Annotated in this window: 46 protein-coding genes (2 of these 46 cut by a window edge); 29 read left to right on the plus strand and 17 right to left on the minus strand. The window is 71.2% G+C overall.

What is annotated here, in order from left to right; all coding sequences use genetic code 11:
* The 6 genes from ABZV77_RS17355 to gatB all read left to right on the plus strand — a co-directional run.
* Positions 1-1287, plus strand: partial view of a bifunctional diguanylate cyclase/phosphodiesterase gene (locus ABZV77_RS17355; RefSeq protein WP_356256939.1) — the 3' portion only. Its footprint begins 1071 nt before the window's first position; 1287 of the gene's 2358 nt are visible here — the last part of the coding sequence; its start codon lies beyond the left edge, outside the window; the stop codon is at positions 1285-1287.
* A 199-nt stretch (positions 1288-1486) separates the two neighbouring features.
* Positions 1487-6538: a DUF11 domain-containing protein gene (locus ABZV77_RS17360; RefSeq protein WP_356256942.1), complete on the plus strand. Its 5052-nt coding sequence runs from the start codon at positions 1487-1489 to the stop codon at positions 6536-6538.
* 124 nt (positions 6539-6662) lie between these two features.
* On the plus strand, positions 6663-6959 hold the full coding sequence (gatC, locus tag ABZV77_RS17365) for an Asp-tRNA(Asn)/Glu-tRNA(Gln) amidotransferase subunit GatC (protein ID WP_010984178.1): 297 nt from the start codon (positions 6663-6665) through the stop codon (positions 6957-6959).
* Between the two features lie 2 nt (positions 6960-6961).
* On the plus strand, positions 6962-8455 hold the full coding sequence (gene gatA, locus ABZV77_RS17370) for an Asp-tRNA(Asn)/Glu-tRNA(Gln) amidotransferase subunit GatA (RefSeq protein WP_356256945.1): 1494 nt from the start codon (positions 6962-6964) through the stop codon (positions 8453-8455).
* A complete protein-coding gene (locus ABZV77_RS17375; protein WP_356256948.1) occupies positions 8452-8691 on the plus strand; it encodes a hypothetical protein in 240 nt (79 codons plus the stop codon). Before gatA ends, ABZV77_RS17375 begins: the two co-directional genes overlap by 4 nt.
* Before the next feature lie 16 nt (positions 8692-8707).
* The gene (gatB, locus tag ABZV77_RS17380; RefSeq protein WP_356256951.1) at positions 8708-10222 is read left to right on the plus strand and encodes an Asp-tRNA(Asn)/Glu-tRNA(Gln) amidotransferase subunit GatB; all 1515 of its coding nucleotides are present in this window, start codon (positions 8708-8710) and stop codon (positions 10220-10222) included.
* A 95-nt stretch (positions 10223-10317) separates the two neighbouring features.
* On the opposite strand, the gene ABZV77_RS17385 is transcribed toward gatB, so the two are convergent.
* Complete coding sequence (locus ABZV77_RS17385) at positions 10318-11490, minus strand: SMI1/KNR4 family protein (RefSeq protein ID WP_356256953.1); 1173 nt, start codon at positions 11488-11490, stop codon at positions 10318-10320.
* 192 nt (positions 11491-11682) lie between these two features.
* Here ABZV77_RS17385 and ABZV77_RS17390 point away from each other — a divergent pair, with 192 nt between their 5' ends.
* From ABZV77_RS17390 to ABZV77_RS17420, 7 genes are all read left to right on the plus strand, one after another.
* A complete protein-coding gene (locus ABZV77_RS17390) occupies positions 11683-13803 on the plus strand; it encodes a phosphocholine-specific phospholipase C (protein ID WP_356256956.1) in 2121 nt (706 codons plus the stop codon).
* A 213-nt stretch (positions 13804-14016) separates the two neighbouring features.
* Positions 14017-16278, plus strand: a complete 2262-nt coding sequence (locus ABZV77_RS17395) for an MMPL family transporter (RefSeq protein ID WP_356256959.1) — start codon at positions 14017-14019, stop codon at positions 16276-16278.
* A complete protein-coding gene (locus tag ABZV77_RS17400; protein WP_356256961.1) occupies positions 16247-16804 on the plus strand; it encodes a GNAT family protein in 558 nt (185 codons plus the stop codon). Before ABZV77_RS17395 ends, ABZV77_RS17400 begins: the two co-directional genes overlap by 32 nt.
* 35 nt (positions 16805-16839) lie before the next feature.
* Positions 16840-17529, plus strand: a complete 690-nt coding sequence (locus ABZV77_RS17405) for a hypothetical protein (protein ID WP_356256963.1) — start codon at positions 16840-16842, stop codon at positions 17527-17529.
* 206 nt (positions 17530-17735) lie between these two features.
* On the plus strand, positions 17736-17915 hold the full coding sequence (locus ABZV77_RS17410; protein WP_356256966.1) for a hypothetical protein: 180 nt from the start codon (positions 17736-17738) through the stop codon (positions 17913-17915).
* Positions 17916-17982: 67 nt separating this feature from the next.
* Entirely contained in the window at positions 17983-21117 is a 3135-nt protein-coding gene (locus ABZV77_RS17415) for an AAA family ATPase (protein ID WP_356256968.1), read from the plus strand.
* Between the two features lie 81 nt (positions 21118-21198).
* A complete protein-coding gene (locus ABZV77_RS17420; RefSeq protein WP_356256971.1) occupies positions 21199-21432 on the plus strand; it encodes a DUF6191 domain-containing protein in 234 nt (77 codons plus the stop codon).
* 1 nt (position 21433) lies between these two features.
* On the opposite strand, the gene ABZV77_RS17425 is transcribed toward ABZV77_RS17420, so the two are convergent.
* Positions 21434-22567 (minus strand): PQQ-dependent sugar dehydrogenase, encoded by a 1134-nt coding sequence (locus tag ABZV77_RS17425; protein ID WP_356256974.1) that lies wholly within the window; start codon positions 22565-22567, stop codon positions 21434-21436.
* A gap of 98 nt (positions 22568-22665) precedes the next feature.
* Positions 22666-23691 carry an aldo/keto reductase gene (locus tag ABZV77_RS17430; protein WP_356257649.1) on the minus strand — a complete coding sequence of 342 codons (1026 nt, stop codon included), beginning with the start codon at positions 23689-23691 and terminating at the stop codon, positions 22666-22668.
* Between the two features lie 118 nt (positions 23692-23809).
* On the opposite strand from ABZV77_RS17430, the gene ABZV77_RS17435 reads away from it, so the two are divergent.
* The 6 genes from ABZV77_RS17435 (at position 23810) to serA (ending at position 33722) form a co-directional block, all read left to right on the plus strand.
* Positions 23810-24763: a 2-hydroxyacid dehydrogenase gene (locus tag ABZV77_RS17435; RefSeq protein WP_356256977.1), complete on the plus strand. Its 954-nt coding sequence runs from the start codon at positions 23810-23812 to the stop codon at positions 24761-24763.
* A gap of 205 nt (positions 24764-24968) precedes the next feature.
* Positions 24969-28160: an EAL domain-containing protein gene (locus ABZV77_RS17440; RefSeq protein ID WP_356256980.1), complete on the plus strand. Its 3192-nt coding sequence runs from the start codon at positions 24969-24971 to the stop codon at positions 28158-28160.
* Positions 28161-28393: 233 nt separating this feature from the next.
* Positions 28394-30241, plus strand: a complete 1848-nt coding sequence (locus ABZV77_RS17445; RefSeq protein ID WP_356256983.1) for an acetolactate synthase large subunit — start codon at positions 28394-28396, stop codon at positions 30239-30241.
* Positions 30242-30270: 29 nt separating this feature from the next.
* Positions 30271-30798, plus strand: coding sequence for an acetolactate synthase small subunit (ilvN, locus tag ABZV77_RS17450; protein ID WP_055700890.1), 528 nt, complete (start codon positions 30271-30273; stop codon positions 30796-30798).
* A 93-nt stretch (positions 30799-30891) separates the two neighbouring features.
* Complete coding sequence (ilvC, locus tag ABZV77_RS17455; RefSeq protein ID WP_356256987.1) at positions 30892-31893, plus strand: ketol-acid reductoisomerase; 1002 nt, start codon at positions 30892-30894, stop codon at positions 31891-31893.
* 224 nt (positions 31894-32117) lie between these two features.
* Complete coding sequence (gene serA, locus ABZV77_RS17460; RefSeq protein WP_356256990.1) at positions 32118-33722, plus strand: phosphoglycerate dehydrogenase; 1605 nt, start codon at positions 32118-32120, stop codon at positions 33720-33722.
* 132 nt (positions 33723-33854) lie between these two features.
* Here the strand turns inward: serA and ABZV77_RS17465 are convergent, their stop codons facing one another.
* The gene (locus ABZV77_RS17465) at positions 33855-35390 is read right to left on the minus strand and encodes an MFS transporter (RefSeq protein ID WP_356256993.1); all 1536 of its coding nucleotides are present in this window, start codon (positions 35388-35390) and stop codon (positions 33855-33857) included.
* 84 nt (positions 35391-35474) lie between these two features.
* Between ABZV77_RS17465 and ABZV77_RS17470 the strand changes: the two genes are divergently transcribed.
* Positions 35475-36059 carry a TetR/AcrR family transcriptional regulator gene (locus tag ABZV77_RS17470; protein WP_356256996.1) on the plus strand — a complete coding sequence of 195 codons (585 nt, stop codon included), beginning with the start codon at positions 35475-35477 and terminating at the stop codon, positions 36057-36059.
* 43 nt (positions 36060-36102) lie between these two features.
* Here the strand turns inward: ABZV77_RS17470 and ABZV77_RS17475 are convergent, their stop codons facing one another.
* On the minus strand, positions 36103-36453 hold the full coding sequence (locus tag ABZV77_RS17475) for a hypothetical protein (RefSeq protein ID WP_356256999.1): 351 nt from the start codon (positions 36451-36453) through the stop codon (positions 36103-36105).
* Positions 36454-36550: 97 nt separating this feature from the next.
* Complete coding sequence (locus ABZV77_RS17480) at positions 36551-37711, minus strand: helix-turn-helix domain-containing protein (protein WP_356257002.1); 1161 nt, start codon at positions 37709-37711, stop codon at positions 36551-36553.
* A 201-nt stretch (positions 37712-37912) separates the two neighbouring features.
* On the opposite strand from ABZV77_RS17480, the gene ABZV77_RS17485 reads away from it, so the two are divergent.
* Positions 37913-38839: a proline dehydrogenase family protein gene (locus ABZV77_RS17485; protein WP_356257005.1), complete on the plus strand. Its 927-nt coding sequence runs from the start codon at positions 37913-37915 to the stop codon at positions 38837-38839.
* Positions 38840-38879: 40 nt separating this feature from the next.
* Entirely contained in the window at positions 38880-40511 is a 1632-nt protein-coding gene (gene pruA, locus ABZV77_RS17490; RefSeq protein WP_356257008.1) for an L-glutamate gamma-semialdehyde dehydrogenase, read from the plus strand.
* Positions 40512-40594: 83 nt separating this feature from the next.
* On the opposite strand, the gene bla is transcribed toward pruA, so the two are convergent.
* Both bla and ABZV77_RS17500 read right to left on the minus strand, forming a co-directional pair.
* Positions 40595-41512: a class A beta-lactamase gene (gene bla / locus ABZV77_RS17495; protein ID WP_356257011.1), complete on the minus strand. Its 918-nt coding sequence runs from the start codon at positions 41510-41512 to the stop codon at positions 40595-40597.
* Complete coding sequence (locus tag ABZV77_RS17500) at positions 41509-41892, minus strand: MerR family transcriptional regulator (RefSeq protein ID WP_356257014.1); 384 nt, start codon at positions 41890-41892, stop codon at positions 41509-41511. Before ABZV77_RS17500 ends, bla begins: the two co-directional genes overlap by 4 nt.
* A 56-nt stretch (positions 41893-41948) precedes the next feature.
* Between ABZV77_RS17500 and ABZV77_RS17505 the strand changes: the two genes are divergently transcribed.
* Complete coding sequence (locus tag ABZV77_RS17505; RefSeq protein ID WP_356257017.1) at positions 41949-43067, plus strand: alkene reductase; 1119 nt, start codon at positions 41949-41951, stop codon at positions 43065-43067.
* Here ABZV77_RS17505 and ABZV77_RS17510 read toward each other — a convergent pair.
* The 4 genes from ABZV77_RS17510 to ABZV77_RS17525 all read right to left on the minus strand — a co-directional run bounded on the left by ABZV77_RS17510 (position 43046) and on the right by ABZV77_RS17525 (position 46512).
* Positions 43046-43756: a nitroreductase family protein gene (locus ABZV77_RS17510; protein ID WP_356257019.1), complete on the minus strand. Its 711-nt coding sequence runs from the start codon at positions 43754-43756 to the stop codon at positions 43046-43048. The two genes, ABZV77_RS17505 and ABZV77_RS17510, sit on opposite strands and share 22 nt — an antisense overlap.
* A gap of 55 nt (positions 43757-43811) precedes the next feature.
* Positions 43812-44963, minus strand: a complete 1152-nt coding sequence (locus tag ABZV77_RS17515; protein ID WP_356257022.1) for a lysophospholipid acyltransferase family protein — start codon at positions 44961-44963, stop codon at positions 43812-43814.
* Between the two features lie 71 nt (positions 44964-45034).
* Positions 45035-45907 carry a phosphatidate cytidylyltransferase gene (locus ABZV77_RS17520; RefSeq protein ID WP_356257025.1) on the minus strand — a complete coding sequence of 291 codons (873 nt, stop codon included), beginning with the start codon at positions 45905-45907 and terminating at the stop codon, positions 45035-45037.
* On the minus strand, positions 45904-46512 hold the full coding sequence (locus ABZV77_RS17525; RefSeq protein WP_356257028.1) for a CDP-alcohol phosphatidyltransferase family protein: 609 nt from the start codon (positions 46510-46512) through the stop codon (positions 45904-45906). The genes ABZV77_RS17520 and ABZV77_RS17525 overlap by 4 nt, the downstream gene beginning before the upstream one ends.
* A gap of 52 nt (positions 46513-46564) precedes the next feature.
* Between ABZV77_RS17525 and ABZV77_RS17530 the strand changes: the two genes are divergently transcribed.
* Positions 46565-47116: a GNAT family N-acetyltransferase gene (locus ABZV77_RS17530; protein WP_356257031.1), complete on the plus strand. Its 552-nt coding sequence runs from the start codon at positions 46565-46567 to the stop codon at positions 47114-47116.
* A gap of 6 nt (positions 47117-47122) precedes the next feature.
* Here ABZV77_RS17530 and ABZV77_RS17535 read toward each other — a convergent pair whose 3' ends face one another.
* Positions 47123-48142: an NADP-dependent oxidoreductase gene (locus ABZV77_RS17535; protein WP_356257034.1), complete on the minus strand. Its 1020-nt coding sequence runs from the start codon at positions 48140-48142 to the stop codon at positions 47123-47125.
* 98 nt (positions 48143-48240) lie between these two features.
* Here ABZV77_RS17535 and ABZV77_RS17540 point away from each other — a divergent pair, with 98 nt between their 5' ends.
* A complete protein-coding gene (locus tag ABZV77_RS17540; RefSeq protein WP_356257652.1) occupies positions 48241-49158 on the plus strand; it encodes a LysR family transcriptional regulator in 918 nt (305 codons plus the stop codon).
* Positions 49159-49364: 206 nt separating this feature from the next.
* Positions 49365-49493 carry a hypothetical protein gene (locus ABZV77_RS17545; RefSeq protein WP_263398816.1) on the plus strand — a complete coding sequence of 43 codons (129 nt, stop codon included), beginning with the start codon at positions 49365-49367 and terminating at the stop codon, positions 49491-49493.
* Here ABZV77_RS17545 and ABZV77_RS17550 read toward each other — a convergent pair.
* Positions 49487-51094, minus strand: coding sequence for a metallophosphoesterase family protein (locus ABZV77_RS17550; protein ID WP_356257038.1), 1608 nt, complete (start codon positions 51092-51094; stop codon positions 49487-49489). The two genes, ABZV77_RS17545 and ABZV77_RS17550, sit on opposite strands and share 7 nt — an antisense overlap.
* Before the next feature lie 158 nt (positions 51095-51252).
* Here ABZV77_RS17550 and ABZV77_RS17555 point away from each other — a divergent pair, with 158 nt between their 5' ends.
* Both ABZV77_RS17555 and ABZV77_RS17560 read left to right on the plus strand, forming a co-directional pair.
* A complete protein-coding gene (locus ABZV77_RS17555; RefSeq protein ID WP_356257040.1) occupies positions 51253-52302 on the plus strand; it encodes a 3-isopropylmalate dehydrogenase in 1050 nt (349 codons plus the stop codon).
* Between the two features lie 247 nt (positions 52303-52549).
* Positions 52550-53641: a branched-chain amino acid aminotransferase gene (locus ABZV77_RS17560; RefSeq protein WP_356257043.1), complete on the plus strand. Its 1092-nt coding sequence runs from the start codon at positions 52550-52552 to the stop codon at positions 53639-53641.
* A 196-nt stretch (positions 53642-53837) separates the two neighbouring features.
* Here ABZV77_RS17560 and ABZV77_RS17565 read toward each other — a convergent pair whose 3' ends face one another.
* Positions 53838-54473, minus strand: a complete 636-nt coding sequence (locus ABZV77_RS17565) for a TetR family transcriptional regulator (RefSeq protein ID WP_356257046.1) — start codon at positions 54471-54473, stop codon at positions 53838-53840.
* A gap of 143 nt (positions 54474-54616) precedes the next feature.
* Here ABZV77_RS17565 and ABZV77_RS17570 point away from each other — a divergent pair, with 143 nt between their 5' ends.
* A complete protein-coding gene (locus ABZV77_RS17570; RefSeq protein ID WP_356257049.1) occupies positions 54617-55546 on the plus strand; it encodes a zinc-binding dehydrogenase in 930 nt (309 codons plus the stop codon).
* A gap of 51 nt (positions 55547-55597) precedes the next feature.
* Here ABZV77_RS17570 and ABZV77_RS17575 read toward each other — a convergent pair whose 3' ends face one another.
* Both ABZV77_RS17575 and ABZV77_RS17580 read right to left on the minus strand, forming a co-directional pair.
* On the minus strand, positions 55598-56275 hold the full coding sequence (locus tag ABZV77_RS17575; protein WP_356257052.1) for a DUF4232 domain-containing protein: 678 nt from the start codon (positions 56273-56275) through the stop codon (positions 55598-55600).
* 106 nt (positions 56276-56381) lie between these two features.
* Positions 56382-57671: the 3' portion of a cytosine permease gene (locus tag ABZV77_RS17580; protein ID WP_356257055.1), read on the minus strand. It continues 150 nt past the right edge of the window; only the last 1290 of its 1440 coding nucleotides appear in the window; its start codon lies off the right edge, out of view; it ends in the stop codon at positions 56382-56384.

The raw sequence follows: 57671 nt of genomic DNA on the forward strand, positions 1-57671 counted from the left end.
ATGCTGATCGACATGGACCGCTTCCGGTCGGTGAACGACACCCTCGGCCACCTCGCCGGAGACCGCCTGCTGCTCCAGATAGCGGACCGGCTGCGCCTCGCGCTGCCCCGCGGCGCGGAGGCCGCCCGCCTCGGCGGCGACGAGTTCGCCGTCCTGCTGCCGGTCGCCGACTCCACGACGTCGGCCACCCGAGTGGCCCGCCAGCTCGTCGCCGCGCTCGGCTCCCCGCTCGACCTCGACGGCCTGACCCTCGTCCTGGAGGCCAGCGCGGGCCTCGCCGTCTTCCCCGACCACGCACTCGACGCGGAAGGCCTCCTGCGCCGCGCGGACGTCGCGATGTACCAGGCCAAGCGGGACCGCACCGGCGTCGAGGTCTACGAATCCAAGCGCGACTCCAACACCCCCGACCGGCTCGGCCTCCTCGGCGACCTGCGCCGGGCGCTCGACGCGGGCGACGTCGAGCTGCACTACCAGCCCAAGGTCCGCTTCGACGGCCAGGTCGCGGGCCTGGAGGCGCTGGTGCGCTGGGTGCACCCCGAGCGCGGCAAGGTGCCGCCCGACGAGTTCATCGCCATCGCCGAGTCGTCCGGCCTCATGCCGCACCTCACGGAGTACGTCCTGGAGACCGCCCTCGGCCAGGTCGCGAAGTGGCAGGCCCAGGGCCTGAAGGTGCCCGTCGCCGTCAACGTCTCGCCGCGTGACGTCCACACCCCGGGCTTCGCGGGAGCGGTCGCGGCGCGCCTCGCCCGCCACGGAGTCCCCGCCGGGGCCCTGCAGTTGGAGATAACCGAGCACGTCCTCCTGGAGGACCCGCAGCGCGCCGCGGACACGCTGGCCGGGCTCACCGGACACGGCGTCAAGATGTCGCTCGACGACTTCGGCACGGGGTACTCCTCGCTGGTCCACCTGCGCCGCCTCCCGGTCAGCGAGCTGAAGATCGACCGCTCCTTCGTGGCCCGCCTCGCCATCGACAACGAAGACGCGGAGATCGTCCGCTGCACCGTGGACCTCGCCCACTCGCTCGGGCTGCTCGTCGTCGCGGAGGGCGTCGAGGACGACGAGACGTGGGAGCGGCTGCGGGATCTGGGGTGCGACGCGGTCCAGGGCTGGCTCGTCGCGGCGGCGATGCCTGCCGAGGAGACGACGGCGTGGCTGCGGGCGCGAGGCTCGCGCGGCTGGCAGCGTCCCGCCGACCTCGCCGCGGCGCGGGCGGCGGCAGCGCGCGATTCCGGCGCCGCCGAGGCACCGGACCCCGCGGAGCACCCGTCGGGCCAGGCGGTGCAGTAGGGACGCGCCGCCCGCCGTCGGTGGGGGAGCGCCGGTAGTGCACCGTGCGCACGCCCGCATCCCGGGAGCCGCCGTATGGATGACCGTACGGAGCGCGTATGGGTTGTCGGGGCGCTGAACCGCCTTCGTTCATTGTTACGTAATGCACTTTATGGCCCTTTGGTGTTGTCAGACCGACATCATCCGGAGGGCCCAGTCCGTGTCCCGATCGCGTGTGAGCGGCGCCTTGCCGCCGTTGTGGAAACTCCTCGCCCAGTTGCTCACCCTCGTGGTGCTGGCATCGGGGCTCGTCCTGGGCGGTGCGGGATCCGCGGCCGCCGACACCTGGACGGTGGAAGGCGAGGAGAACCCCTCCACCTTCGGCTGCGACCGCCTCTACTACAGCAACTACCGGTCCGGCATGGAGTTCGCCAACGACGCGTCGGGTGACGCCACGATCAACAACACGGTGATCACCAAGCGGAAGACGTCGAGCCCGCCCGACTACTGGTCGACCAGCATGGCGATGGGCAAGGACCCGGACGACACCTCCAAGGTCGCCGCGTTCTACCAGGACTTCTACACGAACAAGATCTACAAGCACGTCTCGGGGACCAGCACCGTCACCGACGAGATCGCGGGCGGGGCCACCCGCACCGCGCCCTCCGGGCACACCTGGGGCGGCATCACGGCCGATCCGCAGAGCGGCACGCTGTACGGCGCGGAGAACGGCGGCACGTACAAGAACTTCTTCGCGATGGACCTGGCCACCGGGACGACCACGAACTACTCGAACATCTACGACTGGGCGCCGGCGGGCACCCCGTGGCGCAGCGGCACGCTGGTGCCGGACATGTTCGTGGACAACGGCGGCGGCGTGTACGTGGGCGTCTTCTCCGGCAGCAACACCTACCTCTACCGCATCGACTTCGCGGCCAAGAAGGTGGAGCTCGTCACCAAGATCACCGGGGCGGGCACGGGCAACGGCTTCAACAACTACGGCATGGCCTACTTCAACGGGTCGGTCTACCTCGGCCACTACAACGGCAACCTCTACAAGGTGAACCCCAAGACGGGCGTCTCCGTGGAGGTCGGCGGGCTCGCCCAGGACAACCAGACGGGCCGGATCAAGTCCGAGGGGGGCGGCAGCTGGCCCATCACCGACCTGGCGAGCTGCGCCGTCGCGCCCGATCTGACCAGCAACATCGAGATCGAGAAGAGCGCCGACAAAAAGACCGCGAAGCCGGGCGACACCGTCACGTACACGGTGACCGTCAAGAACTCCGGCGACGGGGCCGCCTCCGGTGTCGAGGTCAACGACGACCTCTCGGGTGTCGTCGACGACGCGACGTACAACAACGACGCCGTGGCCAGGACCGCAGGCGCCAAGACAGCCGCCCAGCCCACCTACAGCACGGCGACGAAGAAGCTGAACTGGAAGGGCGACATCGCGGCGGGAGCCACCGTCACCCTCACCTACTCGGTGAAGGTGGGGAAGCCGCCGAAGGGCGACAAGAAGCTGACGAACTCGGCGGTGTCGGAGAAGAGCAACTGCGGGGCGGACTCCGTCGACGCCACCTGTTCCTCCGAAGTGCCGGTCGCCCAGCTGGACATCAAGAAGACGGCATCCCCGAAGAAGGCCAAGCCGGGCGAGAAGGTCACGTACACGATCACCGTAAGCAACGCGGGCGAGGCCGACTGGAAGGACGCCACGGTCACCGACGACCTGACGGACGTGGTGGACGACGCGCGGTACAACCTCGACGGCAAGGCGACGAAGGCCGACGGCAGCCGGGCCCCCGGCACCGTCTCCTACAGCAGCGCCGACAAGAAGCTGCGGTACGTGGGCACCGTCGCCAAGGGCGCGACCATCACGATCACCTACACGGTCACCGTGGGCGATCCGCCGCCGGGGAACAAGAAGTTGACGAACACCGCCGTGGGCCCGGACGGTTCCAACTGCGCGCCGGGGTCGAAGGATCCGGACTGCGGGACGGTCACCCCGGTCGGCGGGCTCGTCATCAAGAAGACGTCCTCCAAGACGGACGCCAAGCCGGGCGACAAGGTCACCTACACGCTCACGGCGGAGAACGTCGGAGGCGCCGAGATCAAGGACGCCACGCTCACCGACGACCTGACGGGCGTCGTGGACGACGCGACGTACGGCGACGACGCGGTGGCCAGGACGGACGGCGCGAGCACGGCCACGCAGCCGCGCTACAGCGCCGCGACGAAGAAGCTCACCTGGTCCGGTGACATCGCCGCGGGCAAGAAGGTGACCATCACCTACACGGTCACGGTCGGCAAGCCGCCGAAGGGCGACAAGAAGCTGACCAACGCCGTGGTCGGACCGGACGACTCGTCCTGCCCGCCGGGCGGCACGAAGGACGACTGCGGGACGTCCACTCCCGTCGGATCCCTGGAGATCAAGAAGACCGTCAGCAAGGGCGAGGTGAAGCCCGGGGGCCAGGTGACGTACACCGTCACCGTCGAGAACACGGGCGAAGCGGCGTACAAGGACGCCTCGTTCACCGACGACCTGTCCGGTGTGCTCGACGACGCCTCCTGGGACGACGTCGTCACCAAGACCTCGGGCAGCGCCGCCTTCGACGCCGACAAGAAGGCGTTCACCTGGACCGGGGACGTCGCCAAGGGCGCGAAGGTCACCGTCACCTACCGGGTGACGGTCGGCAAGCCCCCGAAGGGCGACAAGAAGCTGGCCAACGCCGTGGTCGGCCCCGACGGGTCCAACTGCCCGCAGGACAGCACCGATCCGGACTGCACGAAGACGACCAAGATCCGCTCCTTGAAGATCAAGAAGACCGCCTCGCCCGCGACCCCGCGGACCGGCGGCAGGATCACGTACACGGTCACCGTCGAGAACACCGGCACCGCCGATTACGACGGCGCCAGCTTCACCGACGACCTGACCGACGTGCTCGACGACGCCACGTGGGACGACAGCGCCACCGCGAACCCCGGCGCGACGGACTTCGACGCGGCGGCGCAGACGCTCACCTGGACCGGTGACCTGGCGGTCGGTGCCAAGGCCACGGTCACCTACACCGTCACGGTGACCAACGCGGGCGACAAGTACCTGCGCAACGTGGTCTCCGGCGACGACTCCAACTGCCCGCCGGACTCCAAGGATCCGGACTGCCGCAAGGTCCTGCCCGAGCCGGGCCTGGAGATCAAGAAGACCTCCTCGGCGAAGACCGCCGAGCCGGGCGACGTGATCACCTACACCGTCACCGTCCACAACAAGAAGACCACCGCGTACGACGGCGCCACCTTCACCGACGACCTGACCGGCGTGCTCGACGACGCCACCTGGAACGACGCCGTCACCAAGACCTCCGGGACGACCGCGTACGACGCCGCGAAGAAGGCGTTCACCTGGACCGGTGACGTGGCAGGGGGCGCGACGGTCACCGTCACCTACAAGGTCACCGTCGGCAAGCCGCCGAAGGGCGACAAGAAGCTGAAGAACACGGTCGTCGGCCCCGACGACTCGACGTGCGAGAAGGACGGCACGAACGGCAACTGCTCCTCCGAGACCCCCGTCGGCGTCCTGGAGATCAAGAAGACCGCGACGCCCGCCGCCGCCAAGCCGGGCCGCACGGTGACCTACACGGTGACCGTGAAGAACACCGGAGAGGCGGACTACGAAGGCGCCGCCTTCACCGACGACCTCAAGGGCGTACTCGACGACGCGACGTGGGACGACGACGTGACCGCCACGTCGGGGACGACGACCTTCGACGAGGCGGGCAAGAAGTTCCGCTGGACCGGCAAGGTGGCCAAGGGCGCGACGGTCACCGTCACGTACAAGGTCACCGTCGGCAAGCCCCCGAAGGGCGACGGCAAGCTGACCAACGCCGTGGTCGGCCCCGACGGCTCCACCTGCCCCGAGGGCTCCACCGACCCCGACTGCCGCAAGGTGACGCCGCTGGCGCGGCTCAAGGCCGAGAAGACCAGCTCGGTCAAGCAGGCGGCCAAGGGCAAGAAGGTCACGTACACCGTCACGGTCAAGAACATCGGCGAGGCCGACTACGACGGGGCCACCCTCACCGACGACCTCAGCGGTGTCCTCGACGACGCCGACTGGAACGACGACGCGACGGCGAGCACGGGCACCGTCGACTTCGACCGGCCGAAGCTCACCTGGACCGGCGATGTCGCCGCGGGGGAGAAGGTCACCGTCACGTACTCGGTCACCGTCCACCTCAAGGGTGACAAGAAGCTCACCAACACCGTCGTCGTGCCCGACTCCAACTGCGCGAAGGGTTCCGACGACCCGGACTGCGAGACCGTGGTGCCGCCCAAGCCCGACCCGCGCGGCAAGCCCCGGCTCGACATCGCCAAGACAGCAACGCCGTCGCCGTCCCCCGCCACCGCGGGCGGCAAGGTCAGCTACACCCTGGTCATCCGCAACACCGGCACCGCCCGCTACACCGGGGCCAAGGTCACCGACGACCTCGGCGGGGTCCTCGACGACGCCACGTACAACCGGGACGCGCGGGCGAGCGGCGGCCGGGTCTCGTTCGCCACGCCCCGTCTGACGTGGACCGGCGACCTGGCGGTCGGCGCCGTCGCGACCGTGCGCTACTCCGTCACCGTGGGCAGCCCGCCCCGCGGCGACAAGCGGCTGCGCAACACGGTCACCGGCGGGGACAAGTCCAACTGCCCGCTTCCGATGCCCGGCCGGTCACTGCGCGCCGGGCGTGCGCCCATCGACCCGGACTGCTCCACCGAGACGCCGGTCCGCGCACTGCTGCTGCGCAAGATCGCCGAGCCCGGCGGCACGGTGCAGCGGGGCGGCAAGGTCGTGTTCGTGATCTCCGCCACCAACACCGGGACGGCCGGGTACGACCGTGCGTCGTTCACCGACGACCTGTCGAAGGTGCTCGACGACGCGGCGTACAACGGTGACGCCCGCGCCACCGCGGGCACCGTCCGCAGGTCCGGCGACCGCCTGGAGTGGAACGGCCCGCTCGGCGCGGGGGAGACGGTGAGGGTCACCTACTCGGTCACCGTCCGCCGCGACGGCAAGGGTGACGGAAAGCTGCGCAACGCGGTCGTCTCCACGACGCCGGGCGGCAACTGCCGTACCGGTGCGGAGCCCGGCTGCCGCGTGACGCCCACGGTGCCGACGCCCCCGCCGCCGGTGCTCCCCGAGACCGGCACCGACCGGCTCTGGGCGTTCGGCGCGATCGCCGCGCTGCTGCTGGGCGGCGGCGGTCTCGTGCTGGCCGCGAGGAGGCGCCGCTGACCCACGCCCGGCCGCGCGCCCCGGGGGCATCGGGGCGGCGGCCGGGATAAGGGTTTCGCGGGCACGGGACGGTGACCCATAGGATTGGGTCACCACCAACACACTCACCCCTGAGGATCGCCGCATGCCTGGCATTACGCGCGAGGAGGTCGCCCACCTCGCCCGCCTTGCACGTCTGGAGCTGAAGGCCGAGGAGCTCGACCACTTCGCCGGACAGCTCGACGACATCATCGGCGCGGTAGCCCGCGTCTCGGAGGTCGCCGACCAAGACGTACCGCCGACCTCGCACCCGCTGCCGCTGACGAACGTCATGCGCGCGGACGAGGTCCGTCCGTCGCTCACCCCCGAGCAGGCGCTCTCGGGCGCTCCGGCCCAGGAGCAGCAGCGTTTCAAGGTGCCGCAGATCCTGGGGGAGGACTAGCCATGACGGACATCATCAAGCTCACCGCGGCCGAGATCGCGTCGAAGATCGCCGCCGGCGACCTCACCGCGGTCGAGGTCACCGAGGCCCACCTGGCCCGCATCGACGCCGTCGACGAGAAGGTGCACGCCTTCCTGCACGTCGACCGCGAGGGCGCCCTCGCGCAGGCCCGCGCCGTCGACGAGAAGCGTGCCCGGGGCGAGAAGCTCGGCCCGCTGGCCGGTGTCCCGGTCGCGCTCAAGGACATCTTCACCACCGAGGGCATCCCGACCACGGTCGGTTCCAAGATCCTCGAGGGCTGGATCCCGCCGTACGACGCGACCGTCACCAAGCGCCTGAAGGCCGCCGACGTCGTCATCCTCGGCAAGACCAACATGGACGAGTTCGCCATGGGGTCCTCCACCGAGAACAGCGCGTACGGCCCCACCGGCAACCCCTGGGACCTGACCCGCATCCCCGGCGGCTCCGGCGGCGGCTCGTCCGCCGCCCTCGCCTCGTACGAGAGCCCCCTCGCCCTCGGCACGGACACCGGCGGCTCGATCCGCCAGCCCGCGGCCGTCACCGGCACGGTCGGCGTCAAGCCGACCTACGGGGGCGTGTCCCGCTACGGCATGGTCGCGTTCAGCAGCAGCCTCGACCAGGGCGGCCCCTGCGCCCGCACCGTGCTCGACGCCGCGCTGCTGCACGAGGTCATCGCCGGTCACGACGAGCTCGACTCGACGTCCATCGACGCCCCGGTCCCGCCGGTCGTCGAGGCCGCGCGCAACGGCTCCGTCCAGGGCATGCGCGTGGGCGTCGTCAAGCAGTTCTCCGGTGAGGGCTACCAGGCCGGTGTCGTCCAGCGCTTCAACGAGTCGGTGGAGCTGCTCAAGCAGCTCGGCGCCGAGGTCGTCGAGCTGGACTGCCCGTCGTTCGACCTGGGCCTTTCGGCGTACTACCTGATCGCGCCCTCCGAGTGCTCCTCGAACCTCGCCCGCTTCGACGCCATGCGCTACGGCCTGCGCGTCGGCGACGACGGCACGAGGTCCGCGGAGGACGTCACCGCGCTGACCCGCGAGGCGGGCTTCGGTGACGAGGTCAAGCGCCGCGTCATCCTCGGTACGTACGCGCTGAGCTCCGGCTACTACGACGCGTACTACGGCAGCGCCCAGAAGGTCCGCACGCTCATCACCCGCGAGTTCGAGGCGGCGTTCGAGCAGGTCGACGTGATCGTCTCGCCGACGACGCCGACCACCGCGTTCCCGATCGGCGAGCGGGCCGACGACCCGATGGCGATGTACCTCGCCGACCTGTGCACCATCCCGACCAACCTGGCGGGCAACGCCGCCATGTCGCTGCCCTGCGGTCTCGCGCCGGAGGACGGCCTGCCCGTCGGACTGCAGATCATCGCCCCCGCCATGAAGGACGACCGCCTGTACAAGGTGGGCGCTGCCGTCGAGGCCGCCTTCGTGGAAAAGTGGGGACACCCGCTGCTTGAGGAGGCACCGTCGCTGTGAGTGCACTGAACAAGGCCAAGGGCTTCAAGAAGTCCAAGACCGGCACGTATCTGTCGATCGGCACCACCGCGTTCGGTGCGGTCAGCGTGCTGAAGCAGGCCAAGAAGGCCCGCTTTGACCACGACACGCTCCGTCTCGTGGATGCCGTCGTCTCCGCTGCCGCCATCGCCACCGGCGTCGCGCTGCTCGTCCGCGAGCTCAAGCGCCTCGGCGACGACGACGTCCTGCTGGGCTGAGAGGGAAAGTTTCACCGTGACTGTCACTTCTGATCTGGTGTCGTACGAGGAAGCCCTCGCGACGTACGACCCCGTCATGGGCCTCGAGGTCCATGTCGAGCTCGGCACCAAGACCAAGATGTTCTGCGGCTGCTCGACCACGCTCAAGCAGGACGCGAACAGCCAGACCTGCCCGACCTGTCTCGGCCTGCCCGGCGCGCTGCCGGTCGTCAACGAGATCGGCGTCGAGTCGGCGATCAAGATCGGCCTCGCGCTGAACTGCGAGATCGCCGAGTGGTGCCGCTTCGCCCGGAAGAACTACTTCTATCCGGACATGCCGAAGAACTTCCAGACCTCCCAGTACGACGAGCCGATCGCCTTCAACGGCTATCTGGACGTCCAGCTGGAGGACGGCGAGGTCTTCCGCGTCGAGGTCGAGCGCGCCCACATGGAGGAGGACACCGGCAAGTCCACGCACGTCGGTGGCGCGACCGGCCGTATCCACGGCGCCTCGCACTCCCTCCTGGACTACAACCGCGCGGGCATCCCGCTCATCGAGATCGTCACCAAGCCGATCGAGGGCGCGGGCGAGCGTGCCCCCGAGGTCGCGAAGGCGTACGTCGCCGAACTGCGCGAGCTCATCAAGGCGCTTGACGTCTCCGAGGCCCGGATGGACAAGGGCCAGATGCGCTGCGACGTGAACCTGTCCCTGCGCCCGCACGGGCGCGAGGAGTTCGGCACGCGTTCGGAGACGAAGAACGTCAACTCGCTCCGTTCCGTGGAGCGTGCGGCGCGCTTCGAGATCCAGCGCCACGCGGCGGTCCTGAACTCCGGCGGCACGATCGTGCAGGAGACCCGGCACTTCCACGAGGAGGACGGCTCCACCACCTCCGGCCGCATCAAGGACAACGCCGAGGACTACCGGTACTTCCCGGAGCCCGACCTCGTCCCCGTTGCCCCGGCCCGTGAGTGGGTCGAGAAGCTGCGGGCCGGGCTGCCCGAGATGCCGCGCGTGCGCCGCAACCGCCTCCGCGAGGAGTGGGGCATCAGCGAGCACGACATGCAGTCGATCCTCAACGCCGGTGCGGTCGAGCCGATCGTCGCCACCATCGAGTCGGGCGCCGACGCGGCGTCGGCCCGCAAGTGGTGGATGGGCGAGCTGGCCCGCAACGCCAACGAGTCGGGCCAGGCCCTCGAGGAGCTCCCGATCACTCCGGCGCACGTCGCCCGGGTGACCGAGCTCGTCTCCTCGGGCGACCTGAACGACAAGCTGGCCCGCCAGGTCATCGAGGGTGTCCTGAAGGGCGAGGGCACGCCGGACGAGGTCGTCGAGAAGCGCGGCCTCAAGGTCGTCTCGGACGAGGGCGCGCTGACGGCCGCCGTCGACGAGGCCATCGCGGGCAACCCCGGTGTCGCGGACAAGATCCGCGGCGGCAAGGTCGCGGCCGCGGGCGCCCTGGTCGGCGCGGTCATGAAGGCCACCCGTGGCCAGGCCGACGCGGCCCGCGTCAAGGAGCTGATCCTGGAGAAGCTGGGCGTCAGCGAAGGCTGAGGTCCGAGGTTCTGCATGCGTGAGTGAAGGGCGGCGCACCCTGCGGGGGCGCCGCCCTTTCGCGCGCCCGGAGACGGTGACCGACGGGTCCGTGACTACGGTTCGTCCTCCCGTGGCGCCCCGAACGGCTCGAAGAACATGTACTCCAGCGGGTCCTGGTCCTTGCGCAGCCAGCAGAAGCCGTCCTCGGCGGGGCGTCCGCCGCGCAGCCACCTGAGCAGCGTCCCGGTGAAGTTCCCCGCCAGGGGCGGGCCTTGTTCCGCGTGCCGTGGATTGACGGCGACGCGCCAGCGGTCGGGGTCGTCGCCCTCGGCGCACCAGCCGATCTGATCGCCGTCGATCGTCGAGGCGACGGGCAGGAATCCGCCGGGCTCGGGCCAGGCGGGCAGCGGGAAGTCCTCGGGAAAGCTCTCGCGCAGGCTGCGGTACCCGTCCAGCATCTCCTCGGTGCTTGCCGCGAGACCGAGCCGGTGGTCGAGGTCGAGCGGGGCGGGCATGTCGAGCCACCAGCTCCAGTTCCCCGCTCCGTACGCCTCCGCGAGCGCCACGAAGTCCGCGGGCAGCCGTGTGCCGAGCCGTTCGAAGAGCGCCTCCCAACTGCCCTTGCCCAGGCGGGGAGCGAGCGGCGGCGGTATCAGCGCGGTGATCGCTGCCAGGCCCTCGCCCTCGGTGAGTGCGGTGTGCTGGCGGGCGTCCACGTACGTACCCCGCGGTGGTGGTGACCACGGCGTGGCTCCGGCCAGCGGCGCCCAGGCGCGCACGGGCACGCCGTCGGGGGCGAGCGCCGACAGGACGTCGAGGAGCGGGACCCCGTACGAAACCCAGGGCTCGGCGCCGCCGACCGCGACGGACGTGGTGAGGAGCACCACCGGCCATGCGTCGGGGTCCTTCGACACCGAGGTGTCCCAGAAGAGGTGCTCGCCGCCCGCCGTCGTGCCGATGGCGAGCAGGCCGCCCTCGTCGGGCAGGAAGCGGCGCCGCTCCTGGGTGAACATGGTCGGCCGGATCGCGGAGTGACGGTGCGTCTCGACCACCCAGGCGCCGTAGTCGTACCGCCCGTCGGGGCTGACGCACGGGGTGTGCAGCCGGACGGACGCGGCGCCTTCGCCCATTTCGACCGGGCCGTACGCCGAAACCAGCGCCTTGTAGTCCTGGGGCAGGGGGACTTCGAGCCATGCCTCCACCGCGGCCCAGTCGACGGCGGGCACGGCGTCGGGCGGCGGGCCGACCAGCTCCGTGAAGGTGGCGATGCGCTCGGTGAGTTCCATGTTCCCGAGGATGGCACCAGCCACCGACAACGCCGCGGCCATGGACTGCCGTGGTGAACTTTTGGACGTTCACCGCGACTTCGTCCCGCAGCCTTCACAAGGAAACCGGGCGTCACTAGCGTCCCCGCCGTACAGGTCAATGGATCAGTCGAGAACCATTGGATGTCGGCCAGGACTACTGGGAGGTCCCACGTGACTCCGGAGATTTCGCGCAGACGCCTGATGGCGATCGGCGGCGGCGCGCTCGGCGTTGCCGCCGCAGGCTCGTTCCTGCCGCCCTCGCTGCAGGAGGCGCTGGCGCACGAGCCGCCGAAGGGCGGCGGTCTCGACACGATCGAGCACGTGGTCATCCTGATGCAGGAGAACCGGTCGTTCGACCACTACTTCGGCTCGCTGCGCGGTGTGCGCGGCTTCGGCGACCGCAACGCGATACGGCTCCCCGGCGGAAAGTCGGTGTTCGAGCAGCCCGACGTCCTGCGCACCGTACTGCCGTTCCCCGTGCGGCAGGCCGCCGAGACGCAGAAGAAGGACCTCCAGTACATCGGCGCGCTCGACCACTCCTGGAGCGGTGGCGCCAAGGCCTGGCACGACGGCTGGATGGACGGCTGGATCACCGCCAAGACGGCGGCCACCATGGCGTATTACACGCGTGAGGACATCCCGCTGCACTACGAACTCGCCGACACCTTCACCGTCTGCGACGCCTACCACTCCTCCATCCACACCTCCACCAGCCCCAACCGCAACCACCTGTGGAGCGGCAAGACCGGGTACGAGCCGAACGGCAAGCGGGCCGTCGGCAACGACGCGTACGACGAGGGCACGCACCCGGGATACGGCTGGGGCACGTACGCCGAGCGCCTGGAGAAGGCGGGCGTGAGCTGGCAGACGTACACCGAGTGGGAGAACTTCACCGACAACCAGATCGAGTTCTTCACCACCTTCAAGGCCATCGCCCGCAAGGCCCTCACCGCCGCGGGCACCGGCCTGACCTACATGGAGGCCTTCTACGCCAAGGTGCGCGACGCCAAGGACGAGGCCGAGCGCACCAAGCTCCTCGCCGACCTGGACAAGGGCGTCGCGACCCTCACCAGGAGCGAGCGTTCGCTCTTCGAGCGCGGTCTGCGGCGCGTGCCCACCGGCAAGCTCGCCGAGGAGTTCGCCAAGGACGTCGCGCGCGGCAAGCTGGCCAAGGTCACCTATCTGGTGCCGTCCGCCCAGGACTCCGAGCACCCCAGCGTCTCCTCGCCGATCCACAGCGCGACCATCGTCTACAAGGTGCTCGACGCCCTCGCCTCCCATCCGGACGTCTGGCGCCGCACCGCCGTCTTCATCAACTACGACGAGAACGACGGCTTCTTCGACCACGTGCCGCCGCCCGTGCCCGGCGGCGACTCCGCCGAGGAGCGGGCGGAGCGCTGGGAGGGGAAGCCGACCGGGCTCGGCGCGCGCGTGCCGATGCTCGTCGTCTCGCCGTGGACCGTCGGCGGCTACGTCTGCTCCGAGGTCTTCGACCACACTTCTGTCGTGCGCTTCCTGGAGAAGTGGACCGGGGTGAAGGAGCCCAACATCAGCGCCTGGCGCCGCAAGGTCACCGGCGATCTCACCGGCGCCTTCGACTTCCGGCGCGGCCACCGGCGGCCCGAGACCGAGCAGCCGGGCGCCATCCCCGCGTTCAGCGGCCGCTGGTCCCCGCAGCCGCCCCTGAAGCAGTCCATGCCGGTCCAGGAACCGGGCACCCGCCGCGCCCGCCCGCTGCCCTACCAGCCCGACGCCGACGTGACGCCCGCCGAGGGCGGCGCGCTCACGGTGCGGCTGCGCAACGGCGGCAGCTCCAGCGCACACTTCGCGCTCTACCCGTACGCGGGCGAGTTCGGCGTCCCGCAGCATCAGGACGTCGTCCGCAAGGGCTCCTGGACCGTGCCGGTGCCGGGGGACGCGTACGCCTTCACGGTCGTCGGGCCGAACGGCTTCCGGCGCGAGTTCGCCGGGGGCAGGGACGGCGGGGGCAAGGACGGCGGGGCGCGGGTCGCCTCCGCGATCAGCCGTCGTGAGATCCACGTCACGCTGGCCAACCGCGGCCGCCGCGACCTCGTCTTCACGGTCAAGCCGCTCGGATATGTGGATGAATCAGACATTCGTTCGCGGACGCGGGTCGTCCGCGTCAAGGCGCGCAGCAGCCGTACGGTCGCCTGGCACACCGCCGACGAGCACGGCTGGTACGACGTCGAGGTGACCGCCGACGGTGACGCCGCCTTCCGGCGGCGGCTCATGGGCCACATCGAGAACGGGCGCGCGAGCGTCTCCGGCTGAGGCCCGGCGTGCGCAGGGTGCGCGAGGGGCTCGTCGTGAGCCCCCGCGCTCCTTGTGCCCTTGTGAGTAAGGCCACGAAAGGGACCAAGGATCTCCAAGGGCTGTCAAGGTGACTGCGGCGCACATGTCGCCACTCATGCGTTCTTTGCGGGCCGTTCAGCAGTCCACTGCCGCTCCCGGTGAAGATCCACGAAATAACCAGGGAGCCCGTCCGTGGCAGCACTCGCCCGGTGGTGCGTCAGACACCGCCTCGTCGTCGTCCTGCTGTGGCTCCTCGCGCTCGGCGGCGCCGCGTCGGCCGCCGCCGTCGCCGGATCCGCGTACTCGAACGACTACGAGGTGCCCGGCACCGAGTCGGGCCGCGCCAACCAGCTCCTGAACGAGAACTTCCACGGCCTCGGCGGCGACAGCGACACCGTCGTCTGGCACACCGGACCCGGCAAATCCGTCCGCGCCGCCGACGTCGAGCAGACGATGTCCGACGCCCTCGACAAGATCGCCGAGCTGCCCGCCGTGGCCTCCGTGGCCGGTCCCTACCAGGACAAGGACACCGGCCGGATCAGCCCGGACAGCCGCACGGCGTACGCCACCGTCATCTTCCGCGAGCAGGCCGACGACATCGACAAGGCCGACGCACAGGCCGTCGTCGACACTGCCAAGGCCGCCGCATCCGACCGGCTGCAGGTGGAGCTCGGTGGCACCGCCATCGGGCTCACCGAGTCCAAGAGCGCCCAGGTCGCCGAGGTCGTCGGCGTGGCCGTCGCCGCCGTCGTCCTCTTCCTCGCCTTCGGCTCGCTCGCCGCGGCCGCCCTGCCCATCGCCACCGCCCTGGTCTCCGTCGGCACCGCGTACGCAGGCATCGTGCTGCTCGGCCATCTGATGACCGTCGCCGACTTCGCACCGATGCTCGGCACCCTCATCGGGCTCGGCGTCGGCATCGACTACGCCCTCTTCATCGTCACCAGGCACCGCAAGGGCCTCAAACGCGGCCTGCCCGTGGCCGTCGCCGCCGAGCGCGCGGTCGCCACCACCGGACGCGCCGTCGTCTTCGCGGGCGCCACCGTCTGCATCGCGCTGCTCGGCATGCTCGTCCTGCGCCTCGGCTTCCTCAACGGCGTCGCCATCGCCGCCTCGCTGACCGTCGTCCTCACCGTCGCCGCGTCCGTGACCCTGCTGCCCGCCCTCCTCGGCCGGATCGGCCCCCGCGCCCTCAGCCGCCGCGAACGCCGCAGGATCGCCGAACACGGGCCCGAACCGGAGCTCCCGACCGGGCTCGCCGCCCGCTGGGCCGTCTTCGTGGAGCGCCACCCCAGGCTGCTCGGCGCCGTCGCGGTCCTCGTCATGGCCGTGCTCGCGCTGCCCACCCTCGGCCTCCACCTGGGCACATCGGACCAGGGCAACAACCCGGCGAAGGCCACCACACGGCAGGCGTACGACCTGCTGGCCGACGGTTTCGGGCCCGGTGTGAACGGCCCCTTGACCCTGGTCAGCGACGTCTACGGGGCAGGCGACCGGCTGGCCCTCGACACCCTCGCCACGACGCTCAGGTCGACCGAAGGCATCGCCTCCGTCAGCCCGGCGACGTACGACGACGGCGGTCGCGCCGCCTTCCTCACCGTCGTCCCCGACTCGGCGCCGCAGTCCGAGGCGACCAGCGATCTCGTCGACCGGCTGCGCGGCGACGTCCTGCCACGGGCCGAGGCGGACAGCTCCCTGGACCTGCACGTCGGCGGCGTCACGGCCAGTTACGACGACTTCGCCGAGGTCATCGTCGGCAAGCTGCCGCTCTTCGTGGGCGTGGTCATCGGGCTCGGCTGCGTCCTGCTCCTGCTGGCCTTCCGGTCCATCGGCATCCCGCTCAAGGCCGCCGCGATGAACGTCGCCGCGGTCGCCTCCGCCTTCGGCATCGTCGTCGCGATCTTCCAGTGGGGCTGGGGGAGTGAACTGCTCGGCCTCGGCAGGGCCGGGCCCATCGAGCCCTTCCTGCCGGTGATCATGGTGTCCGTCCTCTTCGGGCTCTCCATGGACTACCAGGTCTTCCTGGTCAGCCGGATGTACGAGGAGTGGCTGGAGACCGGCGACAACCGGCGGGCCGTCCGCGTCGGGCTCGCCGAGACCAGCCGGGTCATCAACTCCGCCGCCGTGATCATGATCTCGGTCTTCCTCGCCTTCGTCCTCAGCGGCGACCGCGTCATCGCGATGTTCGGCATCGCGCTCGCGGCGGCCGTCGCGCTCGACGCCTTCGTGCTGCGTACGCTGCTGGTGCCGGCCCTGATGCACATGCTCGGCGGCGCCAACTGGTGGCTGCCGCGCCGCCTGGACCGCCTCCTGCCGCGCATCAGCATCGAGCCGCCCGAATGTCGTTCGAATGCGCGCGGCGCACGTGCGAAGATCCCCGGGCAGCGGGACGTTGCCGAAGACGTGAGTGGGCCGAAGGAGCAGGATGTTCGCGATATCGCTGGCCGAGGGCGCTGAGCTGCGGCCGATCGAGCCGTGGCAGGCGCAGGAGTTTCTCGAGCACGTCGAGCGGGCGCGGGAGTACGCGGGGCCGTGGGTGCCCTTCACCGAGACCGTGAAGGACCTCGAAAGCGCGCGCAGGCACCTCCAGGTGTTCGCCGACAAGCAGGCCGCCGACACCGGACGCTTCTACGGCATCTGGCTGGACGGCACGCTCGTCGGCGGAGTCCTCTTCCGGATCTTCGACACCAGCGTGGACGGCTGCGAGATCGGCGTCTGGCTCGAACCGTCCGCCGCCGGGCGCGGCCTCGTCAACAAGGCATCCCGGGTCCTCATCGACTGGGCCGTCGACCAGCGCGGCATGCACCGCGTCGAGTGGCTCGTCTCCTCGCTCAACGACCGCAGCAAGGCGGCCGCCAAACGGCTCGGATTCGTCAAGGACGGCGTGCTGCGGGAGAGCTTCCCCTGGCAGGGGATCCGGCACGACATGGAGGTCTGGTCCGTCCTCGCGCCGGAGTGGCGGGCGGCGCGGGACGCGCGTTAAGAAAGCTCTCAGACTCCGTCCGTACGGTGCGGTGCATGGGTACTAAGACAGATGACGCGGCCGCCGCCAAGGGCGCGGCCGGGACCGGGGCCGAGGCCGACGAAGTGACCGGGGCCGGAACGCCGGACGCGGTCGACGTCACCAAGTCCGACGCGGCCGAGGCCACCGGGCCCAAGGACGCCGAGCCCGAGCGCACCGAGGCCACTTCGGACGCCGAGGCCACCAAGGCCACCGAGGCCGCGGCCGACACGGATGAGGACGAGTCGGATGAGTCGGACGTCGATGCTGACGCTGACGCCGACGCCGCCCCCGTGGCGACCGCCAAGTCCACCGGCGTCGGCCAGGGCGCCGCAGCCGTCGTCTCCGCCGCACTCGGCGTGATCGGCCTCTCCGGCGGCTGGGTCGGCACGATCGCCGGGGCACGCTCCAACATCATGGGGCAGCTGGAGACCAAGCAGTCCGCGAGCGTCTCCGACCAGCTCCAGGCGCTCTACGGCGACTCCTGGCAGGCCACCGCGCTGATCGCGGGCCTCTTCGCGGTCTCCGCGCTCGTCGTCGGCTTCCTCGTGCTGGTCCGGCCCGCGTTCGGCGCCCCCGGCAAGGAGCAGGCGCCGTGGATCAAGTCCGTCGCGTGGGCGGGCTTCGTGCTCGGCGTGATCGGCCTCGTCCTGGCCATCGCCAAATACTCCGACCTGCTGCTCGGACTTCCGTCCGCACCTTCCTGAGCCGCCTGCCCTGCGCATGAGGCAGGAGACGGGACACCTAAGGCAAGGGCGGGGCAGGGGCTAAGGCCCCCGCCCCGCCCTTCGTCGTGCCTAAGGCCCCCCGGCCTCAGGAGATGCGGCACCCGCCCGATGTGGGCGACCCCCCTGGGAGAAGAAAGTGGAGACATCGCAGAGAGCGACACCACCGAAAACCCGAGGGGCACCAGATGTTCGAGTACGAGATGCACCAGATGCGCGCCGCCGAGCTGGCCCGGCAGGCCGACCGCCAGCGTCTGGTGGGGGAGGCCCGCAAGGTCCGCGCCGCCGCCCGCCGATCGGCCCGCGACGAAGCCGAGGGGCCGGTGATCACGCCGCTCCGGAAGATCCGCTTCACGCGGACCGCCTGAGGTGACGAGGCCTGTGCCGGTGTCCGCTCCGCGGATAACGGGTGCCGCACCATCCACGCACTGTGCGATGCTCGCGGCTGTGGAGACCAGGTCCGTCAGCCCGGTGTTCGTCGGCCGCACCGATGAACTGGGTGTACTGAAAGAAGCGCTCGCCCGCGCCACGGGCACCCCGCTCGCAGGAGCCGGGGGCCCCGGCCCGGGCGAGCCGCAGGCGTTGCTGCTCGGCGGCGAGGCAGGGGTCGGAAAGACCCGCCTCGTCGAGGAGTTCACCGCGGCCGCCGAGGAGCGGGGCGCCGTCGTCGCCATCGGCGGCTGCGTCGAGATCGGCGCCGACGGCCTGCCGTTCGCCCCCTTCTCCACCGCGCTGCGCTCGCTGCGCCGCAGGCTCCCCGAGGAACTGGCCGCCGCGGCCGAGGGCCAGGAGGAGGAGCTCGCCAGGCTCCTGCCCGAACTGGCAGGACCAGCCCCGCACGGACACGCCCCCGGCGGCCGGCCCGACGAACAGGGCATGGCCCGCCTCTTCGAGCTCACCGCACGCCTCCTGGAGCGCCTCTCCCGCGACCGCACCGTCGTCGTCGCCCTGGAGGACCTGCACTGGGCCGACGCCTCGACCCGCCACCTCCTCGCCTACCTCTTCCGCACCCTGCGCGGCGGCCGCCTCGTCCTCCTCGCCACCTACCGCGCCGACGACATCCACCGCCGCCACCCACTGCGCCCCCTGCTCGCCGAACTCGACCGGCTGCGCACCGTGCGCCGCGTCGAACTGGGCCGCCTCAGCAAGGACGAGGTCGCCCGCCAAATGGCCGGGATCCTCGCGGCCGAACCCGAACAGTCCCTGGTGGACGACATCTTCGACCGCTCCGACGGCAACGCGTTCTTCGTCGAGGAGCTCGCCGTCGCCTCCTCCCACGGCGGCAGCTGCGCGGGCCTGACGGACTCCCTGCGCGACCTGCTCCTCGTCCGCGTGGAGGAGCTGCCCGAGGACACCCAGCGGGTGGCGCGGATCGTCGCCGAGGGCGGCTCCACCGTCGAGTACGAGCTGCTCGCCGAGGTCGCCGGGCTCGGCGAGGACGACCTGATCGAGGCGCTGCGGGCCGCGGTCGGCGCCAACATCCTGCTCGCCTCCCCGGACGGCGACGGCTACCGCTTCCGGCACTCCCTGGTCCGCGAGGCCGTCAGCGACGACCTGCTGCCCGGCGAGCGCTCCCGCATCAACCGCCGCTTCGCCGAAGCCCTGGAGGCCGACCCCGCGCTCGTCGCCGCCGACCAGCGCGCCGCCCGCCTCGCCACCTACTGGTACTACGCGCACGACGCGGCCAAGGCCCTGCCCGCCGTCCTCCGCGCCTCCGTCGAAGCCCGCCACCGGCACGCCTACAGCGAGCAGCTGCGCCTCCTCGAACGCGCGATGGAGCTGTGGGACGACGCCCCGGACGCGGTCCGCGACGAACTCCGCCCCGCCGACTACGTCGAGGGCTATCCCCCCTGCGGCTGCGACCCCGCCACCACCCCCCTGCACTACCTGGACCTGATGGCCGAGGCCACCGTCGCGGGCCGCCTCTGCGGCGAACGCGACCGCGCCCTGAAAATCACCAAGCGCGCCCTGCGCATCCTCGACGAGGAGAACGACCCGCACCGCTCCGCCTGGTTCTGGATCGCCCGCTCCCGCCTCGTCTCCACCCTCGGCCGCGGCGACGGCTGGGCCGAGATATCCAAGGCCCAGGAACTGATGCGCGGCCTGCCGCCCTCCGAGGTGCATGCCGACGTCCTGGTCTACCGCGCCTCCTGGGGCATGCTCCACGACCCCGGCCCGGAGACCCTGGCCGCCGCCGAACGCGCCGTCGAGTACGCCCGTATGCTCAAGGCCGACACCATCGAGCTCAACGCCCGCCTCACCCGCGGAGCCCTCCTCGTCGAGGCGGGCGACCCCGAGGCCGGTCTTGCCGAGATGTACGAAGTCAGGGACCGCGTCGTCCGCGACGCCCTGGTCACCGACCTGAGCCGGGCCCACATCAACCTCCCTTCCTCCCTCGAAGGCGTAGGCCGCTCCGCCGAGGCCGTGCAGGTCGCCATGGAGGGCATCGAGTTCTGCCGGAAGTACGGCCTCGTCGACACCGAGGGCTGGGTCTGGGCCAACGCCGCCGAGTCACTCATCTCCCTGGGCCGCTGGGACGAGGCGGCCGAAGCCGTCGCGCACACCCAGCGCTGCGTCCAGAGTTCAAAGCCCCGCGTCTCGGCCGCCGAACGCCTGGCCCGCATGGCCCTCTTCCGCGGCGACCACGCCGCCGCCACCCGGCACATGCAGAGCGCCCACCACCACCTCGGCACCCACGACCCCCAGCCCCAGTACCTCCTCGTCCTGCTCCGCATCGCCCTGGGCGTCGCCGCCGCCGAGGGCCGCATCCTGGACGGCCGCGCCGAACTCGAACGCAGCCTCGACACCGGCCTCCCCCTCGGGACCTACAAATACGGCTGGCCCCTGCTGCTCGCCGCCGCCGAGATGGAGGCCGACGCCCGCGGCCTGCCCGCCGCCGAGCCCGGCCGCCCCGCCGCCCTCGCACGGATCCGCGGCGCCGCCAGGTCCCTCAACACCCCCATCCCGCTCTGGCGGGCCTACGACGAATGGACCCGCGCCGAACTCCTGCGCTCCGAGGGCCGCGACACCCCCGCCCAGTGGTCGACCGTGGTCACCGCCCTCGAACCGCTCGACCGCCCCTTCGACCTCGCCCGCGCCCGACTGCGCCTGGCCGAGTCCCTCCTCGCCCCGGACACCACCGACCGCGAGCGCGCCGCCCACCTCCTGCGCCAGGCGGCGGAGGTCGCCGACCGGCTCGGCGCCCGGCCGCTCTCCGACGCGATCACCGGACTCGCCCAGCGCGCCCGCCTCACCCTGAACCCCACCGAGGCGACCCGCGCCCCCGCGGCCCCGGCCGACCCCGCCGAGGCGCTGGGGCTCACCAGCCGGGAACGGGACGTCCTGCGGCTGGTCGCCGTGGGCCGCAGCAACCGGCAGATCGCCGAGGAGCTCTTCATCTCCCCGAAGACGGCGAGCGTCCACGTCTCCAACATCCTCGCCAAACTGTCCGTCACCGGCCGCGGCGAGGCCGCCGCACTCGCCCACCGGCTCCGGCTGTTCCCTGCGACGGGCAGCGAACAGGCGACGGGCAGCACACAGGTCAAGGGCAGCGCGCAGGCGGTGCGCTGACCTGCACGTTTCCGCGTCCCAGCAGGACTTTGGCGGCCTCGATTACGCTGGACTGCGATATCTCGGCTCCTGGGAGGCGCAGTGTTCAACGCGATCGAGGCCCTGTTCGCGCCGGGGCGCAAGCACACCGACGACGAGCAGAAGCGGCTGGAGCTGGCCCGCGTCGACCTCGCCGACGGCGACCCCGGGCGCGGGCCGATAGACCTGACCTCCGGCAAGGTGGTCGTACGCCCACCCGTGCCGTCGCCGCGCGCCGACGAGTCCCCGAGCTCATCCCCGGAGGAGACATCCCGCCCCGGTGAGCCGGACAGCTGACCTACTTCACCCGCACCTCAAGGATCTTGTCGTCCCCCTTCTCCGGTGTGCCCCGAGAGTCCGTCTCATTGGTGACCAGCCACAGCTTGTCGCCGCCCGCCGCGAGCACCGTGCGCAGGCGGCCGTGCTCGCCCTCCAAGAACGCCTGCGGCTCCGGATCGCCCTCCACGCCCCGCACCGGAACGCGCCACAGCCGCTCGCCGCGCAGACCCGCCATCCAGACCGAGCCCTCGGCATAGGCGACACCGCTCGGTGAGGCCTCGGAGGTCTTCCACTGGGCGACCGGATCCCGGAAGCCCTCCTTGCCTTCCTTGCCCTCGACCTCCGGCCAGCCGTAGTTCCCGCCGGGCTTGATTTCGTTCAGCTCGTCCCAGGTGTCCTGGCCGAACTCCGACGCCCACAGCCGCTTCTGCTCGTCCCAGGCCAGGCCCTGCACGTTCCGGTGCCCGTACGAATAGACGGGGGAGTCGCCGAAGGGATTGCCGGGGGCGGGCTCGCCGTCCGGGGTGAGGCGGAGGATCTTGCCGCCCAGGGAGTCCTTGTCCTGCGCGAGGTCCGTGTCCCCTGTTTCCCCCGCGCCCGCGTACAGCATCTTGTCCGGGCCGAAGGCGATCCGGCCGCCGTTGTGGATCATGCCCTTCGGGATGCCCTTGAAGACCGTGTCGGGTGCGCCCAACTGCTCGCCCGAGGGCTTCTTCTCGTCGTACAGCATCCGGGCGATGCGGTTGTCGGACTCCGTCGTGAAGTACGCGTACACGAAGTGGTCCGAGGCGTACGACGGGGAGAGGGCGAGGCCCATCAGGCCGCCCTCGCCGCCGGGGGAGACGCCCGGCACCGAGCCGAGCTCGGTCTTCTTGCCCGTCTTTCCGTCGACCCGGATGATCGTCCCCTCGTCGCGCGAGGACACCAGCAGATCGCCCCCGGGCAGCGGCGCGAGGCCCCAGGGGGATTTGAGGCCCGTGGTGAGGGTGCGGGTGACCTTCGCCGAGCCCTTCTCCGGTGGGGCCTCGGCACCCGCCTTCCCCGTGGCGGACCGGCTCGGCTCGTTCCGCGTCGGCGGGCTCTCGGCGCGGTCCGGCTCATCGCCGCCGCCGGACGAGCACCCGGCCGCGAACACGAGGGCGGCAGCGGCCATCACGGCTGTAACAGCAGGTCGTTGCACGATCAGGATCCCTTCGACGCAGCGCTTCTACTGTTCATACACCGCTCGCGCCCCGCAGGTTCCCGATCCGCTCAGTCCCACGACCCCAGCGCGGGCGGCAGCGCCGCGATCTCCGCCAGGTCCCTCTCGGTGAGCCGGATCGCCGCAGCCCCGGCGTTCTCGACCGCCCACCGCTCCCGCTTGGCCCCGGGAACCGGCACCACGTGCCGCCCCTGCGCGAGGACCCAGGCCAGGGCGGCCTGCGCCGGTGTCGCCCCGTGCCGTTCCGCCACCCTGCGCAACCCCACCACCAGCGGCTGGTTGGCCGCCATCATCTCGGCGGTGAAGCGCGGATGGCGGGCCCGCAGATCATCGGGTTCGAAACCCTGGCCCGGCTTCAGCGTCCCCGTGAGGAAACCATTCCCCAACGGCATCGCCGCGAGCAGTCCGACACCGCGCGCCACGCACCACGGCAGCAGCGTGTCCAGCGCCTCCGGCGACCACACCGACAGCTCGGCCTGCACCGCGCTCACCGGAAACACCTGCTGCACCCGTTCCAGCTGCCGGATGGTCGCGTCATAACGCCCCGGTCCTGTGCGCCCCGGCGCAGGACGCCGCTGAGCGCGCGCCCCCACCGCGCACAACCCCAGCGCCCTCACCTTTCCCGCGGCCACGAGTTCGGCCATCGCGCCCCAGGTCTCCTCGATGGGGATCTCGGGGTCGGCGCGGTGCAGTTGGTAGAGATCGATGGTCTCCGTCTGGAGCCGTCGCAGCGACGCGTCGCAGGCCCGCTTCACATAGCCGGGGCGGCCGTTGGCGACGATGTGCTGCTCGCCCGCCAACAGCCCGCACTTCGTCGACACGAACGCGTCGGAGCGCCGCTCCTTCAAGACCCTGCCGATCAACAGCTCGTTGGTGAAGGGCCCGTACATGTCCGCCGTGTCGAGCAGCATCCCCCCGCCGTCGCCGCCACCCACCGCGTCCAACGCCGCGTGCAGGGTGCGCACCGACGCCTCGCCCCGCTGTCGCGAGCCGGTGTACGCCCAGCTCATCGGCATGCAGCCGAGTCCGACGGCGCCCACTTCGAGCGCCCCCGCGCCGATCGTCCTGCGCTCCACCTGGTCGTACCCTCCCGCTCCTCGTTCGGAGATCATCCAAACTATCCGCTTGCCACAGTGACCTCGACCGTTGCCCTCCCGAGGGCGGCGTACGCCGGTGCGCATTAGCCTCCAGGCCATGACGACTGACGTATGGCTTCCGTTTGAAGCGCACGACATCCCGGGACTGCCCGATGCCGCCGAGGCCGGTCTCACCTACCGTTTCTGGGACGGCGGGCCGGAGTTCCCCGCTGATCCGGCCGACTGTGCCTTCTATGTGGTGCCCTATATGAAAGCCACGGAGATCGCGGTACGTCCCTTGTCCGCGATGGCGTCCGTACGCGTCGTACAGACACTGACCGCGGGCATCGACCACGTGGAACCGGGCATCAAGTTCCTCGCACCCGGCGTGCAGTTGTGCAATGCCCGCGGTGTCCACGAGGTCAGCACCGCCGAGCTCGCGCTCACTCTCGTCCTCGCCTCGCTGCGGGGCGTCCCGCGCTTCGTCGAGGGGCAGCGGCAGGAGGAGTGGAGGTCCGGTTTCTATCCGGCTCTGGCCGACAAGTCCGTGCTCATCGTGGGATACGGATCGATCGGTTCCGCCATCGAGGACCGGCTCACCCCCTTCGAATGCGCGCGGGTGGCGCGCGTCGCGCGCTCTGCCCGTGCCACGGAGCGCGGCCCCGTGCACCCGCTCGTCGACCTGCCCTCCCTGCTGCCTCAGGCGGACGTCGTCATCCTCTCGACACCGCTCACCGAGGCCACGCGCGGACTGGCGGGCGCCGACTTCCTGGCCCGCATGAAGGACGGCGCACTGCTCGTGAACGTGGCCCGCGGGCCCGTGGTCGACACCAAGGCGCTCCTCGCCGAACTGGAGTCCGGCCGCATCACCGCCGCCCTCGACGTGACCGATCCTGAACCGCTGCCCGCAGGTCACCCCCTGTGGCACGCTCCAGGGGCACTTGTCAGCCCGCACGTGGGCGGCTCGTCCTCGGCGTTCCTGCCCCGCGCCAAGCGGTTGCTGGCCGCGCAGCTGACCGAGCACGTCGCCGGACGGCCCCTGGGCAACGTGGTGCTGACAACGGGCAGTTGATCGCCCGAGAGCAGTTTGCGTACGCTCCGCGCCTGCCCGTGCGCTCCCCGTGTCCGCACTCCCGTCCGCAGTCACGGAGCGTAGAGGGGCTATGTCCCTGAGTGACGAGTCTGGTGTATCGTCCCGACAGGGGATGCGCCGTGGACCGTTCGGCGCGGGGATGAGACATCAGACTGCGAGGGGGGCGACGGGCGATGCACGGCCTATGGGTGAACGATCCGACGCGGCGGGACCTCAGTCGGCGACTCCGGCGCACACCGACCCGCAGACGCAGGCAAGCCGGGAGCCGCACGAGCGGCCGTCGCCGCACACCACAGCGCCCCTGTCGGCCCGGTCGGCGCACGGGCCGGGCGGACACGGGGGCGACACGGACCGGGGCGGCCCGGTGAGCGCCCGCGTGACCTCCGCTCCCGTCCTCGGCGGGGGCGTGGCGGCGCTGCCGCCCAGGGTTCCGCTGGTCCGGCGCCCGCTGCCGGGAGGCCGTGGCCTCATCTCCCAGCTGGCACTCCTGCTGGTCTGCGGGGCGTATGCCGCCGGATCGGCGCTCGGCTGGGGATCCGACCGACTGGCCCTGATCATGGGCGACTTCGGACTGAGCTTCGCCGCGGCGGCCGCCGCGGTCTCCTGCTTCCGGTACTCCAGGACCCGACGAAGCCGCTTTCGACCCGCATGGCTGCTCTTCGCGCTCTCCTCCGCGATGGCAGCCGTCGGAAACGGCGTGTGGGGCTGGTACGAGGTCGTGCTCCAGCGTCCCGTGCCCAGCCCGGGCTTCGCCGACCTGTTCTTCCTGTGCTTCGCCCCGCCCGCCATCATCGGCCTGCTCGTGCTCGCCAAGCGCCCGGTGACGAGGGCGGGCTGGGGCTGTCTGGCCCTCGACTCCTGGCTGATCGGGGGCTCGCTCCTCACGCTCTCCTGGAGCCTCGCCCTCGCGCACACCGCGCAGTTCGAGGGGCAGAGCGTCGCGTTCGCCGCGCTGTCGCTCGCGTACCCGCTGCTGGACATCGCGCTGGTCAGCATGGTCCTCGCGCTGCACTTCAGACGATCGTCGGCCAACCGCACCGCGGTGAACACCGCGATCGGCGCGCTGGCCATGACCGTGATGTGCGACGCGCTGTTCACCTCGCCGCTGCTGCACGCCAGTTACCGCTCGGGCCAGATGCTCGACGCCGGCTGGTTCGCGGGCTCGCTGCTCCTTGCGTACGCCCCGTGGGCCGCACCCTGGCACGCGCGCGGCGGGCCCGGAGCGGGTCACCCGCGCGTGCAGTACGACAGCGGGCCCGAGGAGCCGACCCCCGCGACCCGTCCGATCGCCGGATCGCTGGCCGCCCTCACGCCGTATCTGGCCGCCGCCGTCTGCACGTTGGGGATCCTGTACAACGTGCTGAACGGCCGCAGTGTGGACCGCGTAGTGCTCTTCACCGCGGGCACCGTGGTGCTCGCGCTCGTGGTGCGCCAGGGCATCATGCTCCTGGACAACATCACGCTCACCCAGGAGCTGGCCCAGAAGGAGAACCACTTCAGGTCGCTGGTCCAGGGTTCGAGCGACGTCATCATGATCGCCGCGCCGAACGGCATCCTGCACTACGTGAGCCCGGCCGCCTCCGGGGTCTACGGCAGGGATGCCGAAGACCTCGTCGGTTCCGAACTCGCCTCCCTCATGCACCCCGAGGACCTCGGCCGGGTCGTCCACGAGGTCCGCAGGTTCCTCGCCGCCAACCCGGTCGAGGAGCCCACCACCCGCATCGAGTGCCGCTTCAAGTCCGGCGACGGCGACTGGCTGAACGTGGAGTCCACCGTCAACCGCCACCAAGGCGGCCTCATCTTCAACAGCAGGGACGTCACCGAACGGGTCAGGCTCCAGGCGCAGTTGCAGCACAACGCCGAGCACGACCCGCTGACCGACCTGCCGAACCGCGCCCTGTTCACCCGGCGCGTGAGCCAGGCGCTGACCGGCCGCAGGGTGACCGACCGCGGCACGGCGGTGCTCTTCATCGACCTCGACGGCTTCAAGGGCGTCAACGACACCATCGGACACCAGGCCGGTGACGAGCTCCTCATCCAGGCCGCGCGCAGACTCCAGGAGGCGGTGCGTTCGGGCGACACCGCCTCCCGGCTCGGCGGCGATGAGTTCGCGGCTCTCATCGTCGGCGACGGGACCCGGGACCAGGCCGCGAGAGAACAGCACATCTACGAGCTCGCCGACCGGCTGAGAATCACCCTGTCCCAGCCGTACGCCATCGACGGCAACGACGTGCGCGTGGCGGCGTCCATCGGCGTGGCCTTCGCCGAACCGGGCATCGGCGCGGGGGAGCTGCTCCGCAACGCCGACCTCGCGATGTACCGCGCCAAGGCCGCGGGCAAGGGCCGCGTCGAGCTGTACGCACCCCAGATGCAGGCCGACGTCGTCCGCAAGGCGGAGCTCGCGACCCGGCTGCGCGCCGCCCTGCACGACGGCGAGTTCGCGCTGCTCCACCAGCCCGTCGTCTCCCTGGACGACGGCCGGATCACGGCGGTCGCGGCCCAGGCCCGCTGGCGCTCGGCGCAGGGCATCCTCTTCACGCCCGCCGAGTTCCTGCGGGTGTCCGACTCCGGGGAGGGCCAGGACAGCCGCGCGGGCGAGCTCGGCCGCTGGATGTTCGAGGAGGCCGTGGAGCAGGCCGCCGAGCGCGGCCGGACCGGGCACGCCGTGCCCGTCGCCGTCCGGATGAGCGCGCGCCGCCTGCTGGACCGCTCCATGCCGCTGAGCTCCATCGAGGCGCTCCTGACCCGGCACGGACTGCCCTCCGGCGCACTCATCATCGAGCTCGCCGAGACCGACCCCAGGGTCTCCCTGGACGATCTGGAGCGTCGGCTCGCCGCACTGCGCAGGCTCGGCGTGCGCATCGCGCTCGACGGCTTCGGCAGCGGGTACGCGGCGATCACGGCCCTGCGCAGGCTCCCCATCGACGTACTGAAGCTGGACCGCGGCCTCATCGAGGGCGTAGTGGAGTCCGCGAGGCTGCACAAGATCACTTCAGGACTGCTGCGCATCGCGGGCGACCTGGGGCTCGTCTCCGTGGCCGACGGCGTCGACCTGCCCGAGCAGGTGGTGGCCCTGCGCGCGATGGGCTGCACGCACGGGCAGGGGATGGCGTTCGCCGGGCCGCTCGACGAGTACCGGCTGCGCAGGGCGCTCACGCTCGGCGAGTATCCGGTGCCGCACGGCCCGGCCGAGCCGGTGTTCGTCGGCGGCCGTCCCGCGTCGTACGCGGGCGGCTCCGCGGCGGCGTACGGCGGCCCCTCCGGGGCGTTCGCGGGCGGTGCCTCCGCTTATGCGGTCGGGCCTCCGGGGACGTACACAGGCGGTCCCTCCACCTATGCGCGTTCACATAATGAGACCCCCGTCCCACCTACTTGACAGGTACTGCGTGCCGGGGGGAGGGTCAATGCCATGCGCACCCGAATTCTCGTACTTGGAAAGCGCGTCGGCTGAAGCTGGGACTGACCGGTCCGAATACCGGACCCCAGCGACCGCACCCGGCGCGCTCCCCTCGCTTGCCTCACGGCACGAGGGGTTTTTTGTTGCACTGGCACCTGCCAAACCCCCGCAAACACCCCGCAAAAACCCTCAGCTTCGAGAAGAGAATGCCGATGACCGAGCAGGCCACCGGGGCCCACCATCCGCAGCCGCGGCCCCGATCCTCAGGACAGCACTCCGCCCCCGTCGAGCACGTGACGGGTGCGCAGTCCCTCATTCGTTCTCTCGAGGAAGTCGGGGCCGACACGGTGTTCGGCATTCCGGGCGGCGCCATCCTCCCCGCGTACGACCCGATGATGGACTCCACCCGGGTGCGGCACGTCCTGGTCCGGCACGAGCAGGGCGCGGGCCACGCCGCCACCGGTTACGCGCAGGCCACCGGCAAGGTCGGCGTCTGCATGGCGACGAGCGGCCCCGGCGCCACCAACCTGGTCACCCCGATCGCCGACGCCCACATGGACTCCGTCCCGATGGTGGCGATCACCGGCCAGGTGGCCTCCAAGGCCATCGGCACGGACGCCTTCCAGGAGGCGGACATCGTCGGCATCACGATGCCGATCACCAAGCACAACTTCCTGGTCACCAAGGCCGAGGACATCCCGCGGACGATCGCGGAGGCCTTCCACATCGCCTCCACCGGCCGTCCGGGCCCGGTCCTCGTGGACATCGCGAAGGACGCGCTGCAGGCGCAGACGACGTTCTCCTGGCCGCCGCAGCAGGACCTGCCCGGCTACCGCCCGGTGACCAAGCCGCACGCCAAGCAGATCCGCGAGGCCGCCAAGCTCATCACCGCGGCCAAGCGCCCGGTCCTCTACGTCGGCGGCGGCGTCCTGAAAGCCCACGCCACCGCCGAGCTGAAGGTCCTGGCAGAGCTCACCGGAGCGCCCGTCACCACCACACTGATGGCGCTCGGCGCATTCCCCGACAGCCACCCGCTGCACGTGGGAATGCCGGGCATGCACGGTGCGGTCACCGCCGTCACCGCGCTGCAGAAGGCCGACCTGATCGTCGCCCTCGGAGCCCGTTTCGACGACCGCGTCACCGGCAAACTGGACAGCTTCGCCCCGTACGCGAAGATCGTGCACGCCGACATCGACCCGGCCGAGATCGGCAAGAACCGCGTCGCCGACGTGCCGATCGTCGGTGACGCCCGCGAGGTCATCGCCGACCTCGTCCAGGCCGTCCAGGCCGAGCACACCGAGGGCCACACGGGTGACTACGCCGCCTGGTGGACCGACCTCAACCGCTGGCGCGACACCTACCCCCTGGGCTACACCCAGCCCGAGGACGGCTCGCTCTCCCCGCAGCACGTCATCGAGCGGGTCGGGCAGCTCGCCCCGGAGGGCACGATCTTCGCGGCGGGCGTCGGCCAGCACCAGATGTGGGCCGCGCACTTCATCGAGTACGAGAAGCCCGCCACCTGGCTCAACTCCGGCGGCGCGGGAACGATGGGCTACGCGGTCCCGGCCGCGATGGGCGCCAAGGCCGGACGGCCCGACCGCACGGTCTGGGCGATCGACGGCGACGGCTGCTTCCAGATGACCAATCAGGAGCTCACCACCTGCGCCCTGAACAACATCCCGATCAAGGTCGCCATCATCAACAACGGCGCCCTCGGGATGGTCCGCCAGTGGCAGACGCTGTTCTACAACCAGCGCTACTCCAACACCGTGCTGCACAGCGGTCCCGAGGACATCGGCCCCAACAAGGGCACCCGCGTCCCGGACTTCGTGAAGCTGTCGGAGGCCATGGGCTGCGTGGCGCTGCGCTGCGAGCGCCCCGAGGACCTGGACAAGGTCATCGCCGAGGCCAACGCCATCAACGACCGGCCCGTCGTCGTCGACTTCATCGTCCACGAGGACGCCCAGGTCTGGCCGATGGTGGCCGCAGGCACCTCGAACGACGAGGTCATGGCCGCCCGGGGCGTCCGCCCCGACTTCGGCGACAACGAAGACGACTGAGACCGAGAGCGAAAGAGAGACCAAGAGTCATGTCCACCAAGCACACGCTCTCCGTCCTGGTCGAGAACACCCCCGGCATCCTCGCCCGGATCGCCGCACTGTTCTCCCGCCGCGGCTTCAACATCGACTCGCTCGCCGTGGGCGTCACCGAGCACCCCGACATCTCGCGCATCACCATCGTCGTGAACGTCGAGGACCTGCCGCTCGAACAGGTCACGAAGCAGCTCAACAAGCTCGTCAACGTCCTGAAGATCGTCGAACTGGAGCCGGGCGCCGCGGTGGCCCGCGAGCTCGTCCTCGCGAAGGTCCGAGCGGACAACGAGACCCGCTCCCAGATCGTCGAGATCGTCCAGCTGTTCCGCGCCAAGACCGTGGACGTCTCCCCGGAGGCCGTCACCATCGAGGCGACCGGCAGCAGCGACAAGCTGGAGGCCATGCTCAAGATGCTGGAGCCGTTCGGCATCAAGGAGCTCGTCCAGTCCGGCACGATCGCCATCGGCCGGGGCTCCCGCTCCATCACGGACCGCAGCCTGCGGGCCCTCGACCGGACCGCATAGCGACAACCGGCCCGCATAGCGAGACCGGCAGACTTCCCTTCCCCCGCCCGCCGTACGGTGGGACGCAACACCAGCACACATAGGAGATTCCCAGTGGCCGAGCTGTTCTACGACGACGATGCCGACCTGTCCATCATCCAGGGCCGCAAGGTCGCGGTCATCGGTTACGGCAGCCAGGGCCACGCCCACGCGCTGTCGCTCCGTGACTCGGGTGTCGACGTCCGCGTCGGTCTGCACGAGGGCTCCAAGTCCAAGGCGAAGGCCGAGGAGCAGGGCCTGCGCGTGGTCACCCCGTCCGAGGCGGCGGCCGAGGCCGACGTCATCATGATCCTGGTGCCGGACCCGATCCAGGCCCAGGTCTACGAGGAGTCCATCAAGGACAACCTCAAGGACGGCGACGCGCTGTTCTTTGGCCACGGCCTGAACATCCGCTTCGGCTTCATCAAGGCCCCCGAGGGCGTCGACGTCTGCATGGTCGCCCCGAAGGGCCCGGGCCACCTGGTCCGCCGCCAGTACGAGGAGGGCCGCGGCGTTCCGTGTATCGCGGCCGTCGAGCAGGACGCGACCGGCAAGGGCTTCGCGCTGGCGCTCTCGTACGCCAAGGGCATCGGCGGCACGCGTGCGGGCGTCATCAAGACGACCTTCACCGAGGAGACCGAGACCGACCTGTTCGGCGAGCAGGCCGTGCTCTGCGGTGGCACCGCGGCGCTGGTCAAGGCGGGCTTCGAGACGCTGACCGAGGCGGGTTACCAGCCGGAGATCGCGTACTTCGAGTGCCTCCACGAGCTGAAGCTCATCGTCGACCTCATGTACGAGGGCGGCCTGGAGAAGATGCGCTGGTCGATCTCCGAGACCGCCGAGTGGGGCGACTACGTCACCGGCCCGCGCATCATCACGGACGCCACCAAGGCCGAGATGAAGAAGGTCCTCACCGAGATCCAGGACGGCACCTTCGCCAAGAACTGGATGGACGAGTACCACGGCGGTCTGAAGAAGTACAACGAGTACAAGACCCAGGACGAGAACCACCTCCTGGAGACCACGGGCAAGGAGCTGCGCAAGCTCATGAGCTGGGTCAACGACGACGACGCGTAAGTCGGGAGGACAAGGGTCGGGGCAGCTGCCCCGACCCTTGTCCAACGTGTCCAGCCACGGACGAGTGATCCTTCCATCGAGGCGCACGACGACCTCCGCGGCGCCACTACACTTCTGTTCAACATTCGCGTCGGGCCCACAGCGTCGTGCGTCTTCCACGCGGCTAAGCGACTCCGCCTGCGGCCGTCGGGACGGCCGTCCGCAAGGGACTTGTGAGGACTCACGTGAGCACTGCTGCCACCGGCAAACCCGTCGTACTCATCGCTGAAGAGCTGTCGCCCGCCACCGTCGACGCTCTGGGCCCGGACTTCGAGATCCGCCAGTGCAACGGCGGGGACCGTGCCGAGCTGCTGCCCGCGATCGCCGACGTCGACGCGATCCTGGTGCGCTCCGCGACCAAGGTCGACGCCGAGGCCATCGCCGCCGCCAAGAAGCTGAAGGTCGTCGCCCGCGCGGGCGTCGGTCTGGACAACGTCGACGTGTCCGCCGCCACCAAGGCAGGCGTGATGGTCGTGAACGCCCCGACCTCGAACATCGTCACGGCCGCCGAGCTCGCCTGCGGCCTGCTCCTGGCCACCGCGCGCAACATCCCCCAGGCCAACACCGCCCTGAAGAACAGCGAGTGGAAGCGCTCCAAGTACACGGGCGTCGAGCTGGCCGAGAAGACCCTCGGCGTCGTCGGCCTCGGCCGTATCGGTGCCCTCGTCGCCCAGCGCATGAGCGCCTTCGGCATGAAGGTCGTGGCCTACGATCCGTATGTGCAGCCCGCGCGCGCCGCCCAGATGGGTGTGAAGGTGCTGTCCCTCGACGAGCTGCTCGAGGTCTCGGACTTCATCACCGTGCACCTCCCCAAGACGCCGGAGACCCTCGGTCTCATCGGCGACGAGGCGTTGCACAAGGTCAAGCCGACCGTCCGCATCGTGAACGCCGCGCGCGGCGGGATCGTCGACGAGGAGGCGCTGCACTCCGCCCTCAAGGAGGGCCGCGTCGCGGGCGCCGGTCTGGATGTGTACGCGAAGGAGCCCTGCACGGACTCCCCGCTCTTTCAGTTCGACCAGGTCGTCTGCACCCCGCACCTCGGCGCCTCCACGGACGAGGCGCAGGAGAAGGCGGGCATCGCCGTCGCCAAGTCGGTGCGCCTCGCCCTCGCCGGTGAGCTCGTGCCGGACGCGGTGAACGTGCAGGGCGGCGTCATCGCCGAGGACGTCCGTCCCGGCCTGCCGCTCGCCGAGAAGCTCGGCCGGATCTTCACCGCGCTCGCCCAGGAGGTCGCGGCCCGCCTCGACGTCGAGGTGTACGGCGAGATCACCCAGCACGACGTGAAGGTGCTCGAACTGTCCGCGCTGAAGGGCGTGTTCGAGGACGTCGTCGACGAGACCGTGTCGTACGTGAACGCGCCGCTGTTCGCCCAGGAGCGCGGCGTCGAGGTCCGCCTCACCACGAGCTCCGAGTCGCCGGACCACCGCAACGTGGTCACCGTGCGCGGCACGCTCTCCGGCGGCGAGGAGATCGCGGTCTCCGGCACGCTGGCCGGGCCCAAGCACCTCCAGAAGATCGTCTCCATCGGTGAGTACGACGTGGACCTGGCGCTCGCCGACCACATGGTCGTCCTGCGCTACGCCGACCGTCCGGGCGTCGTCGGCACGGTCGGCCGTGTCCTCGGCGAGGCGGGCATCAACATCGCGGGCATGCAGGTCGCTCGTGCTGACGTGGGCGGGGAGGCGCTGGCCGTTCTCACCGTGGACGACACGGTGTCGCAGGCCGTGCTGAACGAGCTCTCCGAGGAGATCGGTGCGGAGTCCGCGCGTGCGGTCGACCTCACCGACTAGTACTCCGCGGCTCCGGTTGCCGTAGATCACCGGCTTCGCCGAGTTCGTCCTCAAACGCCGGACGGGCTTGAACACCAAGCGCCGGACGGGCTGGATACTCCAGCCCGTCCGGCGCTCGTGCGTGTGGGACCCCTACGCCGGCACGCGCTCGGAATCGGCCGCCTCGGGCGCCTCTTCCCGTACCCGCACCCTGCGCAGCGCCACCGCCGCCAGCCCCGCCGCCGCGAGCAGCAGGACCGCTCCCGTCACGGCCGCGGCGTGCATGCCGGTGGTGAAGGCCTCCCTGGCCGTGGCCAGGAGGGCGTCGCCCGTGCGGGTGGGGAGGTGGGAGGCCGTCGCCACCGCGCCCGCCAGGGTCTCGCGGGCCTCGGCCGGAGCCGTGTCCGGGATCCGGTTCTGGTAGATCGTGTTGCCGATGGAGCCGAGCAGCGCCATGCCCATCGCGCCGCCGAACTCCTGCCCCGTCTCCAGGAGCGAGGCCGCCGTGCCCGCCTTCTCCGCCGGGGCCGCGCCGAGCGCCAGGTCGGTGAGTTGCGAGCCGACGATGACCGCGCCGCAGGCCAGCACGCCCGCCCCGGCGAGCACGAGCCAGAGCGATGACGTGCTGGTCAGGGCGAGCAGGCCGAAGCCGCAGGCGGAGACGGCGAAGCCGGTGGCGACGACGTGGGCGCGGTCCATGCCGCGCTGCACGAGCGCCGTGGCGACGGGGGCGGCGAAACCGATGAGGACCGAGGGCAGCAGCGCCCACAGCGCGGCCTCCATCGCGCTCTTGCCGAGCACGGACTGCAGATACTGCGTGGTGAAGTACGCCGAACCCATCATCGCCAGCGAGGAGATGAGGTTCAGCGAGACGGCGGCGCCGAAGGCGCGGCCGCGGCCGCGGAACAGGTCCGGCGAGATCATCGGTGACGCGGCGGTGCGCTGGCGGAGCACGAAGAGGGCGGCGAAGACGAGGCCGACGGCGACGGACGCGACATAGGGGAGTTCGACGCCCTCGGACGGCATCTCCTTGAGGCCCCACACGAGCGGCAGCACGGCGGCCATCGACAGCGGCACGCTCAGCAGGTCGAAGCGGCCGGGGCGCGGGTCCCTGGACTCCGGGATCAGCAGCGGCGCGAGGACCAGGAGCAGCACCATCGCGGGCAGGTTGACCAGGAAGACCGAGCCCCACCAGAAGTATTCGACGAGGACGCCGCTGAGCACCGAGCCGAGGGCGATTCCGGCCACGAGCACGCCCTGCCAGATGCCGATCGCCTTCGCCCGCTGTCCGGCGTCGCGGAACAGGGTGCGCACGAGCGCCAGCGTGGACGGCATCAGGGTCGCGCCGCCGATGCCGAGGACCGCGCGGGCCGCGATGAGGGTTTCCGCGCTGTTCGCGTACGCGGCGACGAGCGATGCGGCGCCGAAGGCGGTGGCGCCGAGCAGGAGCAGCCTGCGGCGGCCGATGCGGTCGCCCACCGAGCCCATCGTCATCAGCAGTCCGGCGAGGACGAAGGCGTAGATGTCGAAGATCCACAGCTGTTGGGTGCCGCTGGGCTTCAGGTCCGCGGTGATCTCCGGGATCGCGAAGTAGAGGACGGAGACGTCCATCGAGACCAGGAGCAGCGGGAGCATCAGGACGGCGAAGGCGGTCCATTCCTTGCGGGTGGCGCGCGGGTTCGTCTGCATGGCGAGGACTGTACGGGCGTCTTATACGGTTGTCTAGTACGGACGTGTAGGACGTGCGTATGGGGTCGGCGTAAGGTGCCTCGCATGGGACACCGTGAAGATCTGCTCGAAGGCGCCAAGCGCTGTCTGCTGGCGAAGGGGTTCGTGCGTACGACGGCCCGCGACATCGTCAAGGAGTCGGGGACGAACCTCGGGTCCATCGGCTACCACTACGGGTCCAAGGACGCGCTGCTGGTGGAGGCGTACATCGCACTCGTCGAGCCGCTGGGGACCGACTTCGAGGGGGTGCGGACCGAAGCGGACGCCGACGAGGGCGGCATGGAGCGCTTCGCGCGGGTGTGGGGCAACATCATCCGCTCGGTGCCCGAGATGCGGCCCATCTGGATGATGACGCTGGAGGTCATCACGCAGGGCGAACGCCTCGCGGGCATCCGGGAGTTGCTGATCGACGCCCAGAAGGAGGGGACCGCCGGTCTCGCGGCGCTGTTCACCGGCATCGAGGAGAGCGAGCTCCCCGAGGACCTCGTGGAGAGCGAGGGCCGCTTCTACACCACGCTCCTCAACGGCCTGATGGTGCAGTGGCTCTTCGACCCGGACTCCGCGACGACCGCCGAGCAACTCACCGAGGGGCTGCGGCGCGTGATGGACCGGGCGGCCAAGAACGGCTGAGGCCGGCCCGCGGTACGGACCGGCCTCAGGGCAGTGGTGGTTACTACCACTTGATGCAGGCGGCGGGGACCCAGCCGCGCTTGTTGCTGCTGTACGGGCCGCCGTACAGCCACTTGTTGCTCTTCTTGCCGCACAGGTTGTACGACCCACCCTTGAAGGACTTGCCGTCGTTGCAGAGGCCGCCCTTCTTCTTCTTGTTCCACTGGCCGACGGCGGTCGCCCCGGTCTTGGCGTGGGTGCGGATCTTTACGGTCTCCTTGGCGGGGACGTTGGTGATGACGCGGGAACAGTCCTTGTTCGACGCGGCGACGGCGGTGCCGCTCGTGGCGACGGTGGTGCCGACGAGCGCGAGGGCGGAGAAGGCGACCGCGGGGGCCAATACCCTGAACTTCATAAGGTGTTCGTTCTCCCATGGGTGGGGGGACGGATGTTCGGACGACGAGAACCGTACCGCCCCACGATCATGGCCGTAATCGTTCGTTGCCCGGCCCTTACAGTCGTGACGACTTCAGGACCATGTGCAGCAGCAGCCGGTCCTCGCCGTCGTCCAGATCGAGGCCGGTGAGCTGCTCCACGCGCGACAGCCGGTAGTAGAGCGTCTGGCGGTGGATGCCCAACTCGGCCGCCGCGCGGCCCGCCTGGCCCGCGCAGTCGAGGAACACCTCGGCGGTGCGGGCCAGTTCGCGGTGGGCGGGGGCGAGGAGCTGTCTGCCCACGGGGTCGTGCGCCGCCTCCGGGGGCAGGGTGGTCAGCAGCCGGTAGGGGCCCACGTCCGACCACTGTGCCACCGGGCCGAAGCGCCGCTCGGCGAGCGCCGCGCGCGCCGCCCCCGACGCCTCCCACCAGGCCGCGCCCAGGTCCTCCAGGCCGTGCCGGGCACCCGCGATACCGGCCGCCGCACCCGGCGCCGCGTCCAGCAGGCGCGACGCCGCCGTGTGTGCGGGCGCCAGCGCGTCGGCCGAGCGCAGCCGCACCAGCGCCGCCAGGGACTGCGCGGTCGTGCCCCACGGCACCGTGCACACCGCCGTCGCGCCCGGCACCGTACGGGCCGCCGGGGCGTCGTCCGGGTCCGCGGAGCGCCAGGGGGCCACGCACACCACGGCGTGCAGGCCGTCGCCGCGCGAGCCGAGGGCCGTGCGCAGGGCCGCCACCGCCATGTCGCGCTGCCAGCCGCGCTCGGCCGTCAGGACCGCCCGGAACTCCCGGGTCAGGTCGGCGCCCGCCTGCGCCTCGTCGGCGAGCAGCGCGCCGATCCGGGTGGCCACCTCCATGGCGGCGGTCAGCTGCTGCTCGCTCGGTCCCGGGTCGCCGTCGAGCAGCCACACGTACCCGAGGGCGAAGCCCCGGTGGCGCACGGGCAGGCAGATGCGGCCGCGGTGGACGCCCGCCTCCGGGGTGGGCGGGATGCGGACCGGGGCCGTGGCGCGCGTGATGCCGAAGCTCTCAAACCAGGAGCGGACCTCGGAGGTGGACCGGCGGGTCAGGATCGACCGGGTCCTGACCGGGTCGAGGACGGTCGCGTCGAAGCCGCTGTCGCCCCCGCCGTCGTGCGCGCCGAAGGCGATCAGCTCGAAATCCCGGTTCTCCAGGGTCGCGGGGGCGCCGAGCAGCGCCGAGATCTCATCGACCAGTTCTTGGTAATCGCCCTTCATGACCCCATTCTCGCGCGGCCCTGGACATTCTTCAGACATTTGTCTGAGATCCAGGGCACGGATGCGTGACAGCTGTCGATGGCTCCTGTTCGGGTGGATCCTTAAATTTCACGGTGGTTCTCCGTGCCGTACCGCCGTATTCCCTCCGCATAGGGCTATGTCGGTATGGCCCCCGATTTCGTACACCCGTGGAGGTGCCCCGTGCTGGGTCCCGTGATCCTCGCCGCGTCCCGCAGCGACAAGATGCGCCGTTTCGTCTCGGCGGCCCCCGGCACCAAGCAGGTCGTCGCCCGGTTCATCGCCGGTGAGGGGGTCGACCAGGTCGTCCCGATCGTCGCCGACGCCGCCGACAAGGGCCTGGAGGTCACCCTCGACGTGGTGGGCGAGGACATCACCACCGTCGAGCAGTCCCACGCGGCCCGCGACGCCTACCTGGAGCTCATCGAGCGCCTGAAGGACCTCGGGCTCGGGACCAAGGCCGAGATGTCCGTGAAGCTGTCGATGTTCGGCCAGGCCCTTGAGGGCGGCCACGAGCTCGCGCTGAGCAATGTGCGCCCCGTCGTCGAGGCCGCCGCGGCCATCGGCACCACGGTCACCCTGGACGCCGAGGACCACACCACCCTCGACTCGATGTTCGCCATCCACGAGGAGCTGCGGAAGGACTTCCCGCAGACCGGCTGCGTCATCCAGTCCTACCTCTTCCGCACCGAGGACGACGCCCGCCGCCTGGCCGCCGCGGGCAGCCGCGTACGCATCGTGAAGGGCGCCTACAAGGAGCCCGCCGAGGTCGCGTTCCAGGACAAGGCGGAGATCGACAAGGCGTACGTCCGGATCGTGCGCATCCTGATGGAGGGCGACGGGTACCCGATGATCGGGTCCCACGACCCGCGCCTGATCTCCATCGCGCAGGAGCTCGCGCGGCGCGCGGGGCGCAAACTGGACGAGTACGAATTCCAGATGCTCTACGGCATCCGCAGCGACGAGCACCTGCGGCTCGCCGCGGAGGGCCACCGGATGCGGGTGTACACCGCCTACGGCACCGACTGGTACGGCTACTTCATGCGCCGTCTCGCGGAGAAGCCGGCGAACCTCCTCTTCTTCGGCCGCTCCATCCTCACCAAGGGCTGAGCTCCCTTCCCCCGACCCCCCTTAAGGAGATACGGAACTCATGGACGCTGTGACCCAGGTCCCCGCGCCGGTCAACGAGCCGGTGCACGGCTACGCACCCGGTTCCCCGGAGCGTGCCCGCCTCGAGACCAAGCTCAAGGAACTCTCCGAGAACCCCATCGAGCTGCCGATGACCATCGGCGGCGTCAAGCGCCTCGGTGGCGGCGAGCCCTTCCAGGTCGTGCAGCCGCACAACCACAAGGCCGTCATCGGCACCGGCCGCGGCGCCACCGAGCAGGACGCCCAGGACGCGGTCGACGCCGCCCTGGCCGCCGCCCCCGCGTGGCGCGCGATGTCCTTCGACGACCGTGCCGCGATCATCCTGCGCGCCGCCGAGCTGCTCTCCACGACGTGGCGCGAGACGCTGGCCGCCTCCACGATGCTCGGCCAGTCGAAGACCGCCCAGCAGGCCGAGATCGACACTCCCTGTGAGCTCGTCGACTTCTGGCGCTTCAACGTGAAGTACGCCCGTGACCTGCTCGCCGAGCAGCCCCCGGCGAACTCCACCGGCGTCTGGAACCGTCTGGACCACCGCCCGCTCGAGGGCTTCGTCTACGCGATCACGCCGTTCAACTTCACCGCCATCGCGGGCAACCTGCCGACCGCCCCGGCCCTGATGGGCAACGTGGTCGTGTGGAAGCCGTCCCCGACGCAGACGCACGCCGCCGTGCTGCTCATGCAGCTCCTGGAGGAGGCGGGCCTGCCCAAGGGCGTCATCAACCTCGTCACCGGTGACGGCATCGCGGTCTCCGAGGTCGCCCTGCACCACCGTGACCTCGCGGGCATCCACTTCACCGGCTCGACCCCGACCTTCCAGCACCTGTGGAAGACGGTCGGCGAGAACATCGCGAAGTACCGCACCTACCCGCGCCTGGTCGGCGAGACCGGCGGCAAGGACTTCGTCGTCGCGCACCCGAGCGCCGACCGCGCGATCCTGAAGACCGCGCTGACCCGCGGCTCCTTCGAGTTCCAGGGCCAGAAGTGCTCCGCGACCTCGCGCGCCTACGTCCCGGCCTCCATCTGGAACTCCGGGTTCAAGGAGGAGTTCGCGGCCGAGGTCGACGGCATCAAGATGGGTGACGTCACCGACCTGTCGAACTTCATCGGCGCCGTCATCGACGAGCGCGCGTTCGCCAAGAACAAGGCGGCCATCGACCGCGCCAAGGCCGACGACTCCTGCACGATCGTCGCGGGCGGCACCTACGACGACTCGGTCGGCTACTTCGTGCGCCCGACCGTCGTCGAGTGCACCGACCCGGCCAACGAGGTCTTCTCGACGGAGTACTTCGGCCCGTTCCTCGCCGTGCACGTCTATGAGGACGACAAGTACGACGAGATGCTGACCCAGATGGAGTCGGCGTCGGACTACGCGCTCACCGGCTCGGTCATCTCCGGTGACCGCGCCGCCGCCGCGTACACGATGGAGAAGCTCCGCTACGCCGCGGGCAACTTCTACATCAACGACAAGTCGACCGGCGCCGTCGTCGGCCAGCAGCCCTTCGGCGGCGGCCGCGCCTCCGGCACCAACGACAAGGCCGGTGCCCCGCAGAACCTCCAGCGGTGGACGCTGACCCGCGCCATCAAGGAGACGCTGGTCCCGCCGACCGAGTACGGCTACCCGCACATGGGCTGACGCCCCCCAGGGCCGCACGGCCCTCCTGAACCCCGCCTCCGATCTGGGCCCCACCCCGATCGGAGGCGGTGTCGTTTCCGGGGTCAGCCGAGGGCGTCGACGGCGATGCGGGTGATGTCCTCCGCGATCCGGTCCTCGCCCGGGGTGTCCGGGTCGAGGCGGGTCGTGTAGACGGAGATGACCAGGGGCGCCCGCTTCGGCGGCCAGGCGACGGCGACGTCATTGACCCCGCCGTAAGCAGGGGACCCCGTCTTGTCGCCGACCCGCCACCCCTTCGGGACCCCGGCCCTGATCCGCTTGTCGCCGGTGGTGTTCTCCAGGAGCCAGCGGGTGAGCTGGCCGCGGTCGAGCGGGTGGAGCGCCTTGCCGAGGACGAGCGCCCGCAGGTTCGCCGTCATCGACGCCGGGGTCGTCGTGTCCCGCCGGTCGCCGGGGATGTTGGTGTTGAGGTCGGTCTCCCACCGGTCCAGGCGGGTGCGGGAGTCGCCGATCGAGCGGGCGAACTCAGTGATGCCGGAGGGCCCGCCGATGCGCCGCATCAGCAGATTGGCGGCCGCGTTGTCGCTGTACGTGATGGTCGCGTCGCACAACTCCCTTACGGTCATGCCGGTTTCGAGGTGCATCTCGGTGCGCGGCGAGTGCTCGACGAGGTCGTCGTGCCCGTACCTGATCAGTACGTCGAGCAGCCCCGGCTCCCGCTCCCGCGCCCGGCGCAGGATCGCCGCGGCGGCCAGGACCTTGAACGTCGAGGCGATGGCGAAGCGTTCGTCCGCGCGGTAGGCGACCACGGCGCCGGTCCCGGTGTGCAGGGCGTGCACGCCGATGCGGCCGGGATAGCCGTCTTCGAGGGCGCGCAGGCGGCGCAGGGTCTCGGGGGAGGTGCCGGTGGCGGTAGCCGAGGCGGCGGAGGCCTGTGCGCTCGCGGTGCCGGAGACCGAGAGGAGCACGGGGGTCGCGGCCGCGGTGCCGAGGACCGTTCGACGGGATGCGGATAACGTCATGATCCCGACGGTACCGGCAGCGGGTTCCTGGACGCCGCCGTGATCACCTCGTCCAGGACGTCGCGGGCCCGCAGCAACTCCGCGACCTGGCGGTCGATCCTGGCCCGCTCCTCGGTCAGCTCGTCCACCAGCCAGGGCGTGGCGGAGGCGGAAGGACCGCCGTCCTTGTCCCGCATGCACGGCAGCAGTTGGTAGATCTTCGCGCTGCACAGGCCCGCCGCGAACAGCTCCTGGATGTGGACGACCCGGTCCACCGCGAAGTCCGGGTAGTCGCGGTGACCGCCCGGGGTGCGGTCCGCGTACAGCAGGCCCTGCTCCTCGTAGTAGCGCAGGGACCGCACGCTCACAGCGGTACGCTTCGCCAGCTCGCCGATCCTCATGCCCGTGCTCCTTCGGACTTGAAACTCACACCGGTGTCAGCTTCTACCGTTCCTGCATGACGAACACCGATCTTCTCGCGCCCTATTCCGCAGGCCCCATCGGCCTCCTCGCCAACCGCATGGTGATGGCTCCCATGACCCGCGCCCGCGCCGCGGAGGACGGCACGCCGCTGCCGGTCGTCGCCGACCACTACGCCCAGCGGGCGGGCGCGGGACTCATCGTCACCGAGGGCATCTGGCCCAGCAGCCGTGGCCAGAGCGGCTGGCGCTACCCCGGGCTGCAGACCGCCGCCCACATAGCGGGGTGGCGGCGGGTCACCGATGCCGTGCACGCCGCGGGCGGCACGATCTACGCGCAGCTCATGCACGGCGGCCGCAACGGCCACCCGCTGGCCCGCATCGACGGCGACCTGCCGCTCGCGCCCTCCGCCGTGACCCCGCCCGGCCACGCGCACGGCCCGGACGGCACCAAGCCCGACTACGTCGCGCCGCGCGAGATGACCCGTGACGACATCCGCACGGCGGTCCAGGACTTCGCGGACGCCGCCCGCAACGCCGTCGCGGCCGGGTTCGACGGCGTCGAACTGCACGGCGCCAACAGCTACTTGATCCACCAGTTCCTCGCGGACAACACCAACCTCCGCGACGACGAGTACGGCAGGGGCTCCGTCGCCGACCGCATCCGTTTCGCCGTCGAGGTCGTCCACGCCGTCGCCGACGCCATCGGCGCCGCACGCCTCGGTCTCCGGCTCTCGCCGGGCAACCCGCAGTTCGGCATGGCGGAGGCCGACCCCGGCCCCGTCTACCGCGCGCTGCTCGACGAGATCGACGGGCTCGGCCTCGCCTACCTCCACCTCACCGACAACGACCGCTATCCGGCCCTTGCCGACCTGCGGCCGCGCTGGCACGGCATCCTCATCGGCAACGTCGGCGAGAACGGCGACCCGACGACACGTGAGGCGGGCGAGGCCGTCCTCGCGTCCGGCCTCGCCGACCTCGTGTCGTACGGGCGCGGGTTCATCTCCAACCCCGACCTGCCCGCACGCCTCGCGGTGGGCGCGCCGCTCCAGGAGATCGACGCGGCCCACCTCTACACCAACGGCGCGCGGGGCTACACCGACTACCCTTTCCTGGCGCGGGAGCTGGTGTCCGCTCAGACCTCCACGAGCACCTGATCGAGCGATTTCCGTACGAGGTCGGGGACCCGGCAGTCCGGCGCCGGATACCCCACGGGGATCACCGCGAACGCCTTCTCGTTCTCCGGGCGGCCGAGCACCTGCTGCAGGAACCGCATCGGGCTCGGCGTGTGGATCAGCGCGGCGAGGCCCGACAGGTGCAGGGCGGACAGCAGCATCCCCACCGCGATGCCGACCGATTCGTCGACGTAGTAGTGCTTGTGCTTGGTGCCGTCCTCGCCCAGCCAGTACCGCTGCTGGAAGACGACGATCAGGGCGGGTGCGTCCGTCAGGTGCGGCTTCACCTCGTCCGTGCCGAGGGGGCGCAGGGCCGCGAGCCACTCCTCGCCGAGGCGGCCGTCGTACGAGATCTGCTCCTCGTGCTCGGCGGCCTCACGGATACGGCGGCGGATCTCCGGGTCCTGGACGAGGACGAACGTCCACGGCTGCTGGTGCGCGCCGGACGGTGCCGTCGCCGCGCACGCGATGGCGTCCCGCACGACCTGCGGGGGCACGGGGTCGGAAGCGAACTGGCGCACCGTCCGGCGTTCCTGCATCCGGTCCCTCAACTCGGCTGAGTGCGCAAGGGATTCGGCCGGGGGCATCCGGTCGGGGCGGTACGGGACGGAGCTGTAGGGCTCGCCGTGGATGGGGGTCCACTCTCGCTGCTGCTCGGTGTCATCAGACATGGTCCGATTCTGCTGCGGGGGACGGCGTCCGCGCCATGGTGCAGACCAATTGCGATCAGCTCCAGCCGGTCACGATCAGGGTGAGGCCCGCGGTGAAACCGGCGCCGAGCAGGGCGAGGTACAGGGCGTAGCGGCGCCGCAGGCGGTGGGCGAGGAAGCCGAAGGCGCCGAAGGCGAGGCCGACCGTGAGGGTGCGGGAGCCGCGGGAGAGGGCCGAGTGGGCCAGCCAGTCGGACGGGGCGACGTCGGCGCGGCCCGCCTCGCGTGCATACACCTTGAAGGGGATGCCGTTCCAGGGCTGGTGGCGGACGGCCGCCGCCGATTCGACGGCAAGCTCCTGCCGTACCTCGGCGCGCATCCGGTCCGTCGTCAGCGGGTGCGGCAACTGCACGCCCGCGGCTGCCAGTTGGAGGGCGAGCAGGCCACCGGCCAGGCTGCCAGCGAGCGCCGCGAGCGACAGCTTCAAGGCCCGGCGCGGCACCGCGACGCACGCGATCGCGAGGAACAGCTCCGGCATCAGCGGCCAGCTCAGCGCCTCCGCGCACGACCAGAGGAAGCCGACGAGCAGCCCCCGGCGGGAACCGGCGACCGCGGCGATCCGTTTGCGCGCCGCCGAGTCCGCCAAGGGCTCCTCCGTCGTACGCCGGTGCAGCGCCGCCACCGCGTCGCGGGCCTGCTCCGGGGTGGCCGATGCGGGCAGCGGCGCGCCGACCGCGACGCGGACCAGGGCGGGGCGGAGCCTGCCGTGCTTGGGCAGCAGCCGGTCCGTGCCCGCGATGGCCACCGGCACGACCGGGACGCCCGCGTGCTCCGCGAGGACGAGGGCGCCGCGGTGGAACGACCCCAGCTCCCCGTCCCGCCCACGGGTGCCCTCGGGGAAGAGGACCACGGCGCGGCCCGCGCGCAGCCCGTCGGCCCTGGTCAGGAGGTCGTCCATGCCGCCGCCCGTGCGGCGCACCGGGAAGCCCGCGGCGAGGCGGCTGCAGATCCGGCGCCGCCACGGCGAGGCGAACCAGTAGTCGGCGGCCGCGCCGATCGCGGGGGAGTGCCGGGCGTCCAGCGCGGCAAGCAGGGCGGCGGTGTCCGCGTGCGAGGAGTGGTTGGCGACGACCACGCAGCCGCCGTGCGGCAGGCGGCCGCGGCGTTCCACGCCGCCGGTGAGCGTGAGCAGGGTCCACCACAGGGCGCGGCGGAGGAGCGCTGCCACGGGGCTCCGCCCCGGACCCCGTTCCGCAAACGCCGGAAGGGCTGCATTCGTCGAGCGGAGACTCGCCGTCCTCACAACGTCACCACCATCGTCAGCAACAGCGCCACCAGCAACGAATCGATCCGGTCGAGCAGGCCGCCGAACCCCGGCAGCCAGCTCCCCGCGTCCTTCACGCCCGCCTCGCGCTTGACCATCGACTCCAGGAGGTCGCCGAGGACACAGCCGACGAGCACGGCGGCCCAGAGGACGGGGGTGAACGCGCCGACCGCGGCCAGCGCGGCGGCCGTCGCGGCGGCGGCTCCCGCGACTCCGGCCCAGGTCTTGTTGGGGGAGAGAGGGGACAGCGGGCGGGCGAGCGGACCCTTGCGGCCGAGCGCCGTGCCGCCGCACCACGCGCCCACGTCGCCGAACGCCACCGCGACGCCCACCGCGACCGCCGTGTCACCGAGCAGGACGAGGCCGCTCAGCGAGAGGGGGATCCACAGGAGCCCGAACACCGTGCGGCACGCGCGCGTGAAGCCTCCTCCGGCGTCTCCGGAGAAGAGCGCGACCGCGGCGGCGGCGATCAGGAGCGCACCGGCCGCCCGCAGGTCGAGGGCGCCCGGCGCGGCCCACGCGGCGCCGGGCACGGCCACCGCGGCGCCGCCGAGCACCGCACGCTCACCGCGGGGCAGCGCGGCCATCCGTGCGTACTCGCCGACCGCGATCACCCCGAGCCCGGCCGCGAGCGCGAACGCCCCCGCCCGCCCCACGAAGAACGCCCCGAGGAAGAGGGGCGCGGCAAGCGCCCAGGTCCGCCACCGCTTGCGCAGCTCCGCCCGCATCCGCACCCGCGAGGGCAGCGCCGCGACGGCGACCCCACCCACCCCGAGCACCCCGGCCACGACCGGCACGGCCCGCCCGGCAGCCATCCCCGCTTCCCCCGCAACAAAGGCCACACTCATCGCGCACCGCCCAGCCCGACCGGGCCCTCCGCGCCGTCGAGCTCGCGCCACAGCCGTGCCAGACGCAGGCCCGCCGTCAGTGCGGAGCCCGCCGCGAGCACCGCGAGGACCGGTACCGTCCACCCGGACGCCGCCGCCACCACGACCAGCGCACACCGCTCCGTCTTGCCGACCGGGCCGCCGTTCAGGCGCCCCGCGCCAGCCGCCGCGCCCGCGAGCGACACCCAGGACGGCAGCGTCGCGGCGAGGCCCGCCGTCGCCACCAGCCACAGCGGGGCCAGCGGCAGGAAGCCCGCGAGGACGATCAAGTCGGCCGCCCGGTCGCCCAGTTCGTTGAGGAGCGCGCCCCTGCGCGTCGTGCGGCCGGTGTCACGGGCCAGCGCGCCGTCGAGGTTGGCGAAGGCCAGGCGCGCGGCGAGGAGCAGCGCCACCAGCGGCGCCGAGAACCCGAAGGGCAGCCCGGCGAGTGCGGCGGCGGCGCCCGCCGCGCACACGACGCCCGCCAGCGTGAGGGTGTCGGGCGACACCTCGCGACGGACGAGCGCCGCACGCACGCCGGACAATTTGTCCGCGTACCAGGGCTTGAGAGCGTAGAGGCCGTTCATGGCAGTGACTCTGCCGTCGGCGGGCCGCGGGCAAATCGGGGTGCGTACTCAGATGCGGCCTGAGTACCGTGGGGACGTGAACACCCTGCGCAGAGCGCACACCAGTGATCTGACGGCGGCCGAACTGCGGGCCGCGCGCGCCCTGCTGGACGAGGCGTTCGACGGTGACTTCAGCGACCAGGACTGGGAGCACGGCCTCGGCGGCGTCCACGCCCTCCTGCACGATGCAGCGGGCACCCTGCTCGCGCACGGCTCCGTGGTGCAGCGCAGGCTCCTGCACAACGGCCGCTCCCTGCGCATCGGTTACGTCGAAGCGGTCGCCGTCCGCCCCGACCGGCAGCGGCAGGGCCTCGGCGGGCAGGTGATGGGCGCCCTGGAGCAGGTGGTCGACGGGGCGTACGAGCTGGGGGCACTGTCGGCCTCCGACGAGGGCGCGCGGCTCTACCTCGCGCGCGGCTGGCAGGAGTGGAAGGGCGCGGTCGGCACGCTCGGCCCGACGGGCGTGGTCCACATGCCGGAGGAGGAGCCCCCGCTGCTCTGGGGCGCGGACCTGGATCCGGCGCACGAACTCCTCATCGACTGGCGCGACGGGGACGTGTACTAGCCCCGGTCACCGGCTACTAGTCCTCTGGTTCGCGGTTGCCGCGCGGACGATCATCTTGCCCCGGTTCTCGCCCCGCAGCATCCCCAGGAACGCGTCCACGATCCCGTCGAACCCCTCCACCACGGTCTCGTCCAGCCCGACCCGCCCGCTCTGCAGATGCGGCACCACGAACTCGTACAGCTCCTCCTGCAGTTCGTAGTAGTCGCGCACGAGGAAGCCCTCCATGCGCAGGCTCTTCTCCACGATGTCGGGGAGGTTGCGCAGCGCGTAGGGCGCGCCCGTCGCGTTGTACTGGGCGATCGTGCCGACCCGTACGATCCGTCCGCGGTCGCGCAGTGAGGAGATCGCGGCCTCCAGGTGCTCGCCGCCCACGTTGTCGACGTACAGGTCGATGCCGTCGGGCGCCGCCTTGGCGAGGAGGTCGGCGGCCGGGCCCGCGTGGTAGTCGAAGACCTCGTCGTAGCCGACGTGTTCGGTGAGGTACGCCGCCTTCGCCGCCGTGCCCGCGCTGCCCACGAGGCGTCCCGCGCCCATGAGCCGGGCGAGGCGGCCGGTCGCCGTGCCGACCCCGCCCGCCGCCGCGGAGACGAACAGGTCCTGGCCCTCGCGGAGTTCGGCGATGCGGGTGAGACCGACGTAGGCGGTGAGGCCCGTGCCGCCGAGGATGCTCAGATGCGCGGAGAGCGGGACGCCGTCGAAGCGCGGCAGCCTGCGCACCTCGTCCGGGGTGACCACGGCGTGCGTGCGCCAGCCCTGCCGGTGGCCGACGAGGTCGCCCTCGGCGAGCGCGGGGTCGCGGGACTCGACGACGCGGCCGATGGTGCGGCCCTCCAGCGGGGCGTCGAGCGTGAAGTCGCCGTCCATCATTTCGCGGTGGTAGGGGTCGACGGACCAGTAGAGGCCCTCGACGAGGGCGGTGCCGGGCGTGAGCCGGGGGAGCGGGGACTCCACGAAGGCGAAGTGGGCGGGGGTGGGGAAGCCGTGGGGGCGGGAGGTCTGGTGCACGGTGAGTGCGGTCTCGGTCATGTCCGTGACCGTAGGCAGTAATGCGGCCGCGGGGGAGTGGGCCGCGCTCATGGAACGGTCCGTACCATGAAGATCCCTCATAGAAGCAGGTGAGACCGCTGTCCCGGACGACGCCCGCCGATCTCGCGCCGCACGAGCTCCGCATCCTGGTCGCCGTCGACCAGGAGCGCGGGTTCTCGGCGGCCGCCCAGGCCCTCGGCCTGACCCAGTCCGCGGTCTCGCACTCCATCCGCGGCACGGAGCGCAAGGTCGGCGCCGTGCTCTTCGACCGCGGCAGGAAGGGCGCGACGCCCACACCGGCGGGAGCCGCGGCGGCCGCGCACGCCCGGCGCGTGCTGCGGCTGCTCGACACGCTGGTCGCGGAGGCACGGGGCGCCGCGCGGGCGGCGGGCGGCCGGGGCGACGGAGATGCCGGGGGAGGCGTGACGGGGACGCTGCGCATCGCCGCGTTCCGCAGCGCCGCCCTGTACCTGCTGCCCGCCGCCCTGGGCCGCCTGGCCGCGAGCCACCCCGGGATCAGGCCCGAGGTGCGGGTGGTGCGGGAGCTGGGCGCGGGCACGGCAGGCGAGGTCGCCGAGGGGCGCGCGGACGTCGGGATCGCGACGCTCGGGTCCACCTCGCCGGTGCCCGCCGGGCTCGTCGGCGACGTACTCCTCGAAGAGCCCTACTCGCTGGTGCATCCGGCGGGCCACCCCGACCCGCGTTCGCTGCCGCTGGTGGACTGGCACGAGAACTGCGGCTCGTACACGCGGGAGTGGTGGGGGCGGCAGGACTGGATCCCCTCGGCGACCGTCCTGACCGAGGACGACGGAGCAGTGCTCTCGATGGTGAGCAATGGTCACGGCATGGCGATCATGCCCGCCCTCTCTCTGACCGGAGCACCGGACACAGTCGAGATCACTGATCTCGGAACGGTCCGCCCGACCCGCTCCGTGGGCTACGTCACCACCCCTGAGCTGGCTCATTCGGTAGCCGTCCGGGCCCTGATCCGCGAGCTCAGAGCGTCACGCGCGTGAAGGCCGTCTCAGATAGTAGGAAGTCCGAGTAACTGTGGAGACAGGCGCTCCGTTCTCCTTTAGCTTGGAAGAAGCCGAACGTCTCGCTCGATCAAGCGAATGGCGGTCGTGAGCCGGAGCCGCACGCAGGCGAACCCTGCCGCTCCATTGCTCCCCGCCTCTTCCGGCGTCTCGAATACACCCTTCCCTCAAGGAGTGGATCTCCCATGGCCGAGACGACCGCCCGCCGAGTCCGTCACACCTCCCGCACCAGCGACGCCGAGCGCAGGAACGCGGCCGCCGCCCTCCAGCGAGCCCTCGACCGCAGGGACAACGGCGGCGAAACGGGTCACTGAGTCCCGCGTACGACCTCGAAGTGGTCGATGCGCTCGCCGTTCTCGGCGAGCGCGGAGACCGAGAGCCTGGGGCGCGCCCCGGCCGTCACCTCGACCGCGAGGAACGAGAAGCCGGTGTAGCGCACCCGCGACCACTCCACGGTGTCCGGGTCGGGACGGCGTGACTTCGTCCAGTGGAAGGTCACGATGCCCTCGTGATCGTGGACGTTGCCCTCGTAGCTGTCCCGCACCCCGGGGCCGAATCCGTAGAGGTCCTTGCCCGCGCCGCCCGCGGTGACGTACACGATGCCGTCGCGCGTCGGATCGGTCGACGCGCCGACCGGCACGGGCTTGCCGACCTCGCCGCCCTTGATGGCGTCCGTGCGCTCGTAGACGTGGTTGTGGCCGTTGACGACCAGGTCCACCTGGTGCCTGGTGAACAGCTCGAGCCACGCGTCGCGCACCCCGCCGTCGGAGGCGTGCGTCGACGTGGAGTACATGCAGTGGTGGAAGAAGACCACCACGAAGTCGACGGTGTCGTCCGCGCGCAGTTCGCGCAGGCGCCGGCCGAGCCAGGCGGTCTGCCGCCCGTCCGTGTACCCCTTGTTGGCGGGGATCTCGTACGAGACGTCGTTGGCGTCGAGTGCGACGACGCCGACGTTTCCGTACCGGAAGGAGTAGACGCCCGGCGCCTTCTCCGGGTCGAAGCCGTTCTCGGGGAGCGACCAGCGGGCCCGCTGCCCGCCGTAGCCGTTCGGCGAGTACCAGGCCTCCATGTCGTGGTTGCCGGTGGTCACCATCCACGGCACCGACTTCGCGACGGACTCCGTCTGGGCGAGGAAGGTGTCCCAGACGCGCGCGTCGTAGGTGTCCGACTCCTTGCCGTGCCCGGTGGTGTCCGCGTAGCAGATGTCGCCCGCATGCAGGTGGAACGACGGGTTCTGGCCCAGGATCACCTGGTCGTTGGCGAGCGCGTGGTAGCTGACGCCCTGGTCGCCGAAGGCCGTGAAGACGAACTTCTCCGGCTGGGCGGGCGCGGTCCTGAACGAGCCGATCGTCGCCATCCGCCCGGGCGACGCCGGGTCGAAGCCGTCGTGGCCGACGCCGTAGTAGTACGTCGTGCCGGGCCTGAGGTCGTCGAGCGCTGCGTGCAGGTAGTACTGCTCGACCGCGGGCAGCTTCTTCGACAGCGACGGGGTGTGCAGGTCGCGCACCTCCGCCGCCACTTTCTGACCGAGGTCCCACGGCTCCGTGCCCACGCGTACGTAAGGGGACTTGACCGCGAGCGGGACCTGCCAGGAGATCCGCATCTGGGTCTGCGGGTCGGCGCCGAAGGCGAGGTGCCTGCCGAAGGGGGCCACCAGCCTGCCGTCGACCCGCACCGGCGCGGGCGGCGCGGCCAGGGGGTGTGCCGACGACGTACCCGCCCCGGCGGCGCCCGAAGTGCCGACCGCGCCCGAACTGCCGCCGAGCAGGGCCACCCCGCCGACCGCCCCCGCCGTCGCGAACGAGCCCGCGAGCACCTTGCGGCGGGAGAGCTTCCTGCGCAGGTACTCGTGCTGTTCGGGCATGCTCATCCGGGCCGCGAGCTCCTCCGGAATGCCGACGTTGGGAGTGTCCATGGCAGGAAACTTCCCAGCGGGGCCCAACTCCCGCCGTACGCCGGGATGAACAGCGGCTGTCCACGAGGCGTCTGTCCACGAGGCATCTGTCCACGAGGCGGGTGTCCGCATGACGGACACCGCATGTCATCCCGTGGGACGAAGAGTACGGTGCTTGCATGTCGGCCAGTTCTCGCAGCATCAATCTCGCAGTCATCCCCGGAGACGGCATCGGCCAAGAGGTCGTGGCCCAGGGGCTCAAGGTCCTCAACGCCGTGCTTCCGCAGGATGTGAAGCTCGAGACGGAGGAATTCGACTTCGGCGCCAAGCGGTACCACGCCACCGGTGAGACCCTCACCGACGCCGACGTCGAAGAGCTCAAGCAGCACGACGCGATCCTGCTCGGCGCGATCGGCGACCCCTCGGTCCCGTCCGGCGTCCTGGAGCGCGGCTTCCTGCTGAAGCTCCGCTTCCTCTTCGACCACCACGTCAACCTGCGGCCCTCGAAGCTGCTCCCGGGCGTCGCGACCCCCCTCAAGGGCCAGCCCGAGATCGACTTCATCGTCGTGCGCGAGGGAACCGAGGGCCCCTACACGGGCAACGGCGGCTCGATCCGCACCGGGACCCCGCACGAGGTGGCCACCGAGGTCTCCGTCAACACCGCGTTCGGTGTGGAGCGCGTGGTGCGCGACGCCTTCGCCCGTGCGCAGGCCCGCCCGCGCAAGAAGCTGACGCTGGTCCACAAGAACAACGTCCTCGCGTACGCCGGTCACCTCTGGACCAACGTCTTCAACCAGGTGGCCAAGGAGTTCCCCGAGGTCACCACCGACTACATCCACGTCGACGCCGCGACGATCTACCTCGTCACCGACCCCGGCCGCTTCGACGTGATCGTCACGGACAACCTCTTCGGCGACATCATCACCGACCTCGCCGCCGCCGTCTCCGGCGGCATCGGCGTCGCGGCCTCCGGCAACATCAACCCGAGCCGCGAGTTCCCGTCCATGTTCGAGCCGGTGCACGGCTCGGCCCCGGACATCGCGGGCCAGGGCAAGGCGGACCCGTCGGCGACGGTCCTCTCCGTCGGCCTCCTGCTCCGCCACCTCGGGTACGAGGCCGAGGCCGCGCGCATCGAGGAGGCGGTCTCCGCCGACCTCGCGGAGCGCGGCGAGACGGTCCGCAGCACCGAGCAGATCGGCGACGCGCTCGCCGTACGGGTAGCGCGCTGACCCGGTAGCTCGAAGATCGAACGGAAGCCGCCGGGCCGCGCAGGACAGCCCGGCGGCTTTTCGTATCCGGCCCCCGGGTGTCACGATCGACCCCCGGGCCGCAATCGTGCCGTTTCTCCCTCGGGACCCCGCGAGCGATAATCGAACGAGGGGCCGTGAAAGCAGCAGGGAAACTCGGACGTCCTAGTACTGGACGTTCGCATGTGAGCGCGGTCCGTCACCATCACACGTGAAGGACGAAGTACTCATGACGACGACGCCGACCATCGAGCTCAAGCCCTCCTCGACGCCACTGGCCACCGCCCAGCGCGAGGCGATCCTGGCCGACCCCGGGTTCGGCCGCCACTTCACCGACCACATGGTGACGATCAAGTGGACGGAGGGCCGCGGCTGGCACGACGGGCAGCTCGTGCCGTACGGCCCGCTCTCCCTCGACCCGGCGACGAACGTGCTGCACTACGCGCAGGAGATCTTCGAGGGCCTGAAGGCCTACCGCCAGCCCGACGGCACGGTGGCCACGTTCCGCCCCGATGCCAACGCCCGCCGTTTCCAGTCCTCCGCGCGCCGCCTCGGCATGCCGGAGCTGCCCGTCGAGACGTTCATCGAGGCGTGCGACCTGCTGGTCAAGCAGGACATCGACTGGGTCCCGGCGCACGGCGGCGAGGAGTCCCTCTACCTGCGCCCGTTCATGATCGCCACGGAGGTCGGCCTGGGCGTGAAGCCCGCCAACGAGTACCTCTTCGTCGTCATCGCCTCGCCCGCCGGTGCCTACTTCCCCGGTGGCGTGAAGCCGGTCTCGATCTGGCTCTCCGAGGACCGCGTGCGCGCCGTGCCCGGCGGCATGGGCGACGCCAAGACCGGCGGCAACTACGCCGCGTCGCTGCTCGCGCAGGCCGAGGCCGCGGCGAAGGGCTGCGACCAGGTCGCCTACCTCGACGCCGTGGAGCACAAGTGGGTCGAGGAGCTCGGCGGCATGAACCTGTACTTCGTGTACGGGAACAAGATCGTCACCCCGACCCTGACGGGCTCGCTGCTCGCGGGCGTCACCCGCGACTCGCTCCTCTCCGTCGCCCGTGACCTCGGCTACGAGTCGGAGGAGGCCCGCGTCTCCATCGAGCAGTGGAAGACCGACTCCGAGAACGGCACCCTCACCGAGGTCTTCGCCTGCGGCACGGCCGCCGTCATCACGCCCGTCGGCACGGTCAAGTGCAACGGGGGCGAGTGGCAGCAGAGCGGGGGCCAGCCCGGTGAGGTCACGCTGAAGCTGCGTGAGGCGCTGCTCGACATTCAGCGGGGTAAGGCGAAGGACCAGCACGGCTGGATGCACGAGCTCGGCTGAGGGCTTGGGCGGTGTCCACGGCAGCCCCGCGGTTTGCGCCTGCGGGGCTGTTTCGCTTTTGCTTTCGCTTTTGCTTTCGGGTGCGGGTGCTTTGTGGCTGGGCGCGCAGTTCCCCGCGCCCCTGGACGGCGGCTGCGCCTGCCGCCAGGGTCCCCGTGCCCCCGTGCCCCTGGACGATGGGTGCGGCGCTTGGGTGTCAGGCGGTGGTGAGGGTGAGGCTGCCCGGGGCCGCGGCGCAGGCCGCTCGGACTGCTGACGTCAGGTCGTCGCGTGTGGGGTCGGAGGTTGCCGCCCAGGCCTCCAGGGCCCGGTGGAACGCCGCGACCAGCAGGTCGATCGCCAGTCGTGCCCGCAGATCGCCCCCGCCCGGCAGGTCGAAGCGGCGCTCCGCCACGACGAGCGCCGCCCGGCTCGTGCGGTCGCAGAACGCGAGCCCGTGCGCGTCCATGGACGGCGTCACCGCCGCCAGTCGGCGGGAGAGCAGCACCCGCCCCGTCCACCCCTCCGTGGGCATCCGGTCCAGCGCGGCGAGCAAGGCGTCCCGCAGTACGTCGAACAGCGGCTGACCTGCGTCCGGTTCGATCCGCTCCAGCTCTTCCGTGAACGCCGTCCACAGGTCCTGGGTCGGCGCCATGGCCACGTCTTCCTTACTGGTGAAGGTGCGGAAGAACGTCCGCTTGCTGACGTCCACGGCATCGCACAGCGCGTCGAGCGTGACGCCGTCGAAGCCGCGCTCCGTGAAGAGGTCCAGGGCCGTGTCGACGAGTGCCTGGCGCGTCCGCAGCTTCTTGCGCTCCCGCAGGGGGAGCTGGTCGGGGTCCGTGGAGTCCATGGCGGAAGTGTAGACCGATTCTGCGCCAGGGGGGCGAATGCCCCTTGATGGCTTCTGCCACTCAGTGGCACTATGGCGGCGGCCGCTCGCCACCCCTGGTGTCCCCGGCCTCCCTTTGGCGTACGCAGAAAGGCTCAACTCCCATGCGCGCACTGCTGGTCGACCGTTCCGCTCCCGGAGGGCTGCGCATCGGCGACGCCCCCGCTCCGGCGCCCGCCCCGCACCAGGCCCTGGTCAGGGTGGCCGCCACCTCCCTCAACTACGGCGAGGTCCGCCACGTCCTGGAGGACGCCCCACAGGGTGCGGTGCTCGGGTGGGACGCGGCGGGCGTGGTCGAGCGGGCCGCCGCCGACGGCTCGGGCCCCGCGGCGGGGACCCCGGTGGTGACGCTGGGTGTCGACGGCGGCTGGGCCGAACTCCGCGCGGTCGACACGGAGTGGCTGGGCGCCGTCCCCGAGGGGGTGGACCTGGGGGCCATCAGCACGCTGCCGGTCGCGGGCGCCAGTGCTCTGCGCGCCCTGGACCGGATCGGACCGATCCTCGGCAGGCGCATCCTGGTCACGGGCGCCACCGGTGGCGTCGGGCGGTACGCGGTGCAGCTCGCCCGGCTCGGTGGCGCGGAGGTCGTCGCGGTGACCGGTGACCCCGAGGGGCGGGGCGACGCGCTCAGGGCGCTCGGCGCGCACGAGGTGATCGCCGCGCCCGCGGCGGCCGCGGCGCCGGTGGACGGCGTGGTGGACCAGGTCGGAGGGCGTCAACTCGTCGAGGCGTACGAGCAGTTGGCGCAGCACGGCACGCTCGTGTCCGTCGGACACTCCGGCGGCGACGCCGAACACTTCCCGTACGGGACGCTCTATGGGGACAGGGGCCGCCACGACCGCTCGGTCGTCAGCTTCCACCTGCTCGGCTGCGCCGGTCTCGCCAGGGATCTGACCTGGCTGGCGGGGCAGGTGGCGTCGGGTGCGCTCGACCCCGGCACGTCCTGGCGGGGTCCGTGGGACAGGGCCCAGGAAGCGGCCGACCTGCTGCTCGGCCGCCGCCTGCACGGCAAGGCGATCCTGGACATCGGGTGAATCAGGTGGATCAGGTGGATCAGGTGAATCGTGAAGTGGCTTTGACTGCCTCTACTTGGTGGTGTGCGTGGGGTACACCTGGACGTCGGTGTAGGCGCCCTTGATGTCACCGGCGCCCGCGGGCCACTTGATGTTCACGGTGTGGGTCTCGTTCGGGGGCGTCACCTGGAGCTCGGTCGGCGAGGCGAGGCTCTTGCCGGAGCTGTCGATGTCGTAGGCGAGGTTGAAGACGGCGGCGTCGCCGGGCTTCAGGTTGGTGATGCGGGGCTGGGCCTGGCCGCGCTCGATGGGGTTCGAGGTGTTGTCCTCGTCCTTGATGTCGACGCCCGCGAAGCCCGTCGCCGAGCAGGTGGTCGAACCACGGTTGATCATCGTGACGTTGATGCGGCCGGTGCTCTCGTCGGGCGCGGCGTCCTGGGCGTCGATGGCCAGGTCCTCCGTCTTGCAGAACGTGACCTTGCCGCTGGTCTTCGTCGCGCCCTTCGCGGCGGCGGCGCCCGACCCGGTGTTCTTGGCGGCGTCCGACTTGGTGTCACCGGCCTCGGAGCTGCCGGAGCCCGAGCCGCTCTCCGGCTTCGAGTCGCTGCCCGAGGAGGAGCCCGCGGACGAAGAGGACGAGGAGCCCTTGGCGGACGAGTCGCTGCTGGAGTCGTCGCCGCCACAGGCGGTGAGCGAGAGGGCGGCGGCGAGGCTCAGGGCGGCGAGGGCGGCGGTGCGGGTGTGCTTCATGGTGTTCCCCCAGCGGTAACTCGGTGCGTGCGGTCGGAACTATTTGTATCCCGCACCGAGTTACGGGCCGTCCTCAGCGACGTCTTCGTTCTGTCACAGGCGTCTGTCACAGGGGCAGGGACTCACGGTCCTCACGGTCCACCGGGGCGGTCGCGGCCCGCCGGGGCGCCGCCGCACGGTCGAGCGCCAGATAGCCCGCGCCGCCCACCAGCCCCGACAGCAGGAAGCTGCAGTCGACCCCGCCCGTCAGGGACAGCAGCGGACCCTCGTACGAGGGCAGTGACACGGCGAGCACACCGACCACCGCGCCCAGCGCCCAGGCGGCCGTGGCCCGGAGGTTCCAGCCCGCTCGGTACCAGTAGATGCCGCCCTTGGAGCGGCGGTTGAAGACCTGCAGGGCGTCCGCGTCGTACTCCCCGCGGCAGCGCGCGAGGCCGATGAGGGTGATCACCGCCCACGGGGTGCCGATGGCGGTGAGGAGCAGCACGAAGGACGTCATCGCGTCCTGCGCCTCCCACGCGTAGTGGCCGACGAAGACGCAGACGGTGGCGACGGCGGCGACCGTGTACGTGGCGCGGGTGCGGGAGGCGCGGGGCAGGATCGCGTCCAGGTCGAGGCCCATGGAGTAGAGCATCAGGCCCGCGTTGCCGACTGACCCCGCGGAGGCGGCGAGGAGGAGCGGGACCAGGTACCAGGCGGGGGAGGCGTCGACGAGTCCTCCCGCGTAGTCGAGGGCCGCGCGGGCCGCGTACGCCGTGAACGTGCCGAAGAGCTGGGGGATCAGGAGCCCCGCGAGCAGGCCGAGCCAGGCCGCGCCGAGGACCGCGCGGGAGCCGTGCCGGGCCGGGGAGATGTAGCGGGTGTAGTCGCCGAGGAGGGTGATGAAGGCGATCGGCCCCGACAGGCCCGCCGCGACCAGGGCGAGCAGCCACGTCGGCCAGAACGAGCCGAGCGCATAGCCTCCCGCGCCGGGCAGCGCGGCGGTGGTGAAGTCGGGGGCGTAGGCGATGACGCCGAGGGCGAGCAGCGCCGTCATGCCGACGGCGAGGACGCGGGAGAGGCGCAGCAGGACGCGGTAGCCGTAGACCGCGCCGGTGACGGTGGCCGCCGCGAGCAGGGCGTAGACCAGGGAGTACGAGAGTCCGCCGGTCGGCAGGCCGAGCAGCCGGTGCAGGGTGCCGACCATCACGTCGCCGCCGATCCAGATGGTCAGCGCGGTGTAGCCGAGGGAGAGGAGGAGGCCGACGACCGAGCCGACGAGGCGGCCGCGGACCCCGAACTGGGCGCCGGAGGACGTGGACAGGTTCGTGCCGGTGCGCAGCGAGACCAGGGCGAGCGGCGCCGTCAGCGCCGTGCCGAGCACGGTGCCCGCCACGACCGCGCTCACCGACTCCCA

Source organism: Streptomyces sp. NPDC004732, assembly GCF_040609235.1.
Taxonomy (GTDB): domain Bacteria; phylum Actinomycetota; class Actinomycetes; order Streptomycetales; family Streptomycetaceae; genus Streptomyces.

What these genes read in the sequence shown, in the direction of transcription:
- gatC (WP_010984178.1), top strand. Translation starts at nt 6,663, where the DNA reads ATGCCTGGCATTACGCGCGAGGAGGTCGCCCACCTCGCCCGCCTTGCA.
- gatA (WP_356256945.1), top strand. Translation starts at nt 6,962, where the DNA reads ATGACGGACATCATCAAGCTCACCGCGGCCGAGATCGCGTCGAAGATC.
- ABZV77_RS17385 (WP_356256953.1), bottom strand. Translation starts at nt 11,490, where the DNA reads ATGGAACTCACCGAGCGCATCGCCACCTTCACGGAGCTGGTCGGCCCG.
- ABZV77_RS17400 (WP_356256961.1), top strand. Translation starts at nt 16,247, where the DNA reads ATGTTCGCGATATCGCTGGCCGAGGGCGCTGAGCTGCGGCCGATCGAG.
- ABZV77_RS17405 (WP_356256963.1), top strand. Translation starts at nt 16,840, where the DNA reads ATGGGTACTAAGACAGATGACGCGGCCGCCGCCAAGGGCGCGGCCGGG.
- ABZV77_RS17410 (WP_356256966.1), top strand. Translation starts at nt 17,736, where the DNA reads ATGTTCGAGTACGAGATGCACCAGATGCGCGCCGCCGAGCTGGCCCGG.
- ABZV77_RS17415 (WP_356256968.1), top strand. Translation starts at nt 17,983, where the DNA reads ATGCTCGCGGCTGTGGAGACCAGGTCCGTCAGCCCGGTGTTCGTCGGC.
- ABZV77_RS17425 (WP_356256974.1), bottom strand. Translation starts at nt 22,567, where the DNA reads ATGGCCGCTGCCGCCCTCGTGTTCGCGGCCGGGTGCTCGTCCGGCGGC.
- ABZV77_RS17435 (WP_356256977.1), top strand. Translation starts at nt 23,810, where the DNA reads ATGACGACTGACGTATGGCTTCCGTTTGAAGCGCACGACATCCCGGGA.
- ABZV77_RS17440 (WP_356256980.1), top strand. Translation starts at nt 24,969, where the DNA reads ATGGGTGAACGATCCGACGCGGCGGGACCTCAGTCGGCGACTCCGGCG.
- ABZV77_RS17445 (WP_356256983.1), top strand. Translation starts at nt 28,394, where the DNA reads ATGACCGAGCAGGCCACCGGGGCCCACCATCCGCAGCCGCGGCCCCGA.
- ilvN (WP_055700890.1), top strand. Translation starts at nt 30,271, where the DNA reads ATGTCCACCAAGCACACGCTCTCCGTCCTGGTCGAGAACACCCCCGGC.
- ABZV77_RS17465 (WP_356256993.1), bottom strand. Translation starts at nt 35,390, where the DNA reads ATGCAGACGAACCCGCGCGCCACCCGCAAGGAATGGACCGCCTTCGCC.
- ABZV77_RS17470 (WP_356256996.1), top strand. Translation starts at nt 35,475, where the DNA reads ATGGGACACCGTGAAGATCTGCTCGAAGGCGCCAAGCGCTGTCTGCTG.
- ABZV77_RS17475 (WP_356256999.1), bottom strand. Translation starts at nt 36,453, where the DNA reads ATGAAGTTCAGGGTATTGGCCCCCGCGGTCGCCTTCTCCGCCCTCGCG.
- ABZV77_RS17480 (WP_356257002.1), bottom strand. Translation starts at nt 37,711, where the DNA reads ATGAAGGGCGATTACCAAGAACTGGTCGATGAGATCTCGGCGCTGCTC.
- pruA (WP_356257008.1), top strand. Translation starts at nt 38,880, where the DNA reads ATGGACGCTGTGACCCAGGTCCCCGCGCCGGTCAACGAGCCGGTGCAC.
- bla (WP_356257011.1), bottom strand. Translation starts at nt 41,512, where the DNA reads ATGACGTTATCCGCATCCCGTCGAACGGTCCTCGGCACCGCGGCCGCG.
- ABZV77_RS17500 (WP_356257014.1), bottom strand. Translation starts at nt 41,892, where the DNA reads ATGAGGATCGGCGAGCTGGCGAAGCGTACCGCTGTGAGCGTGCGGTCC.
- ABZV77_RS17505 (WP_356257017.1), top strand. Translation starts at nt 41,949, where the DNA reads ATGACGAACACCGATCTTCTCGCGCCCTATTCCGCAGGCCCCATCGGC.
- ABZV77_RS17510 (WP_356257019.1), bottom strand. Translation starts at nt 43,756, where the DNA reads ATGTCTGATGACACCGAGCAGCAGCGAGAGTGGACCCCCATCCACGGC.
- ABZV77_RS17520 (WP_356257025.1), bottom strand. Translation starts at nt 45,907, where the DNA reads ATGAGTGTGGCCTTTGTTGCGGGGGAAGCGGGGATGGCTGCCGGGCGG.
- ABZV77_RS17525 (WP_356257028.1), bottom strand. Translation starts at nt 46,512, where the DNA reads ATGAACGGCCTCTACGCTCTCAAGCCCTGGTACGCGGACAAATTGTCC.
- ABZV77_RS17530 (WP_356257031.1), top strand. Translation starts at nt 46,565, where the DNA reads ATGCGGCCTGAGTACCGTGGGGACGTGAACACCCTGCGCAGAGCGCAC.
- ABZV77_RS17535 (WP_356257034.1), bottom strand. Translation starts at nt 48,142, where the DNA reads ATGACCGAGACCGCACTCACCGTGCACCAGACCTCCCGCCCCCACGGC.
- ABZV77_RS17545 (WP_263398816.1), top strand. Translation starts at nt 49,365, where the DNA reads ATGGCCGAGACGACCGCCCGCCGAGTCCGTCACACCTCCCGCACCAGC.
- ABZV77_RS17550 (WP_356257038.1), bottom strand. Translation starts at nt 51,094, where the DNA reads ATGGACACTCCCAACGTCGGCATTCCGGAGGAGCTCGCGGCCCGGATG.
- ABZV77_RS17555 (WP_356257040.1), top strand. Translation starts at nt 51,253, where the DNA reads ATGTCGGCCAGTTCTCGCAGCATCAATCTCGCAGTCATCCCCGGAGAC.
- ABZV77_RS17560 (WP_356257043.1), top strand. Translation starts at nt 52,550, where the DNA reads ATGACGACGACGCCGACCATCGAGCTCAAGCCCTCCTCGACGCCACTG.
- ABZV77_RS17565 (WP_356257046.1), bottom strand. Translation starts at nt 54,473, where the DNA reads ATGGACTCCACGGACCCCGACCAGCTCCCCCTGCGGGAGCGCAAGAAG.
- ABZV77_RS17570 (WP_356257049.1), top strand. Translation starts at nt 54,617, where the DNA reads ATGCGCGCACTGCTGGTCGACCGTTCCGCTCCCGGAGGGCTGCGCATC.
- ABZV77_RS17575 (WP_356257052.1), bottom strand. Translation starts at nt 56,275, where the DNA reads ATGAAGCACACCCGCACCGCCGCCCTCGCCGCCCTGAGCCTCGCCGCC.